The sequence below is a fragment of the Blautia acetica genome, assembly GCF_038739805.1.
In the GTDB taxonomy this organism is placed as follows: Bacteria; Bacillota; Clostridia; order Lachnospirales; family Lachnospiraceae; genus Blautia.
Genome location: NZ_JBBEWO010000004.1, coordinates 57672 through 115342, shown reverse-complemented (window position 1 = coordinate 115342; position 57671 = coordinate 57672). Strand labels below are relative to the sequence as shown.

The following is a 57671-nucleotide window of genomic DNA, read 5'->3' as shown; positions in this document are numbered from 1 at the left end:
GTCCTTACTCTTTACAATGACCGGACGCTGTACGCCAACTTCATATAAAACCTGCTCCAGCGTACATCCTGTGAGATTCACAACCGTTCCTTCTCCTTTTAAGTCGTCCTTTAGCTGACTGACATCAAGGGGCGCGTTCTTCACCGCATCCGGAATATCCTCCAGAGCAATGCTGGCTTTTGCCGCTGTATTCCTTCTCTCCCAGAGGTACTGCTGACTGCTGTTCAATACCACACCAGCCTGCTCATCCGCCGCTTTTACTGCCTCTGCAGCACTTTCGTAAATCCCCCATAGTTTTCCCATGGCATACACATAATATTCTTCCCCGACCTTCGTCTCATTTTTCATATCCAGCACATCATCTTCGGAAAGTTCTGTAAATTTTGCTTCCATAATCAACGGTTCCTGGCTGCTGCCGCCTGTGAACTGCAGTCCCATAACAGCGGCCTGACGTACAGTAGACAGCATTACCACAGAAAAGGTTTCATCCTGCTTGTCCTTCACATTATTCAAAATCTGTCCGTTACTGACCTTCTGATAGGTATCTCCCTGCTTCTGGGCTCTCTCCAGTTCCAGAAGGTTGTCCTGGAAGATAACGTCCATAATATAATATCCGTCCTGCTGATAAGTTTTCTTAACCTCTCCTTTTGAATTCTGAATACGAATTTCCGTCATGGCAAAATCCGTTTCTCCTGCACTGTTCTGCTTAATGTCGCCATCTTTTGCCACACCATAAACGACATCATTGTTAATAAAGCCAAACAGCCGTATTTTCGTACCGTCCTCTGCTTTTATCTCCTGTTTCATATTTTTCTCCATATCCAGAAGCGTAATGACCGTCGTATTATTCTTATCCATACCTTCCATCCAGGCCGCATACCGCTGATTTTCTGAAACTTTGAAACATTCTTTATCAATATCCTTCTGCATCACAGTATAACTCTTATCTTCCATCTGAATGTCATACAACTGTCCGCCTAACAGCACATAAAAATGTCCGTCTTTGCTGATATAAGAAAAATCCTGAATTTCCTGCTGCAAAAATTCAAAAGATTTTGAGGAAGACAGGAAAAATTTTTCCTCAATCACATTCTGTTCAGATGAATAGTGATAAACAGCTGCTCCTACACAGCCCTCGTGCTCTCCACGATTCATATACCCATAAAGCACAAAATCAATATCTCCGTTCTTGCTGACCCGAACCAAATCAATATCATGCTGTGAATAGTCATTGCGCTCATCATTGCTTCCTACATCCCGAAAACTGAATACCCTGGTGAGTTTATTGGTTTCCAGATTGTAAGACCACAAATCTCCCTGCTGCACAAATGCCACAATTTTCCCTGCGCTGTCAGACAGATACTGAATATCTTTTCCGGTAACTCCAAGATTCAGCTGACCTTCTGATACAATATTCTGTTCCGTAGTCAGCACTTCTTTGGCCGAGCGTTGGAAATCCAGAAGACGCACTCTCGTCTGGTCATACCGCATACGGTAAAACTCATCCACCTGATACCGCTCCACTTCGCCGTTTTCATTTTCAGCAGTAATATAATAGGTAATAGAAACGCTTCCCGTATTTTCATTGATTTCCTTAATGGAGGGAATACCCGGTCTGCTCAGTTCCGGAGCCAAAGACCCCCAGGTCACCATTTCCAGGCTGGCATGAATATCCAAATCATTAAAACTATTGTTGGAGATACTGCTGTCCGTTTCCAGATAGGTCCGCAAATCTCCGTTGTCCTCCTGCATCAGGGACTTGGTATAAAAACTGTTGACAAAGTCGATATATTTATCCGTACTAAGCCCTGCTCTCTGAATCAGCCTTGTATAATAAGTCCAGCTTCCGGCCTCTGTATTTAAGGTAAAACTCAGAGAGTATTCCTGATTCATCAGAATGGATTTCTGCAAAGTAAACTCCGCAGTAAGTTTTCCGTCTGCTTCTTCCTGAAAGTTTTTAATCTTATTGTTTTCCACAACCTTACTTCCATCTGCAGTCCTGATTTCATACACCAGACTTTCGATTTTTCTCCCATACGGGGTAATGCTTACGGCCAGTGTTTTATCTGTTCCCACAGGGGTCAGCGTATCTCTCATGTAAGACTCGTCCATATCCTGGGCATATCCGTACATGCGGTTTACCTCCGTATTTCCGATTTTCATGGCCATACAGGGAATGACTGCTGTCTGCAGATCTGTCTTATTGTCTGTGTTCTGACTATTCATCAGTCCACTGAATCCAGCTACGCCTAATAAAAAAACAAGTATCAGTACCAGAATTCTCGCTATTCGTTTTTTCATCTAAAATCCTTCCTAATCTATGGTTTCAAACAACAGCTTCTGGAGCGTAGGCACTGCATGAACTTCTTCTATACACTTCTCCCATGCCTTCCTTTGCTGTTTTTTCGTACTTTCATTTCTTACTTTCTCATTTTTTACCGCACGAATCAAAAGATTCTTCGGTGTATGTTCTATATCAATAAACTCCAGAATCTGTGTATCATATCCTGCACTCTGCAGCATCTGTGCCCGCAGGCCATCTGTGAGAATCGCTGCAAAACGCTCTTTTAAAATTCCATATTCCAAAATGGGCGCCAACATCTCATTATCGATCTGCCCATTTAATTCATGCTGACAGCAGGGTACAGAAAGAATCACGGCTGCACCCCATTGCACTGCTTTTGCCAGCGCATAATCCGTAGCTGTATCACAGGCATGAAGCGTAACCACCATATCTACTTTCTGCATGTCTTCATAGGACGCAATGTCTCCCTGCTGAAAATGCAGCTTCTCATAACCGTACTTTCTGGCAAGTGCTTCGCATTTTTCGATAACGTCTGCTTTCAAATCCAGTCCTGTCACACGGATATCATAATGTTTCAATTCTTTCAAATAGTAATACATTGCAAACGTAAGATACGACTTTCCGCACCCGAAATCCAGAATTTCCACTTCTCTGTCTTTTGGAAGCTTTGGCAGAATATCCTCAATAAACTCCAGAAAACGGTTTAACTGTTTAAATTTGTCATATCTGGAATTTTTCACCTTTCCCTCCTGGCTCATAACCCCAAGGTCCACAAGCCAGGGCACGGGAATTCCCTCTTTCAGTACATAATTCTTCGTCCTGTTGTGTGAAAGCATAGGCGGATACTCCTGGGCCTTCTTCCCTTTTTGTTCTTTCACTGTAATTCTCATACTTCCCTTCTTACTTACCAGAACCGTTCCCTGTACAGTCCTGGATTCAAGCTGGAGCTGCCGGAAATTTTCTGTCATCTGGCAGCATAAATAAGATACCAACGCCTCTTTTTCATAATTTTCGTGAATTTCTTTAGGCCCTAACGTCCTTGTTACCTGATAAAAAATTCCGTTTTTCATCTGTATCGGACGCACCTGTATCTTGGAAATGCCGTCTTTTTTTCTGGCATTACTGACAATCACTCGTCTGAGATTTACATTCACATATTTATTCAAAAATTCTCTTAAATCTGTCATAATTTTCCCCTGTATTTTTCTATTTCCCCTTATTCTCTTAAAGTTCCTGCAATTCACTACTATTGTAAAAGTTTTAGCGGAAATCCGCAACCCCAAAAAGAACAGTTTTGGAGAACTTCTTTTCTCTTTTTCACCAAAGTTTTCTGCAGCGATTTCTTCTGCACCTTCTTCGGTAAATTTCCTGGCACAGCAAAGTCCCCGTCAGGGTCTCCCAGAATCCCTCCTGCCTCTTTCCCCTGCTTTCCATTGCTTCCAGTTCTCCTGCGCCTTCCATCTGCCTGCAGATTTCCCGGCAGGTTCTCTCTATCTGCCACTTATCCGGATATTCATCATAGATAAAGCTGCCCTCATAGTCCAGTCTGTCGCATGCATCTTCTACAAACGCCTGGGCCAGAACCGTTTCCTTAGGATAATAGGAATAAATCAGGGACTTCTCCTTTTCTGCCTCCGCTTCCTGTCGGTAATGTTTTCCCTCTGTGCGATAAAATGCCTTTCTATGCTCCATCGATGCCATATGACTGCTTTCCTTTGGTTTTTTGTTCTTATTAGTATATTCCCTTACTGATGTTTGCGTGAAAAAATAGACAACCTACCATAACTAACATACAAAAAAAGAAGCGACCAATCAGGAACCGCCTCTCAAAAACTTCATCTATATCAAACATCTATGCAGATTTTAAAATACAAAAAACTCCCCCTGTTGGACTCGAACCAACGACACTGCGGTTAACAGCCGCATGCTCTACCGACTGAGCTAAGGAGGAATATAAAAAAGAGGCGCCAACCAGATTTGAACTGGTGATAGAGGTGTTGCAGACCCCGGAAAAAAACCTCGGAACCCTCTAAAACTCTAAGGTTTTCCAAACTGTCCACCTTATATCCACCCTAATTTTCATGTTGCTTTCATGCCATATCAGGTATTTTACTGTGCCAAATCTATGCCACTTAGCACCCCTATGGGCATATTATATACATTTTAGTATCTTTCGTCTACAATTATTTTACTACAACTACAATATTATATGGAGGTTTATCGTGAATTATCAATTAGAATTAAAACAAATTGTGGATTTTCCACGCTGCCGGATTTACCGGGAATTTATACAAACCCTTATGAAAGACAGAAGCATCCGTACCAACGGAGGTTCCTGTCTTTTTTATTTTCTCATTTTATGTTCTTATGCAAATTACAGCTCCTCTTATCGGAACATCGAACACCTTACTTACAAAGTTGTTCCTGGCGAATGGATCTGTTCTCTTAAAGAACTACAGATTCACTTCCGCCAAAAATTCCAGCACCAGGTCATATCCATACTGGATACCCTGGTTGAGCAAAACCTTTTAACCTACTCACTGCACGAAAAAAATAAGATTATCCAATACAAGATCAAAGACTGGCCAAAAGATAATACTGCCCTTTCCTATAATTACCCATGCAAAAAAGACATCGGGTTTTTCTTTTTTCCAATCGCAGATGTTCATAAACTAATCGGACTGGGAAAATGTTCAGAAATGGATGCTCTTTTGGATCTTTGGATTCATGCAGTCTATAATGATCCATCTGTGCAAGGCTCTGATGCCGGTCCAGTAGTATATTTTCGCAATCAGACTGGAAATCCCTTGTTCAGTTATCAGGAACTTGCCAGACGTTGGAAACAGTCGAAATCTTCTGTATCCCGTCTGCTTAAAAAACTTGAAGATACCGACATGATCACACTGATTTCCTATTCCGGGAAACATGGTAGCATGGTATATCTGCGTAATTATCTGTCCGTTATGTTTAATATCAGTGATGTCATGATTGATAAGGAGGAAATTGCCATGAAAATGCAACTGCCAATACATATAACCGAAGATACCTTGCCTGACAAAAACAATTCTGAATGCGTTTCAGAATCTATTACTGACGAACAAATCATCGTTTCACAGGAAGGCTCCTGCGTTCCAGAATCGCACATCAAAGTCATTGTTCGCAAAGTCGCTGAAATACTGGAAATACAAGGCATTTCTTGTTGTAGATGCCCCAAAACAAAGTATATATTATCTCCTTTATCAGCCTGCAAGGATAGTATATATCTATATTCACTACGTATTATCTGCCCCTGGGGGAAAGCAGCCTATCAGTTTGAATTAAAACTAAAACCGGAAAATCACGCCGTCACCAACGTCCCAGGGCATACTCCGCCTCTGCAGCATACCTTACCTGCCTTCGCTGAAATCCCAGAAGTTCTGTTGAAAGGAGGGGTTGTATAATGGCAAAGAAAAATCACCACCCTGTTTCTGCTGAAGTAGAAAATAATCCGTTGTACCATGATACCTATAAGCTGCTCCGTTGTTACCGGGATTCTACTTATAGCCTGATGGTTGCTGTCCGGCAGGTGGAAATTCAATTCCAACTGGAATACAACACCAGTGTAGACGAATTTCTAGATTCCATCTATGCTGCAGGAGCAGATCTGGGAGACAGCCAGATTGAAGAATGGGCAAAAAGCATTGCCCGCAGTAACAAAATGATAAAGCTGCTTCTCTCTTCTGTGGATCTGCTCCGGAAAAATCATAAGCATGGGGAAGAATATTACTGGATATTATATTACGCCTTTCTGTCTCCCCATGAACTGAAAAATACAGAGGAAATCCTGGAAGAGTTGGAAAAGCACGTTCCCAGTATCTCCTACCGGACGTACTACCGAAGGAGGCAGGCTGCTATTAACGCTCTTAGCAGCATACTATGGGGATTTTCTGCAAAGGGGACACTGGAAACTTTAAATAAGTTTTTCCCAAAATAAAATCGACATTTTCCATATAGGCACTCATAATTGAAAAAAACAAAGGAGGGTGCCTATTATGGATCAATTATCAAATTTTATATCCGAATATCTCAAAACATGTGAAACCATAAAAAAGTTAAATTCCAAAACCATTAAAGCATACCGTATAGATTTATCACAATTTCTTACCCTTTGAATCTGAATAATGTTTGTCTCTTTTATTTTATTAAAAAAGTGCATATCCTGAAACTGAATATGCACTCCAAATAGCATTATATATTTATTTTCTTTTGCACAAAAAAGCACGATATTTTCTAAAACTCTATCTGTGTGTCAAAGTAAAAGCTTCTTCCACTTCCTAATCTTTGTCCGAAATGTTCCAAAAGGGGCTACTGTATTTACATGAATAAACTTATAAACTTCCCATACTGCTGTTTTGGTAGCTTCATCTGCCCACTTTCTTTTATGTGGTAAAAATAGCTCCTCTTCCGTCATAGAATCAATCATTGTAAAAATTTTCTGTATATTATCATCCAGCATGCCCATTAGTTCTTTTAGAGATAAATGGGCATAGGTATCGGTAAACCACTGATACAATTCCCCCAATTGATTCCACTTAAAACCATCCGATGGTGTTTTCACTGGAAGTCCAGCCTGTTCATCATTTTCCCATTTCAATACTAATGCGGTCCACCCAACCTGATATGCAAGATTTTCTGCAGGTGTTCGATCTACCTCCATACATTGTTTGTCCTTCAAGGATTCCGGGATATCCTTAAACTCTGCAATATATTTGTCGTAAGCCCTCTTGATTTCTGCCTTTAGTTCCTCTTTATTTTCATACGTCTTCATCGTTTACCTCGCAGTCTTCCGTCTTTACTCCTTGTTCCACACTCCAAAATTGATTATCCCCTGCGAATTTCAATAAGCTGAAGTACATCCGCAAACATTTCTCCTTGATCTTCTAAATCAATCATAAGCCATTTTTGTCCATTTCCCCATCTTGTTTTTTCATAAAGTTCTCTTAATTCTGGGGCACAGTCGCATAAAATATTCTCAACTGCTTCTTTTACTTTTGAACCAATCACAACCAGCACTGTGAAATACCCTTCTCTTGGATATATCGTACACAGGCTTTTCCCAGACTTTTTAAATTTTACATTCCAACCACGTTCTAAACTACAACGGCTAAATTCTATTTTTTCATGGCACCTGTACTTCTTTTTAATCTCGGAACAAAATTTCATAAATACTGGATTTCTAATATATGCCGCAAAATCCTCTAAGATCGGAATTTCCTCTTGATTCTGCATATCAATCATGACCATTCTCCTTTGCTCTTTATAGAAACTGGAATTTTTTGTTGAAACACTTAAACAAATGAAGCATAAATAACATAAATTTCTGCAATCAAAACAATTCCGAGAACGCCATCTATCATCAAATTATACTGTATATCTGTCAAAAATGTTTTTGAATGTGTCAGGAAATATTTAATGTTTTCTTTTCCAGTCAAAAGTGTAATTATGATTAACAAAATAGGAAATAAAAAAATCTCTACCTTATTTCCAAAATCATCTGCTATCCCATTTGCAAAATGAACAGGAATAATCTGAGGTAAGAAAAACACGCTTACTATTGCTAATAAAACACCAATACTGCAAATTCCCCATGTTAATTTTCTGCTTCCTACAAGTTTCATAAAAATGCCTTCTTTCTGCAAAATTTAATTTTATATTTTTTCTCTTGGCTATCCCTATTTCTCCACAAATCTAATAATATGGACTTCAGTATATCATATCATTTATATCGCATCAACATCCAATCTTGTGAGGTACATTTGAAATAATTCCGGCTAAATACTCCTTGCTGTCTTGCCCCTTCTACTCTGTATCGGATTTCTCTTGATCTGCGTCTTCTCTTTTATTCCTCCTTTTCGTTAACCTGTTTTTCACTTCAACCAACCCTACAAAGGCAACAACCACTGTAGCCATCCCCATTCCTATCCCTGAAGCAATATCATTGATGATATTTTGAGCAGGAGATAACGCCCCTACCAGTAAAACGCCATATACCATCGCAAATAGTAGAGCAGAAAGAATGTCTTTGACCTTACGTTCACGAAATGTCTTCTTATACTTTTCCTCCCATTCTTCTTTCATACTTTGCAATTCTACTTTCCCTTTTTTCCCATCCTCTAATAATAATGTAAAAGGTACATAAGCTCCGATCAAAACGCTAATTGTTATATTTGGAATTTCTAAAGCCATTTTCGAAGCATCACGACTTGCAATAATAAATCCCGATATGCAGGCTCCCACATACGCCATAAAAATATAGCGTTTTTTTTCACTTATCCCCAAATCATTTTTTTTAAAACATAAAGAAAACAGATAGTCCATAGCCCAAATCAAAAGAAGTAATAGCACCGCACATATCACAGCATTAAAATCAGCCTTTATGAGTAACGAAAAGCATATATAGGCATACGATGATAGGAGCATAAGAAAAACATAAACAAGTTGCTGTATCGGCTTCTTTATTCTGTTTACAAATTCAAAAACCCAATATTTCTCTCTATAAATACAATAAATAAAGCCTGCCGTAAGTATCATACTGATAATATAAGATATTATTAAAACTCTCTCCATGTATTTCTCCTTTGTAAAATCTGTTTGATATAACCTATTTCTTATTTAGATAGATTCGTTAACTATGGAGGGACAAAACATTGCAGCTAAATATATTTTCTACCCTATATATCTCAAGGAATATGAAAAATCATATTCCCCAATTATTCTACCATCCAACACACCTACCACTTAGGTCGTAACTGTGCATTGGTAATTTCATCAATGATTCTTCACCATGTTCTGAGAACACAACCACTGCTCCTCTTAGTGAAAATTCAACTAAAATTTCCTCTATAGTATGATTCCAAACATTTTCAAACATTTCATGCAAAATAATAATGTCTGCTTCTTGAAGAAATGCCACTAATATTTCTAAGCAGTATCTCTTAGATATATCCAATCTGCTAACCATTTCGTCTTTACAATCGGACAACTTCCCCATTCCCAGAAAGCCTTCAATCACATAATCTTTGTTTATAATTGAACCTACATTTCTCTCTATATACCGAGATACTGTAACATTATCCTCTGGCTTCATGTTTTTCAGTTCAACTTCTTTTATGCTTTTTGTTGTTCCATAGCATTTTATAATGTCTGTTATCTTACGCTCTTGTTTACTACTACAATTATAAAATCCAACTATGTCTCTCGAACTTATGCGGAACAACCCATCTTCTTCATCATTTTTACTAAACTTCATTTCTATCATATATTCCCTCAACTCCTATAAGCAATGGTAATTTGGGCATCTTATATTTTAACAAAGCATAAGCGATTCCTGATAAACCAGTCATAAAACCTGGATTGTATAATTCTGTTGGTAATATATTTTCCTCATTAAGGAATTCCAAAATCTGTTCAAATCGAGAATCACAAATGCTTCTTACGTGCTTATCATCAAAAATTTCTGCATATCTTTTTAAAATCAATAAATTTCCCATGTTTCCATGGCATAGGCAGAAACCTGCATGTAACCCGTCTTCAATTAATTTATTTTTAGCAAGGCTTATATCTTTAATAGCTTGCTGAAGCAATGCAGTTTCTCCTAAATTCTTGATGGCATTATATAAGGTTAATCTGGATAACAGAATACCCGCAGCTCCATGGCACCACGCTATTGGTTGACTCTTATGCTGATCAACCTCTGAAAACTTTCTTAAATCAATCCAATTATTATCCTTTTCTGAGTATAAAGAATTTTCATATTCTACTAAACTTGAAAGGATATCTAAATATTTTGTTTGTGGATATACCTCATATAATCTTGAAAATAGTTCTATAAAACCACTGTTTCCATGTGCAAATCCCGCCAATACTTCAGGAACCACCTCTGATTTCCAACCAACTTTTCCATTTTCAGTAATCATATTCTCTATCAATTGTTCTGCTATTTGTATAGCTTTTTGTAGATAAATAGGCTTTTTTGTTTTTCTATACATATTAATCAGAACCAAAACTATTCCCGAATTTCCCGAAATCATATCGAACAAACGATCTTCTAAGATAAGTGTTTCCATACAATTTAGCCACTTATCGAAATATTCCTTATACTTGATATCATCATATATTTCATATAAAATACCCAACGTATATAAAATCGAACCTTCGCCGCTAAAGATTCCTGTATTAAAGTCTTCGATATTCTGTTCCCCTTCACTTATAGTATCAATATACCTCAACAAACGATTATCTAAAACCTCACAAATCTTATGATATTTTCTGTCATGGTATATCCATTCATATAAATGGAATACCAAATTAATCCCAACCGTACCATCATATAATGTATTCGGTAATGCCTGGATCATCCACTGATTTTCTTTTATACCAAATAATTTTACGCCAATCCAATTAACGTCTGCTCCATCTTCGCTATAAATCGCATTTGTTCCTATTTTATCTAGCAGCTCTTTTGCCAATTCTTCTGCCGTTTTGGCCATATTACTATAAAGATCTAGTTTTAACCTTTTATTCTTTATTTTCCTTGTTCCTGCATTCTCCATATTAAAAGTAATTTTAATATATTGCGTCTGTTGTTCTAAATTCTTATAGGACAAATTCTGTATATTTTCCTCAATTTGCTGCAAAGCTGGCTTACTAAAGAAATCCTTTACTTCTCTGCCATCCCAAGTATAAATGTTTTTTTTACTTCCACGAAAATAAAAATACGGTATATCACCACTTAATAAATCTTCAATTTCATACTCAATAAGAGATCTACTCCTTTGATTTTGAAGATTTCCATTTGCCAATGAATAAAAAAATAAATTTCGTGCTCCTCCATCCACTAATAATTCAGGATGATATGAACTACTCAACACAATTGCATACTGTTGTGTATTTCTAATCAGATATCTCACCTCTAATTCACCATATTGTTGTATGATTCTTAATAGTGTTTCTGTATTTTCCATTGCACCTAAGTATGCACTTTCAAATCCCTGGATAATTTTATCTGCAAATTCGGAGGGTTGAATAAACCTTCCTTTTAGCATTGCCAAATTGTGATTTCCTTTCGATACTGGATAATCATAGACAACCCTCATGTTAACCGACTTCGGATTGATAATAAAGGGGATTTTTATCGGGAATTTTTGTCCTTCTTCTCCACTAATGGCACTCATATTGATTCCTGTATCTCCTGCGTTATTCCATGAATAAAAGGGGAGTATTCCTGAATACAACACCGATTTTCTTAAAAGACTAGCCACTTTTTCTGCTGCACTTTTCCCATTATTCTCTTCTATATTTCCTATAAATGTTTCCGCATCAATAATAACTGGATATTCATTGCATGCAATGAGATTTTCAAAATGAATATCTCCTCCTTCCAAAAGATAATTTATAAACAAAATAATCCCTATTCTTTGATAATATCTTGAAAGTTCTTCTATAGACTTACAATCTCTTTGTATTACAATTTCGCACCAACCATACATTTCTTTATCAAGTATAGAATACTCATAACTTCCCAAATTACATATTCTATAGAAATAATTTGTAATCTCTTGTAGCTTAATCTCATTTTGCAAACTTCGTGGTTTATATAAAATTTTATCTCCCGATACAAATTCCACACAAAATACTCTTCTCCCTTTTTTATGCGAATCAGAAAAATCTGTCGAAAGATGGTTTACGACAAATCCTTTTTCAGTGATATTAAATTTTTTCATTAAAACATCTGCATCTTTCTCAATGCGCTCTATCACTTCTTTGTAAATATCTATCGCATTTTGTATAATTTCATTTATCCTTCTTTCTAACACTGGATAAAGCGAAAATAAATCATTCAAATATTGTTTATCCTTTAAAAAATGGTCGATATAATATTGATACTGTTCAGATTCATTTCCCCTTAACACGCCTTCTTGTCCACATATATGCATTTCATAAATTAAAGTTCGGATACAAAGATTATTAAGCGAATTAAACAAAAATTGCTGAAAATCAAATAGAATCGATTCATTGATATATCGTCTTTGTATAACTATTTCTCTAAGCTGTCTATTTGCCTCTTGCACAAAAGGATCATAAAATGCTCCGAAAACCATTTTCTCACCCTCATGCCTAAACGCCTTTTTGTTCAAAGACAATTTCACAAAATTTCGTGGTTGACTCTTCTCGTGGCTACTAAAAGCACAATTATTTATAAAACCAAAAAAATACTCAAGGTGGTTTTTCTTTACATATTGTAATCCTTCCTCCTTCAGTATTTTCTTCCAATACTCTAAAGACTCCATATTTATTTCAGACGGAATAGCATCATACACTCTTTCAGATAAATAACTAGATTTTTTCATGTTATCTCCCTTTCTCTTAATCCAGGCCCTAGTTCTAAAATCATCTTTGGTTAATTAGCAACAAGCAAGTGTAAAAATACTTCCGCATTCAACAGAAATTGTGCAAACCACACCTGATGAAGCTAAACTATCAACTTTGTTACTTGTCAAATCTGCTGCTTCTAATTCTGTCAAAAGATCTCCAGCCGGGTTGTTATATTTCATATTTGTTCTGTCAAATTTTCTCATAATATCCACCATTCCTTTCTTCAGAACTAGGGCCTTTTGATACCTAAGTATCTTGATTTTTATTATATCCTATCTCCGAATTTCGTCTTTATTTTTGGTATAGATTGACATTTTTTCTTCCTAATTGGTTTTCAACTGTCTTTATCATTTCCTAAATATGCCACAACTTGGCACACTTCTGCGATTGAAGGGTAATTTTACCCATGTTACAATAGGTATTGCTTATAGTATTCCTATTTTCCCCAGCACCTTAATCGGTGCTTTTTTTGTACCCGTAAACCTTTCGCTGACAGTAGCCAATACTTACACAGTACGTACAGCGTACTTCCCCTAAAATAAAACGTATTCTGTGCGTACAGTGTAAGTAAAACTTCCTATTATATAATGAAGGGAGATTACCATGAAAACAAGAAATGAAATCTATCAAGGGGAAGGTGCCCAACTGCTCCGGTTCATTACAACTTACCATTCGTTGCAATATGAACAGGTCTTACGGCTCTTTTCCAAAAACAGAGAGTCTATCAAATCTCTGATCACAAGTCTGGTAAAACAAAAACGCATTATCTATGATAAGGAGAACGGGCTTCTCTTCGACAGCCAGGAATCTGCAAACAATCCTGATTATGGCATGATTGCATCCTTTTGGGTGCTTTTGGACTTCAAAACAGCCATTGTGTACCATACTGACGGTGAATTTCCTGTGAAACTGAACTTTTTCTCTAAAGATGAGTGGTATGAAGTCCTCTATGTCCCCCAGGAACAAGAATATCTTATCAATCATGTCATGGAAAGCCAGACAAAAAGCGATGCGAAACGGCTGGTTGTATTAGAAACAGAAGAACAGGCTGCAAAAATTCATATCACAGGCGTGATTGCCTTTTGCCTTGTAGACTCCTCTACCGGATCTGTCAGCTATTATGCAAAGAAATGAGGTATGTATGAACACCAAAACTGTTTTTGACCGTTTACAGAGCATTGATGATGAAGTCCAAAAACTTCACAACACTATTTTTGCATTGAAAACAACAGATATTCAAGCGTATGCCGACAAATACGAAGAGCTGAGTATCAGTGCTGCCCTACGTTCTGAAAGGATTGCCTGCCAGCTCAGAAATCTGGTATATACCACAACTGACACTGGAAAGAAAGACTATCTGAAACAGGCTGCGGCTGTGCAGGGAATCAAAATCTCTTTTTCAAATAGTGTTCTTTCCATTACCATGCCAGGACTACTGCCCAAACGTAAATTGCGAACCAACACCGCTTTTCTACATGAGCCATTAAACCTTGCCTTGCAGACTTATGTGACAGAACATTCTATTCCGTTATATAAAAGATGTGTGGTCTGTTTTAGTCAAATTTATGACCAGAGCCTTTCTTTACAACGGATACGTGATTACGATAATTTGGAGTTCAAACAGATTTTAGATACTATCGCTTCCTATGTTCTGGTTGATGATACGGGACTCTTTTGCGACTCCTATCACACTACGGAACTGGGGAATTACGATCACACCGTTATCTTTGTAATGGAACCGGAAATCTTTCCTGGCTGGCTGAAAGATAGAAAAGAGTCTATCAAAACCATATCGGAAATTTCCTGATATTTTTCTTTCTTTTTCCGATATGGGTAATTTTTCTGCAAAGAAGCCATATTCTTTGCATTTTTTATGCTTAATACCGCCCTTACTTTACCCAAGTATAGGCTGTCATAGGTAAAAATCGAACTGAGGTGATGCTTATTTGATAAAAACCGATTCTATAAAATATCAGCTTTTGGAAATGGTTGGGCTATGTGGGGAATTCCCTTCCGGACAGCTTAACAGATTGATTGAGAGTGATTCCTATGCAGAGAAGGTGGTTACAGATTTAAAGCAGAGTAAGCTTATAAGAACACACTATAAAGATGGCCTACGAGGTTATCGCCTTACCAAACGGGCAAAAGAACTGCTGCTTTCGCAAAATCCCTGTCGTTTTCAAAACTATTTAACCGGAAATGCAGAAACCAACCTCATACGTAGTGAATTACCAAGACGGCTGCGACTTCATCAAAAAGCAGAAACCTATTTAACGCTTTCACATGCCGGAATCCCATTCTTTCCAGATGAAAAGCCGCTGCTTTTTTCTGAATCCAGCGAAGCGGCTACGTTTCCTGTGCGAAGCCTTCCTCTGTTTTACTCTTCCAGAGAAATAAAAAATCTTGGAGCATCCACTACAAAAATCAAAAATTCCCGTTGTATAGGAATCCTGATGGCTCCTCACTGTGTCTATGCTGTTTATAATACCGGAAATACACTTCTAAAATGGGAATACAAAACGGAAGTCCGACTCAATGCTTTTTTGCAGCACTATCTTCAGGGACTTCCTTACCATGGGCCACCTACCGTTTATGCCATCATGACTGGCAGTGATATGGATATGGCTTTCCGGCTCCTTACCAGTACCGGTGGATACAAAAAAACACTGTTCATGCTGGATACTTCGTATGAACACTTCTATTTCCTGCCCAATAACAGCTACGGAGAATACCTGCTCCGTTTATTGGTACAACCCCAGCGTATGATGCAGCTCAATCAGCTACTACTGTCCGACTGTTTTCCCCAGCGTGAGGATCTGCCAATTGAACATGATGGAATAGACAGCCAGGAAAATCCTATTTTGCTTGCGTATGATTTTGACATGCAGCGTATCAACCGCTTCAATACTGGATTAAATGTATATGGGCTATCCGGGAACCTGATTTGCTTTGACTTTCAGCTTCCCTGCCTGAAAAAATACCTAACTGCAGATATACACTTCTCCAGCATTGATTTTCAAAAGTTTAAAAGGAGGTTTTTCAATGAACCGTAAATGGTGGAAGTTCCTGTTTTTGCTTCCCATAAGCGTCTGCACTCTGTATGCCGGAGGATACGCAGCACAATTTATTAAAAACTATCAGGAATGGACTTCTGCCGGAAACTTTGCCGGCAACGGAACCTATCCGCAAGCAGCTTCTTTACACCCATTGGTCTGCTTTCATACCGCCCTTACCGATTTCCCATACAATTTGTATGGGATTTTTCTTTGCCTGGTTCTCTTTGGGCTTCTTACTTTTTTACTTATGCGTATGGGATATGACAGAAACGGGGAAATTAGTGACCATGACCGGAACTTAAATTACTCTACAAAAGGAACCTACGGTACATCCGGATTCATGACTCCAGATGAAATGATGAAAGTTTTGGAACTGACCGGAGATGTCAAGAAAAATAAAGGAACCATTTTAGGAAAATTAAATGGCAAAGCCGTATGTCTTCCATATCAAACACGAATGAATAAAAATATCGCCGTGTATGGTGCCAGCGGTTCCATGAAATCCAGGGCATTTGCCAGGAATATGATTTTCCAGTGTGTCGCCAGAGGGCAGGAAGGCAACAACGCTTCCGGGGAAAGTTTAATCATTACCGATCCCAAAAGCGAACTCTATGAAAGCATGTCTGCTTATCTGGAAAATGAGGGCTATGTAGTAAAAGCATTTAATCTGGTCAATCCGGAAAACTCGGATAGTTGGAATTGTCTGGGTGAAATCAATGGACAAGAAACGATGGCTCAGGTATTTGCAGATGTCATTATCCAGAATACAGGTTCCGGAAAAGGAGATCATTTCTGGGATAATGCGGAGATGAACCTGCTAAAAGCCCTGGTTCTCTATGTAGATCAGGGCTTTCCGCCGGAAGCCAGAAATATTGGACAGGTTTATAAGCTGCTGACCATGAGTTCCGAAAAGGAGCTGAACAGTCTTTTTGATCTGCTCCCAGTGTCCCATCCAGCAAAAGTTCCTTACTGCATCTACAAACAAGCCAGTGATACCGTGCGAAGCGGAGTTATTATCGGATTGGGTGCCAGACTTCAGGTATTTCAGAATAAACTCATTCGGCAGATTACCTCTTATGATGAGATTGATCTGACACTTCCAGGGAAACAGAAATGTGCTTACTTTTGCATTACCTCAGACCAGGACAGCACCTTCGATTTTTTATCTTCCCTGTTTATGACCTTCATCTTCATCAAACTGGTCCGTTATGCAGATAAGTATGGAGAAGAAGGAAAACTTCCTGTTGCTGTACATATACTGGCTGATGAGCTTGCCAACACCGGAGCTATCCTGGAACTGAATAAGAAAATCAGTGTAATCCGAAGCCGGAATCTCAGCATTTCCTGCATCTTTCAGAATTTGCCCCAGATGCAGAACCGCTATCCTTATAACCAATGGCAGGAAATCATTGGCAACTGTGATACCCAGCTCTTTTTGGGCTGCACAGATGAAGTTACTGCTACCTTTATCAGCAACCGCAGCGGCGATGTGACCGTAGGGGTAAGCAGCGAAGCCAAGCAGCTCAATAGCTGGCGGGTATCCGACTATACACCGGAATACCGGCAGACAAAATCTATCGGCAAACGAAAACTCTTAACACCAGATGAAATCTTGCGGCTCCCGCTTGATACTGCTTTGGTTATCCTACGTGGGCAAAAAGTCCTAAAAGTAGAAAAGTACGATTATACCCTGCATCCAGATGCCAAAAAGCTGACACCAAGAAAAGCATCGGAACACATACCTGAATGGCGCAAAAATGGGTCTTCGGAAGAAACAGAGTATCGACCACAGCCCTCACCCGGATCAGCCAAAAGGAAACGCCGTTCATCTTCTGCGTCAATAGCAAAACAGAAACCACATTTTACATCCGAACCCGTTTATCAGGAACCTACTCCCGATGATTTTATGGAGGATTTCTTTCAGGAAAATTTTATAGAAGATTCCCCCGAATCTGGCATGGTTCCTTTAGATAAAGATTCCATCATGTCATAACACATTTTGAAAGGAGATAACATTTATGGCAAACGAAACAATGAACCTGAACACCCCTATTTTAACCCTTGACTCCGATACTGTATTAGAAACTGCTCAATCAAAAGCGGATTTAATCTGGCATGACATCCAAAATGCCTATCGTACCCGGAAAATTCTCACCGGCATTCTGGGCGGTATTGAAAAGACCGAAGCCGGCAGCTTAATAGCAATTATTTACTATAAGGATTACCGGGCTGTCATCCCTATCTCGGAAATGATGATCAATCTGGTCCAAGATGAAGCCCATGACTACGGTGACATTTCCCTCCGCCAGAATAAGGTTCTGAATAATATGCTTGGCTGCGAAATTGATTTCATTATCAAAGGTCTGGATACCAAATCCAGAAGCATCGTTGCCAGCCGGAAAGATGCTATGCTGAAAAAACGTCAGATTTTCTATTTTGATCAGGACTCTTCCGGGCAGACTAAAATCCATGAAGACCGTATTGTACAGGCCAGGGTCATTGCCGTTGCTGAAAAAGTAGTCCGGGCAGAAATCTTTGGTGTAGAAACTTCCATCCTTGCAAGAGATCTGTCTTTTGACTGGCTGGGTGATGCCAGGGAGCGATTCCAGGTAGGGGAACACATTTTGGTACGTATTCTGAACGTAGATGGAGATTCCCCTGAAACGCTCTCCATCCATGCAGATGTAAAAAGCGTGGAAGGCAACACCAGCAAAGAAAATCTGAAAAATTGTCGGGTACAGGGAAAATATGCCGGAACGGTGGAAGACATCCACAAAGGAACTGTTTTTGTCCGGTTAGAATTGGGCGTCAACGCCATTGCTCATAGTTGCTACGACAGCCGCACCGTTGGAAAGAAAGATAAGGTGTCCTTTGTTGTGACACATATTGATGAAGAACGGAATGTTGCAGTTGGAATTATCACTCGGATTATTAAACAGAATATTTAACATCAAGATGGAGTAAAAAACTATTTTCTATCATTATGAACGATAAAAGGATAAAATTGGAAGTTACTCAAAATTAAGCACCTACGTCTCAAACTAAAATAAAGTAAAACGCTTGCATCTATCATTTTAGGTGCAAGCGTAATTAAGGAGAGTATGGGCTTTATCCTGTTTCAGGCATCTGCTATGCAGGTGGAAACAACGGGTTATTCACCCTGAAAAACCCAAAGCCTTAACTGACTGAATTTTCACCAAAAGTTATCAAACAAGCTCTGGAAAGTTGCCAACATTTCTCTTATACTCTTCTCGTTTTAGACTTCCCCAACTTTTCGCACATTATAAAATATTTTCTTGTCCCTATTATATAACCTCAACTACAACTCATAAGAAGTATAGATTAAATCTCTATTAAAAAATCATTTGAATATTACTCTAAATCAAACAATACTCCAGTATATGCTAATCGTATCCCTTTATTTGCATAATATTTTATCAATTCTTCAACAGCTCTAATATCCTTTATTTCAATATTAGGATGTGTTTCCATAAAATATTCTCTATTAATAAACCATAATGGATCATCAAATATACTTTCGTTAACCTCTATTCCATAGTTTTGTCTTTCATCCCACAAGTCAGAAGGCATTAACCACAACCAATTAATATTTGCTAAAATTTTAAAATTATCATATAAATAGGCTGCTGTAAAAATTGTACTTTTTATTTCCGTAATTGTTTCCCAAGGAAATCCTATAATAAAAGAAAAAAAAGCTTTGTCTTGTAGATCCAACTCATATAAATGTTCCGCACATTCCTCTAACTGTGCTATAGTAATCCCTTTTCTAACTTTTTTAAGCCCTTCATTGTAACCAGCTTCTACACCAATTTGAATATTATCTATAATTTTCTCGGGAATATTTTCCAAAAATCCAACCTGCATTAAATCAGTTACCCTAGCCTCAAATGATATTCTTAGATCCAAACTCTTTTTTGAAAGTAAATTCAAAATATTCTTAGCTCTTTTAACATCTGCCGTAAAACAGTCATCGACAAAGTATATTTTCGCATAATTACTTTTTGTTTTTTCTTTTATAGTTTCTACTTGAGACATAATATTATTTACAACATATTGCTCCGTCAATCCTCTCCATATATGTTTGTACAAAACAGAACAAAAAACGCATCTAAATCTGCAGCCTCTAGAAGTTTCTAACCCTATACACCCATAACTATTTTTAGGTACTTTAGAATAGTCAACGTTTTTAATTTCCTGCAACTCCTTGATTTCCATTAATTCATTTTTTACAGTTTCTACTACTTGTTCCCCATCATAAAACACAATGTTGGGAATTTTTTTTAACTCATTATAATTCTTTACATTTTGTATTACACTTACAATATTCTTTTCTCCTTCTCCTTTCAAGGCTATTAAATACGGCATACCTGTAATTATATATCTTGCAAAATAAGATACATGAATCCCTCCTACACAAATAGGTATATTGGGAAACTCTTCATGTATTTGTTGTATCATTTCTTTGGTTACACCCCAATTCCCCGTTGTAGCAGAAAACAAAATAGCATCATACTCTTTATTGTCAAATAAATTTCCAATAAATTTTTTAGCTTCTACATTCGTATCAAAATATTGTGACCTAGAAATTATGGACGGATCCACAATATCCACCTCAATTCCATTATCTTCTAAAATGGTAGCTAAATAATAAAGTGCCAGTGGTGGCATTGAGCGCATTCCAATTGTATTACATTTTGGATGAACCGGCAAAAATAAATATAATACTTTCATATATTCCTACTCTCCGCTAATTTCTATTGCATTTTTCAATAATGTTTCTTGCTTTTAAAGTTCCACACGCTTCCGCTAAGCTTTCTATTGCTTCTACTCTTGGCAAATAGTTTGCTACATTCTTATTTTCTTCGCAAAGTTTTTGATATATTTCTTCTATTGTCAATTTACCATCTATCTTTTTTATAAATGTTAATGTTGCATCATCTAACTGCGCAATTATTTTTCCGTTTCTACAAATGGCATAATATTGGGGAAACTTTTGGATTTGAAAGTCTTTATTATTTTTTAAAACTGGAACATCATCTTTTGACCATGTGGTTGTCATATTGATGACTTCTATGCTTCCCTGTGCCGGCTGCGTTCTTTCTACTTTTAAATAATAGTTATACACAGAAGTCGCATTAACTTTTTTTATCCAGTCTTTATATTTTTCAAACAATTCATCAGCATTTTTACCATTCATTTTACCCATATTTATAGCAACATAAGATGATCTTCTTAAATGTGCCTCAATTGAGAATTTAAAATCTAAAATCACCGTTATTTTAAAATCATTGCCTAATTCTGTACGTAACTCATCTATTAAAAACGGTTCTTTTTCTGTCCCTATTGCTTCTCCTACCATATATGCTCGCCCATTGATATTTAAATGCCTTTTATACCCCCGTATAATATTCAATGTAATTTCTAAACCATTTTCTCCCCCATTTCCTGCTATTGGAAAATTCCAGTCTTGTGGCACAGCAATAAAAGGTGGATTTACATATATTTCATCAAATGTTGTATTACCAAGATTTTCATATAAAGATCCTTCTTTCACTCTTACCTTATCCTCAACATTATTTAAAACAATGTTAAATTTTGTAAAGGGAATTGTTTTATGATTAATTTCTACCAAGGTAACACTATTAGCCTTATTAGCAGCACAAATTCCTTGAATTCCACTTCCGGCACATAGGTCTAAAACTTTATCTACTCGTTTAGATGTTATATTCTCTGTTAATCTATATGTATCCATGCCTATATAAACAGATGGATCCTTTATCCTGCAATTAGGATTATTATAAGGTAATCCCACTAAAAAATATTTATCCAAAAAGGAAATTATAATATAACTGTCCGTCTGAACATAACCATCACTTTTTATAACAATCCCTAATTCAATCAATAAATTCAGGAACTCGGTACCAATTGTATTTTCAATCTCATTTAATTCAATCTTATCTCCTAGCAATAATAATTTCAACAATACTCTTTTGTCTTTTTTTAGCTTTAACAATTCTAATTGAATATTATCATATTCATTTGGTAAGGGATTAAAAAAATAATTCTGATGCTGCCTGATTTTTTGGTTTAATGTGTCATAGCAAGTATCATCTAAATAATTTCTTAATTTTTTAATTTTTTCTATATTTATTCTTATCATTGTTTTCTCCTTGTCAATCATGTTTAACAGAATCTCTTAAGCAAAATAGTCCTATATATTCTAAACTCATTTTAAAGAATAAGACCTTTGATTTACTTTTCTCTGCATTACAATTTATCTTATAATTATTTATACATGCTTATAAAACACTTCAAAACTTTCTAATTTTTCTTTCGATTTTTCTAATCATTAAAACACACATAATTATTTGTGCCATACAAACCCATGGAGTAATAAATGAACCTATGCTTTCATATCTTAATATAATATCAATTATACTTGTTAATATTAAAATTACAAATCCATATCTAAACATAATTTTACCAGCATATATATTGGCTTTCTTAAAAATGGTTTCATTTTTCATTGCCGCAGGTGTCCTCCAACCAATCCACCTATTTTTTTTTGGCGTCTTTGTTTTCATCCCCATTCCTAATCCAACAAGCAGAATTGGAATGCAAAGTGTGAAGAATATTTCTAAATTACTCATAATTATCTCCTTTTCTACTCAGAGAGAGTTAGAAGAACCTCATTTCAATAATAATATTCTGTCTAAACTCTCTCCACTAGCTCACCATCATTTCACTGTAAATACAGCTCCAACAACTGCTAATACTACTACTGCAACACCTGCCAATGTTGCAACAGCCGCATTTGCATATCCTATAGCATTGGCTACGCCCTCAGCGTTTCCTACCCAATTTGTATTGGCTGCTACAGATCCTCTCTGTCCATCTTGAGCCAAACTGTACATTTCCGGACTTTCATACATACGTATCACCTCCTACTGAAAAGTATTTATGGTTAATATTCCTCACAATCAGTAAGGTATTACCATACTATCGTTTAATTCGTCCAAGGAACAGACTTAATAAAAATAATCGTATATTAGTACATCTTGTCCAATTGTCAGTTCATCTTTTAATTCTGCTACTTTAATAAAAGATAATTCTATTAAGCTCTGAATAAGCTCTTTATATATCTCTGTATCTTTATTTTCAAAACTAATACGTATCTTTTTACTATCCTTTTTCACCTCATTTTTATAATTGATTAAAACACTGCCAATAAAATCTTTTAAAACTTGCTGGTTGAAACTCTTCGTTAAAACTATCTTTCCTATAAATGATGTTTGATTTATGTAAACTTTTCCATTTACAATACTAATAACTCCATAGATTTCATCCTCTTTTCTAAGTAAATAATAATCTTCCACATACATAAATACTTTTGCACGAATACTGATTGCATTATACAATTCTTCAGGTGTATTATAATCTCTCATATCTAAAATAGTATCTTGATCGTTTAAAATTTTATAAATTAACTTTAAATCACCTTCACTACATCTATATATTTCAAAATCATTTATTCTTTTTATGTCGTGTCCTTTATACATTTTTTCTACTCCTCTCACTTTAATAATTTCTCGCCTTTCTCCCTCATATAAAAAAGAATACACATCGTTCTCTACCACGTCCTTTTCTACCTCTGGATATTTTTGTATCATTAAATTTATTATTTCTTCTACTGTTCTCTTATTATTTATAAATTCTAAGATTTCCTTTCCTTGCTCATTAATAATAATAGCATCATCGTATGTTTTACCATTTTGAATTATCAATTCACTGTTTTTTAGTTCTTCTCTAACAAAAGCATTTTTAATCCTTTTCAAAACTATGCAATCTTTACATTTTCTATCAAACATCTTTCTCTCCTATTTATATAATTTTTCAAGTGTAAATTCTTCAAGATGATGCATTATATCATCATCTACTAAATCTATTTCAATATTATCTTCATAAAAAATTTTCGGCAGCTCTTGTAAATCGTATTTCATATCTTCTATACAAACCACAAACTCCGCAAGTTCTCTAATTACAGGAATATCCCAAACTTTTCCTAATCCTGCTTTCCAATAATCTTTTAGAGAATGTCTTTTTAGATTTCCCACTGTTACTGGAATATAAGCTGAAGCTGTAAGATTGCCATCTGACTTTATCTCTGAAAATATATTATTTTTAAAATTTAATGTAGTAAATCTTCTGAGATGATCTAAAGGATCACTCCAATCTATTCTAAACTTGTTATTATAATCTCTCTTAGCGTTAAATCTTTCGATATATGCAACTAATTCTCTATATTCCTCTTCCGATGCAAATAATTCACTTTTTCCTTCAACCGCTTTTCCCAATGGCATCAAAGGCTGAACTTTAATTTCCCTTAGATTTTCAAATTTTTGAAGCAATTCAACTACCTCTGGAAATTGCTTGATATTAAATTGTGTCGGACTAAAAGCAACTGCCGAGGAAATTCCTGCATCATCAATAAAATTTAAAGCATCCAATACTTTTTCATAAATTCCATTAATCCCTCTCATACGTTCATGCGTTTTTGCATCTTTTCCGTCCAGACTAAGTTGTATATGTGTAAGACCAGCATTTCGTAAACTTATTACTCTATCTTTAGTTAAAAACCAACCATTTGTAACCATTGCTATATTCGGGACTCCACCATTTTTTAAGACTTCTGTTGCTCGCAAAACTAAATCATATTTCATCATTGGTTCGCCTCCACAAAAGCATGTAGAAAATGGTTTTATCACTGCTATTTCTTTAAATATTTCTAACATTTCTCTGTCTGAAATCTCGTTACGCAACAATCCGTTCCCACTCCTATTAAAACAATGCAAACATTTTGCATTACATTTATTAGTAATATCTATCGCTATGTGTAATGGTCCTGATAAAATATCACTTTTATCAAATTCCTGGAACCTATTTTCTTCTAAATTTTTATATTTATAATATTTACCCATCTCCCATTATACAGATGCACAATACATCTTTCTCCTTTCCACTACTTTAGTGTTCTAAATTTTATATAATATTGAATTATTCATAAAGCCTTGCAAATGTTTCACTTTTCTACACAATACTAAATGCTGCAATATTTCTACGTTTTCATTATTTTCACCTTCTCTACTAAATTTTTAGATATTTTTATTTTCATATCAGCTTTATTAATAACCATTTCGTCATGGCTTATTATTAAGACTATTTTTTTCTTCTTTATTTCCAATAAAAAATCTAAAAATAAATTAGCAATTTCTATACTAAGATTTGTGGTAGGTTCATCCAACAAATATATATCTGCTTTTTTCAAAATAGTTCTCAAACATAAAACTATTTGTCTTTCTCCATCTGAAATCTGCTGCAAATTTTTCTTTCTTAGCTCTTCTAAGTGAATTTTATTTAATAATTCTCCTCCACCTATTTGTATTATTTCGTCTTTAATTTTCTTTAAAGAATTCTTATCCAAAAATTTACATAAATATTCTTCGACATTCATATATGGAACTTTTTCATTCTGTAGCATAACTGATATATTATTTTTCCTTAAATAGAATTTATCTATTTTCCCTAAATTTTCATCTGAATAATAAACATTCCCTGTATATTCATTAAATAATCCCAACATTCCTTTTAAAAATGTTGTTTTACCTATCCCATTTTCTCCAGTAACAACATACATATTATTCACTTCTAGCTTTTCGTTAAAGCAAAAAAGATTTCTTATACAAAAATTCTTTATATCTATTTCTTTTATTTTTTCCAGACAGACTGTCCCATTATTTTCAAGCGGAATACTAAAAATTTCATTTATACGGTCAATAGAACTTTTCACGTCTTGATATTCTTTTCCCAATCCGAAAAAGTATTTAATCAGCGTTAAAAGATTTAAAAAATATATATTAATTATTGTATATTGGCCAATTGATAATTGACCTTTCAAAACTAATGCCCCTCCCAATATTAGGGTTATTGCTTGGAAACACACACAAACAATTTGATCCAATGTTTGAAATAGAAGTCCAACTTGATATGCTTTATATGCATGCCAAAAAAAACTCTTATAACTGCTATTTAAAACTTTTCCAAATATATTAAAAATAGAATGCACTTTAATTTCTTCACGTAATACTAATTGCTCATTCAACGTATTAAAAAAATCACTTTGATTTTCCTTAAATTTGTAATTTCTTTCATAAATTTCCCCTTTTAAAAGCAAATAAATAAAAATATATATAAGAATAAATACTCCTGTAACCCCAAAAATCGGTTTACTTAAATAAAATAACAAACTTATCAGAAAAAACATTACGAATAAATTAATAGTAGCAGTAATAATTTTATCAAAAAAGAAATCAACCACTATTCTACTATCCGAATTTAAGCGTTGCGTCATATATGTAGGTTCATATTCAATCTCTAAAGGAATTTTCTGCAGATGGAGTATGCCCCGACTATTTATTTCAAATGAAATATTATTCTTAACCTTCATTATTTTTAAGTTATATATATATGACAAAAATAGTGAAATAATCCCCACCCCAGCAATAGTTATTGCGTATTTTATGACCTCTTCAACATTCTTTATGTCTATAAGCATATCAACAAACATTCCGTTCATATACGGTAATAAAGTAGATAATATAACCGATATGAATTGTATTACTAAAATTGTTACTAGAAGGTATCTTCTTATTTTTAAACTATCCTTTAATAATTTATACAATGTTTTATCTCCTCATTAATTTTTATAAAATTAAAAATCAAGTCAGCATAGCCACATAAAAAATTTATTATCTAAATATGCTATGTACTTATCATTTCGTTTAAAATTTCTATTTAATATTTTTAAAAATAATGATAATAGAATTTTATTATTATGGTATTCATAGTACCAAGTAATACAAATAAAGTTTGATATCTGCTTTATATCTATTATGATCTTGTTTTTACGTTTACTTGATAAAGCAATAAATAGAAAAAGATAATAATTAATTTTGTAGAAGCATTTTTGTTCTACAATCCCTTCTGGTATCTCTGTCAAACTTTTATTTTCATCAAGTCGAATTACTATACGTTTTTTTATAATAGATTCCATGGAAATATACTCTATTAGTTTTTTAACACTTATCATATTTATTTTCACCATTCCAATATAATTATTAGCACATTTTAATACTTTTCCTAAACCATAAAGTCAACCTTTAAGATCCACTATTCTGTAAAATAGAACCTGCCTCCCGATTGATAATTTTGTTCTACCAGTTCCAAGATTAGTGAATTCATAACTCTACCACACATAATAATCAACACTATATATTCTAATTAGACTCTTATTGAGAAAATTGATTATTTTTTGTTTTTCCCACATTACAATATTTTCTATATTTTGCCCATATTTTTTGTCTAAATCGAACTTTTTTCTTCCTATATGGCATATTTATTTCTTATGTTTTGTCCCAACTTGGCACACTTCTGCGATTTACAGGGAAATCTACCCATGTTAAAATGATACTGTCAAAATTGTATGTAGCGAAAACGCAGCTTTCCAGGGAATGCCTCTTCTCTGGTGCAAGCTGCGTTTTTTCGTGCATGGAAAGGAGTATTACAACTAAATATAGAATAAGCGTTCCTCCGTATTGACCGGACGGAAGCTTCTATGAGGCAGGAAAACTATAAGCCAGGGCAAAGTGAAAGATCTCACTTTGCCCTCTTTTTATGAAGGAGGTTCATTTACTTGAAAAACCATACTCACAAAGAAGCACCACCGGGCATGAAACATCATTGGAACTATGGCAAATATCTCTATACTGCCTTCCTTGTCTTTACTCTGATTGCCTGTAATGTACAACCCGTTATGGCTGCTACCATCTGGGACAAAGCTTCAGAAATCATGAAAGACGTATATAACCAGATTATCCTGATTTCCACCATTGCGGCTGTTGTAACTGCATCGGTTGCTTTGCTTTTGATGAATTTTTCCAAATCCGGAAAAACCGTGGATGAATCCAGGGCATGGCTCAAACGAATCATCATTACATGGGCTATTCTCAATGGTCTGGGATTTATCATGGCTTACATCACTCCGTTCTTTGCCGGCGGGCAGTGGAATGGATAATGCAGATAAGGAGGTGGCTCTGTCATGGGAATACTTGACGGAATTGTAGAATGGATTGCCGAACAGGTCATGAACATTCTGGATTTGATTACTACTTCTGTTCTGGGTGCACTGGGATGTTCCATGGATACTTTTCTCCGGTATTTTCCAGCAGCGGAAACAATGTACCAGATTTTTCTGGCACTGGCTATCGGACTCATCCTTTTAAACTGGGTTTGGCAGCTTTTTAAGAATTATTTTATGGGGACAGGGATTGACGCTGAAGATCCAATCAAATTATCACTGCGGACATTTATGTTCCTTTTCCTGACATTCTATGCCAAAGACATTGTGGATCTTCTATTGAATATTGCAGGAACCCCGTATAGCTGGATTCTGACTGAAGATCTTCCACCACTGGAATTTGCCAAGTTTAATTCTGTAATCACAGTCATCCTGGGAGTATGTGCCAACGGTGCTGTTGCCATTGTTGCCCTCATACTGGTACTGATCCTTGCCTGGAATTACATCAAGCTGCTTTTTGAAGCTGCGGAACGTTATATACTGCTTGGAGTTCTGGTCTACACCGCACCTGTTGCATTTTCCACAGGTGCTTCCCAGGCTACTGGAAATATTTTTAAGAGCTGGTGCCGTATGCTCGGCGGACAGTTCTTTTTGCTTTTAATGAACGCCTGGTGTTTGCGGCTGTTTACTTCCATGGTGGGAACATTCCTTGCAAACCCTTTATCACTCTAGGAAGGAGGAGATTATGAAACATAAGAAAACACTGCTCTGCAGCCTGCTATTGATTTCTTGTCTGATTCTTGTAACATCCATGCCGGTCTTTGCCGCAGAACTCACAGAAGCAGAGGTACAGCAAGCTGTAGATGCACAGGGAAAAGAAACGGTCACCGGTAATGTCTTTATCTGGTTTCTGTGTGCCATTGCTTTTTTGAAGGTTTCTCAAAAGATTGACAGCTTTATGGCAAGTCTGGGAGTCAATGTTGGAAATACTGGTGGAAATATGATGGCTGAACTTTTAATCGCCGGAAGAGGTCTTGCAAGTTCCTTTCGGGGGCATGGCGGTGGAAGCCATAGCAGTTCCCATTCTTCCTCTCCCGGAAGTGCTGCAGTACAAAGTTCTTTCCTATCCGGAGGATTAGCCGGAGCCGTTGGAAGGCAGACAGAGCGTTCTGCGGTAAATGCAGCCACCGGATATACCGAAGGACCAAGTATCGGAAATGCACTTTATCAGTCTTCCCTTGAAAAGGGCGGAGATTTTGCTAATAACGTTATCAGCAATATTGCTCAAGGAAACTATGGTCAAGTTGGCTCAATCAAAGGTGATGGAGCTGTTTCTGCATTTCAATCCTACATGGGAATTCAAAATGAAGATAAAACGGATCATTCCTATACCAATGTTGAGATTGGCGGCGGCAGGATAACAGGAGTTGAGTCCGGTTCCAATGGGGACAGCCGGGAATTTGCTATGTACCATGCCGATCAATATACGGCTCCTACCCAGGGAACCTATGAAACTGTGCAATCTGTAGACGGAGCTACCTGGTACAAGCAATATGCCGAAAATACGGTATCCAAAATCCCTTATGATGCTGGCGATGGAAAAATAGCCTACAACGAATCCATTGTCCAAAAGCTTCCTCCTACTCCTCCAAGAAAGGATCGGATTTAGTAATGGATACAGAACGCTCTGGACTTGACGAAGCAATGGATGTAGGCTCCAGTACCGTTTCTCACCTAAAGTCCTTAAAAACAGCAGCCACTTTCTCCAAAGCAGGATATGGTGCCGCCCTTGGCGGACCTTTCACAGCAGCAATTGGAGCCGTCATAGCCAACCGGAATCAGCTCGCTAAAATTCTTCTTGTTATTCTCGCCATACTGCTGCTCCCGGTTTTATTTATTGTGATGCTCCCTGGTCTGATCTTTGGAAGCCTGACCGAGCAAAGTGATGTACTAAACAGCAACTCTATGATCAGTGAAAACATCCGTGCTTCCCGTGAAGCCATCGTTGAAGTGTTAGAAGAAAGCCATGAAGACATTCTGGCAGAGATCCATGCAGCAATTTCCCGTCTTCCACAAGGTGATACTGCATCCATCAATGATCCCTATACATACAGCATCTCCGTCAATGCCAATCTGCTGATTTCACAATTTTGTGCCAGCCAGGATGACTATAAAAACATCAACCTAAACCAATTAAAGAAACTCATCCGTGAAAACAAAGAAGGACTTTTTTCTTATGATGTAGCAACCGAAACAGTTACCATGGAAGTTACCGTTGATGGCGGTGCAGAAGGAGAAGCCGGCACAGAACAGGGACAGGCACAAACACAGACGGTTACTTTTACGAAACACACCTATACCGTTGTTTATGCTGGGGATTCCTATTTTGCAGACCATGTATTCCATCTTACAGACAAGCAGAAAGAACTTGCCAAAAACTATGCAGAAAATCTGACTGCTTTCTTTGGAACTGCTTCTTCCGGCATAGTAGCTGCTATCAATCTTAGTGATGAGGTATTGTCCTACCGCCCTGCTGTAGAAAGAGCCGCTGCGAAATATGGTATGAGTGATTATGTGGATTTAATTCTGGCAGTCATGATGCAGGAATCTGGCGGACGAGGGCTGGATGTTATGCAAGCAGCGGAAGGTGGATTTAATACCCGCTATCCCCATGTGCCAAATGGGATTACAGATCCTGAATACTCCATTGAATGTGGTATTCAGGAATTAAAATATGCCCTCGACAAAGCCGGCTGTACCGGACCTACGGACTTAGACCGGATTAAACTGGCTCTTCAGGGTTACAACTACGGTTCTGCATACATTGACTGGGCAATGGAGCGTGACGGTGGATATACCAAAGAAAATGCGATTGCCTACTCTGATATGATGTGTGCAAGACCAAGCTGGCCTTATGACCGGTATGGTGATAAAGAATATGTGGAGCATGTCCTTCGGTATTACCAAATTACTGCCAGTGGCGGCAGCTATCCCGCAAACGGCATGCAGATTCCACACTATCTCCAGACAGACTATGGAAACATTCCATACGGCGGGGGTTCCATCGCCAGCAGCGGATGCGGTCCGACAAGCTTTGCTATGATTGCCAGTTATCTTACAGGCACTACCATTACACCTATTGATGCAATATCCTGGTGCGGAAATTCCTATTACAAACCAGGAGTCGGCACTTACTGGTCTTATTTCCAGGCAGCGTCCGATCATTTTGGGTGTGGAACTGTCACACAGACCAGTGATCCCAACCAGGTACTTCAGGCTTTATCTGAAGGTCATCCGGTCATCAGTTCCCAAAGAGCTGGGCTTTTTACCAGTGGCGGACATTTTATTGTCCTTCGTGGTGTAACGGCTGGAGGTAAAGTATTAGTCAATGATCCCAATGACAGTTCCTCCAAAAACTACATCAACCGTGAATTCGATATGATGACGGAAGTGCATGCAACCGCAAATGCCTATTGGATCTTCGCTAAAAAATAAAGGAGACACTTATGAACAGAAAAAAAGTAATTCTGGCTATCTTTATGATGGCCTTTTTAATTATCATCGGATTTGTCTTTCCCTCCATCTGGAAATCCCAAAAAGGAAACAAAAAATCCGAGACAGAAAATACTCAACACGATAATAATGAAAATACCGAGACAGAACAAGCAGAAAATAACGAATCCATAAGCTTTCAGGATTTTGAAGCTTTGGAATACTTTTTCTCCAAGGAACAGGTGAAACTTTTTCAGGAAGAACTGACCTCCTATCTTAAAAACGTAAAACAGATGTCTCTAACTTCCATCCGTTTCCTTGCTGATGATACTACCTATCCCAATGCTTCTGATATTAATTTTTTGTTCCAGCTTCCGGATAAGTCCGTTCTTCCTGTGTACTACACTTCCCCTACTGGAAGATTCTTTTTCGGTGAGGAACGTACCCCTGATTCTGGAAAAGAAATCATCTATGAACGTCCGACAGATGACAAACTTCCTTCCATCACAACAGAGGAAATTGAACAGTTGCAAGAAGGAGGTTATGACGATACCTCCGTGAATTCGGAAAAAGCTGCCCCTGTCACAGAAGTTCCTGAAACTCCTTCCATGGAAGAACCAAAGGAGGTGCAGCCATGAACAATACTGAAGAACAACATCCTGTCTTCATCCCTCGCAATTTTATAGAAAAAGGGACCTTTATGGGCGGAATGTTTAAAATCCGTAATGCCATCGAAGGCGGTGTCCTGGCAATCCTGATCACCATTCCTGTTATCAATCTGCCTCTGACACTCACTGTCAGGATTATTATTCTCTGTATGACTGCTCTGCCTGCAGCTATGATTTCTCTAATTGGAATCGGTGGAGAAAGCATTACTGCGTTTTTAATGAACGCTCTGCGTTTTCTGAAAAACCGCCGGGTTATTTACCGTATGGATGTACATCCGGAGCCGAAAAAAAAGTACCGGATAAAAAAGCCCCGCAACAAAGAACCAAAAACCAAGAAACGCAAACGGCATCCAAAACAACCTGCAGAATCTTCTTCTGAAAAGAACTGCTCACAGATGTCTTCCGAAGAGGAGACAAAAGAATCCTCTGCTATTAAAAAAAAAGAACGCCGGCAGTTTGACACTTCTACAAAACGTGGAATACGCAAACAGGCTCGTGAAGACATCCGGATTCTTAAATATGAGTCCCGACAATTAAAAAAAGAACAAACCGCTGCACGTAAAAGTGCGAAAAGGCAGGCAAAACTTGAAAAACAACAGATAAAGCAGCAACTTTCGGAGGAACGAAAAAAAGAAAGAACTGCGAATAAAGCTTCCAACCAGCCTCCTGCTTCCGGGAAAAGCAAAAAGAAAAAGCGAAAAGAAATCACCTTGGAAGATTATCTTCCTATTGATAAGATTGCCAATGGTGTTATCTACACGACAGACCATCGTTATGTAAAAATCCTGGAGATTGAACCGATCAATTTTCTCTTACGCAGTGCCAGGGAACAACAGGGGATCATTTTCAGCTTCATCTCCTACCTAAAAATCAGTCCTGTGAAACTGCAGATTAAGATGATCTCCAAAAAAGCGGATATCAACAAACATCTGGAACAGTCCCGTTTGGAAATGGAACGGGAATCAGATCCTAACTGCCGGCAGTTACAAAAAGACTATATCCAATTTGTCCGGCAGTTAAGTTCCAGAGAAGCGGTTTCCAGACGTTTTTTCCTAATCTTTGAATACGAACCTTTCAATGTGAATCGGAAGGTGGAGGAAAAGGAAATCCTGGCAGCTTTGGAAACTGCTGCACAGACCGCAAAAACCTTTCTATATCAATGCGGCAACGATGTGCTGGTTCATGACAATGAAGATGAGTTTACAACCGATGTACTCTACACTTTACTGAACCGTACCAAATGTACCGAAACACCTTTGCCAAAACGGATTAACCAGGTACTTACCCGCTATATGGAATCTGGTCGTGAGCAGGAAGTGGATAACATCCATATCAATGAATTCATTGCACCAGAGTCTTTGGACTTTAAACACAGCAACTATGTGCTGGTAAATGGCATCTACCATTCTTACCTGCTGGTGCCGTGCGATGGTTACAAAGCAAAAGTAATGCCAGGTTGGCTGTCCCTGCTTATCAATGCTGGCGAAGGAATTGACATTGACTTTTTTCTGTATAAACAGCCCAAAGATAAGATCCAGCAACGTCTTGGACAGCAAATCAGGATCAACCGTTCAAAGATCAAAGATGCCTCTGATACCAATGCGGATTTTGATGATCTGGATTCTGCCATCCGTTCCGGCTATTTCCTCAAACAGGGACTTGCTAATAATGAAGATTTCTATTACATGAATCTTTTGATTACAATTACGGCAGGTGATCTGGAAGAACTGCAATGGCGGATTCAGGAGATGAAAAAACTTCTCATCTCACAGGATATGGATCTGCGGTCTTGTCACTTCCTGCAAGAACAGGGATTTTTATCTTCCCTTCCTCTTGTAAACCTGGATAAAAAACTCTATGAACTCTCAAAACGAAATGTCTTAACCACCGGAGCTGCCAGTTGCTATCCTTTCGTCAGCTACAGCATTTGCGATGACAACGGCATCCTATTTGGAGTAAATAAGCATAACAACTCTTTAGTGATTGCTGATATTTTTGACTCCAAACAATATAAAAACTCCAATATTGCGATTCTTGGCACTTCTGGATCCGGAAAAACCTTTACCATGCAGACTATGGCACTTCGTATGCGGCGTAAAGGAATCCAGGTATTTATCATCGCACCGTTAAAAGGTCATGAGTTTTATCGGGCTGCCAGAAATGTAGGAGGAACCTTTATCCAGATTTCTCCTGCCAGCCAAAACTGCATCAATGTCATGGAAATCCGAAAAGTAGATAACTCTGTCAATGAGCTGCTGGACGGTCCAACTTTAGACGCATCTGCCTTAGCCAGTAAGATTCAACGTCTGCACGTTTTCTTTTCTCTGCTCATTCCAGATATGAGCCATGAGGAAAAACAGCTTTTGGACGAAGCACTGATTAAAACCTATGCAAGAAAGGGAATCACCCATAAGAATGAATCCCTCATTGATCCCAAACACCCGGATCATTATAAAGCGATGCCAATTCTTGGAGATGTATATGATGTTTTGATGGAAACTGAAGATACCAAACGGCTGGCTCACATCCTGAACCGTCTTGTCCATGGCTCTGCTTCCTCTTTTAACCAGCAGACCAATGTAGATCTGACCAATAAATATACCGTTTTGGACATTTCAGAGCTGACTGGCTCCAGTGATCTCTTAACGGTAGGGATGTTTGTTGCTCTGGACTATGTATGGGATAAAGCCAAAGAAAACCGTACCGAAGAAAAAGCCATTTTCGTAGATGAAGTATGGCAGCTCATCGGTGCCTCCAGTAACCGCCTGGCCGCTGAATTCGTTTTGGAGATTGCCAAGATCATCCGGGCATACTCTGGTGCCGGTATTTTTGCAACCCAAGACCTTAATGACTTTTTTGCTCTGGATGACGGAAAATATGGAAAAGGCATTATCAATAACTGTAAAACCAAAATTATTCTTAACATGGAAGATGAAGAGGCACAACGTGTAAAAACCATTCTTCGTCTTTCCGAAACCGAAGTTATGAATATCACCCATTTCCAACGTGGAAACGGACTGATTTCAACAAACAACAATAATATCACTGTGGAATTTAAAGCTTCCAACCTGGAAAAAGAATTAATTACCACAGACCGACAGGAACTCCTGGAAATCTTGAAACGCCAGGATAAAAAAGTCGGTTAATGTTACCTGCAGCCCGAATATGGCTGCTTTTCTTTTTAACAAAGGAGGAGATTTATGTTAAAACCAGCAAAACAACCTCATATCCGGCTAACCGCCCTTTTTCTTTGTGTCACGATGTTTCTTAGCACACTCTTTTTCAATGCCCATACCGCTTATGCTGCAGATGGAACCATTGATTATACGGCAGGAGCCAAAATTCCATACGGGGACTATTATACTTCCCGCATGAGTTTTGATGGTAATAATACGGCTTATTGCGTTGAACCATTAAAGAAAACACCTGCTTCCGGACAATATCCTTATAATCTTTTAGGAAAGGATTCCCCACTTAGAAAAGCACTCTACTATGTCAATGGTGGATACGGCTACGAAAAGCTCATAAAAGATCAATATTTCCAAGGATGGTCCGATGACAACTCTTATGTCATTGGTCATCTGGTCGTTTCCTATATCCACGCTGGAAATAACGGGGACACCGGTGCCTTCCATGGCGCACCTCAAAATTATATTGACAAAGCATTGGAAGTTGCCAACGCCATTGAAGGGCTTCCTGCCCCACCAGAATCCTTCCGTGCTTTTATCGTTCCTGGCGATGCTTCCCAAACTTTTGCAGGAAGCTGGTATCAGGTTCCAAACGGCTTTATCGAACTGCAGAAATCCTCTGCCAATACCGATATTTCCGATAAAAATGGCAATTACTCTTTAGAAGGAGCCAAATACGGAATCTACAAAGGGGAAGAACTGGTAGAAACTCTTGTTACCGATAAAAAAGGATATGCAAAATCCAAAGAACTGGCAGAAGGAAGTTACACCGTTAAAGAAATCAGTGCCCCAGAAGGATTTGCTATAGATACTTCCGCCCATAATGTTACGGTAAAAGCAGAAGGAACATCTACCGTAAAAGTAAAGGATATTCCTCAAAATAATCCCGTAAAACTGCTCCTTAAAAAGCTGGATGCTGACACACAGCAAAATTCTGCACAGGGAACCGGCTCTCTCGCCAATGCCGAATTTACAATAAAATTCTATACAGAGCAGTCAGCTACCGATCCCGGAGCAAATGGTAAGAAACCGGTTCGCACCTGGATATTGAAAACAGATGCCTCTGGAGAAATCCATTTTACAAAAGATTATTTGGTATCCGGGGATGAATTTTTCTATGCCAGTGATGGAAAGACCGTCTGCTTCCCACTGGGTACAGTAACCGTACAGGAAACCAAAGCCCCTGCCGGCTATCTTCCAAACGAATCTGTTTTCGTGCAGCAAATCACCAGTACCGGTACGGAAGAAACTATCTCTATTTATAACGCTTCTTCTGTCGAAGAACAGGTCTTCCGAGGCGGCGTCAAAATTCAGAAGCGGGATCTGGAAACTCAGGGAACACAAGCACAAGGAACCGCATCTCTTGCAGATGCCGAATTTACCATTACCACTCTGAACAAACAGCCAGTATGGGTAGGTGGAAAGCTCTATGAAAATGGTCAGGCAGTGCTTACAATCAAATCGGATACACATGGTATTGCTGCAAGTGCCGCTGATGCCCTGCCCCTTGGACATTACCGGATAGAAGAAACCAAAGCGCCTTCCGGATACCTAACCGATGGTGCAAAGGCTCTTGAATTTGACATCACCCAAAATGGAGAAATCGTAGATTTAACAACAGAAGAGACTTCTGTTTCTAACCAGATTATCCGTGGCGGTGTCAAAATCCAAAAACGGGATCTGGAAACAGGAGAAGCCAAACCACAGGGAAATGCTTCTTTAAAGGATGCAGAATTTACAATCACCAATCTTGGTCCAAATCCTGTTCTTGTGGATGGAACCCTTTACGAAAAAGATCAAGTAGTTCTCACTTTGAAGACAGATGAAAAGGGGCTTGCTTCCACCAAAAAAGATACGCTCCCTTATGGTCATTACCGGGTTGATGAGACAAAAGCACCGGAAGGTTATTTGAACGAGGGCAAACTCTCTCAGGAGTTTCATATCACAGAAAATGGGAAAATTTTGGATTTAACTGCAAAAGAAACAGCGATTTCCAATCAGGTAATCCGTGGCGATTTAGAATTCGTAAAGGTCTCTGACGGAGATTTAAACCGGCTGGCAAATGTCCCATTTTCCATTACCTCCAAAACTACAGGAGAAAGTCATACCATTGTAACAGACAAAAATGGCTATGCCAGTACTTCCTCAGAATGGAATAAGCACACTACAAATACCAATCGTGGGGAAACTTCTGAAGACGGAATCTGGTTTGGCGCTTCTAAACCTGATGATGCCAAAGGAGCCCTGATTTATGATACCTATATTTTGGAAGAACAACGCTGCGATTCCAATGAAGGTATGAACCTCTTAAAAATTGAGGTCTCTGTATACAAAAATCACGTAGTCGTGGATATGGGAACTTTAACGGATGATCAGATTACCATTGGAACTACTGCCCTTGACAAAGACAGCAACTCCCACTTTGCCAAACCAGAAGAAAAAATCACTCTGGTTGATACCGTAGAATACGAAGGCTTAAAGAAGGGACAGTCTTATAAGCTCATCGGTACACTGATGGATCAGGAATCCGGAAAGCCAATTGAAATAGATGGAAAACCTGTCACAGCAGAAACCACCTTCAAACCAAAAAAATCTTCTGGTTCTGCAAAAGTGACCTTTACGTTCAATGCCTCTTCTCTGAAGGGCAAAACAATCGTAGTATTTGAGGAACTGTACCAGGAGGATTTAAAACTGGCTGTTCATGCGGACATTACAGATCAGGATCAGACTATCTATTTCCCAGAAATCGGGACCACTGCAAAAGATAAGGAAACAGATATGAATCTTTCCCAAGCAGATAAAGAAGTTACCCTTGTAGATACGGTAGCTTACAAAAATCTTCTGCCCGGCGAAGAATATGTTATGACTGGAACCCTTATGGATAAAGAAACCGGAAAACCTGTCGAAATAGATAAGAAAGAGGTTACTGCCGAAACCACATTTACTCCTAAAGAATCCTCTGGAACGGTAGATGTGATTTTTTCTTTTGATGGGACCTCCCTTGCCGGAAAAACCGTAGTTGTTTTTGAATCTGCTACTTATGACGGCAAAGAATTTGCAACACACGCAGATCTTGAAGATAATGGGCAGACCATCTACTTCCCAGAAATCGCTACTACTGCAAAAGATAAAGCAGACGGAGATCATTTTACCAAAACCGATAAAGAGATTACCATCGTTGACACGGTTAAATATAGTAACCTAATTCCAGGAAAAGAGTATGCACTTACCGGTATCTTGATGGACAAAGAGACAAAAGAGCCTCTTCAGGCAGATGGTAAACCGATTACTGCCACTACGACCTTTACTCCTGAAGATGCCTCTGGCAGTATTGAACTTACCTTTACATTTGATGGCAGCATCCTGTCCGGCAAAACAATTGTTGTCTTTGAGTCTTTAACGTATCAGGAAAAAGAGATTGCTGTTCACGCCGATATAGAAGACCATGAACAGTCTATCTACTTCCCAGGAATTGGAACTACTGCGAAGGACAAAGCGGATGGGGATCAGGAAGCCGTTGCTACGAAAGAAGTAACCATCATTGACACCGTATCCTACCAAAATCTGATTCCGGATACTCCATACAAACTGGTCGGCACACTGATGGACAAAACAACCCAAAAGGAAGTTATGATTGATGGAAAACCTGTCACGGCAGAAACAGAATTTACACCAAAGGATTCCAATGGTTCTGTCGAAGTCATCTTCACTTTTGATGGAAGCACATTGGCTGGACATGATGTAGTCGTTTTTGAAAAACTTTTTTCCCTTGAAGGAGAAACAGCACTTGAAATTGCTTCCCATGAGGATCTGGACGATAAAGGACAGACGATAAAACTTACGGAAGCTCCAAAAGACACACCTGAACCTTCCAAACCAGTCAAGACCGGAGATGAAACAACCGTTCTTCCTTATCTTTTACTGGCAGGTGCCGCACTCCTCTTTGCTGCAGGATTTGGTATCTTATATATCCGTAAGCGGAAAAAAGATAAGTAACTATCAATAGATATGCTCACAGGCAGCTTATTACGGCTGCCTGCTATAAAGGTGATGAATATGGAACAATCTCGTTGTAATGCCGATGCCAAACACATCCGGCATTTTTTAGATATTTGTGATGGAAATTGGCATTCCTGTATTTATGTTCGCTGTGTTTCCTGTAAAACCCCAGGTTATTGTAATGGCCCACACTTCTTATATCATCCAGATGAAAACGGCAGTCCATGTGTCCTGCCCATGGCAGATGCCCGTATGCTCTTCTCCCGCATACCGGAACCAACGGAATGTCTATCCGCCATAACACTGGAACAATTTCAGTCTTTATATGGACTCTACTTTGCAAAAGAAGCATTGACCGATAAGCCATGTCCTTGTTTTGCTTTACTGCGGCACCAGGAAGCATCTCATTATCACTGGTAAAAGGTTGCACTTTTGGCACTTTCTGCGTACAGGATAAGAAAGGAGGCGATTTTATGTTGAATTTCACTGCTATGATTCAAGGAATCGATACAATATTTACGAACTTTATTTTTATTCCTGCACTTTTAATCCTGTACCTGAAGTTTCGTCCGAGAAAGCCCTGGAACAAACGCACCAGAAATCTGTATCGGCTATGTATAGCTCTGATTTCTGTTTATGTCATCCGGATTTTCTGTGCAGGGTTCATCTTTACACCAGTAAATTACTCACGTTTTGCAGACAGCGGTTTCTTTCCGCTTATCAAGGCACTGTTCTATTCTTAGATTTTCTGCCATTTTGTGCCATTTAGTCCGAATCTGGGAGTAGTTTCTATGCCCATCCTATGGGAATTCATCACCTGCTTTCTTACAATATACGTATAAAACACGTAAGCGAGGTGAATCTTTATGAAACAGAAACAAATCCGCTGCCCATACTGCGGCAGCATCGCAATTTTAAGGGATGCGTCCTATGTATATGGAAATAAAGCGAAAGATGGAAAACTCTATGTGTGCAGTCACTTCCCACAGTGTAATTCTTATGTAGGAGTTCATCCTGGCACTACCAATGCCAAAGGAAAACTGGCAAACAAAGAGCTTCGGCAAAAAAGGATCCAAGCACACCGGGTGTTTGACCAGATATGGCTAAACCACATCTTTACGAAATCGGAGGCTTACCGCTGGATTGCTGATAAATTCTGTCTGACTGCCAAGGAAGCACACATCGGAGAATTTAGCACTTATATGTGTGATCAACTAATTCTGGAATCCATGAAGATTCTGGAGAATAACCATATCCCTCTCAGGGCCATTGGTTGAAAGGGGGGATATGTATGATCATCCCGATGACAGATGATGAACGCCGATTGACAGAGGAGTACTTATATTTGGTACCTGAAATGGTAAAAAAATTGACTACTCGTTGTGCTTATGTCTCATACGATGAGCAGCAAGACCTTCTGCAAGCCGGAAACTTAGCTTTATGCAAAGCCGCCATGAACTATGACAACACCCGTCCCTTTGCAGTTTACGCCAGAGTTGCCATACGAAATGCCATTTACAGTTATTGGAGAAAACTGCAAAAAGAACGAAAATACACCTGTTCCATGTATGCATCTTCCGAATTTGACATGGAACCCCTGCTTGTAGACCAAAAAACCGAACTATGGCAGGAACAATGTATGAACCAGGAACCCATTTATAAGCACCTGCAGTCCTTAGAAGCGAGAAGCTGCAATACACTAAGAAAAGGAATACATGCCCTGCTCCTGCAGCAAAAAGGATATACCAACCAAGAAATTTCCAAACATTATGGTGTCCCAATGAATCATGTCCGGGCATGGCAAAGCAAAGCCCGGAAATACTTACAGCAGGATACCAAATTATATACTCTTTTATCTTGAAGGGAGAACGATTATGCTGACACTTTATACTGCAGTCGGAATCCTACGATTCCAGGATTCCATAAAGGAACATAAAACACCGACTGTTATCAATAACCGGCAGGAATACGGACTGACAGAAGAAGAATTCTTTCTGTGGAGCAGCCTCGCATTTCAAATCCGACAGATCCATGAATTGCAGTCTGCTTTTTCCGAACGCTTGAAAAAACATCACCGTTCGGAAAATATCCCCATTGAACCTTACCTGAATCGGCTGCTGCTTCGAGGACTGGTTGTAAAAGGGGATGGTTTAACTGGTGTGGATGCCCTGTACCGCCTCTTAGGAGAACTTTATATCAGCCCATTGCAGGACAGTTTTTCAGTACGGCTTTTTACCTGCATCTATCTCTGCATGAAGAAAAAACTGCACACAAAGGAACTGATCCATTATCTAAAAAAGCCGGCACGGACTGCTATAGAGGACACGGTACTCCAAATAGCAAAAAAAGTACAGATTTCTACGGCAGAGCTTGTAACCTGTGTAGAACAGGGCATCCATCCACAAAATACAGAGCAACTTTTGACGCAGCTCTATGAAACCTCGGATGCAACATTCCGTACCCTGGCACAGGATATCCAATTCACCCATGCCGGTTATCCTGTACTGGAAGCCATCAGTAATTTGTACCTCAATAAACAGATTGCATTTGAAAAATTATAGGAAGGAGCAAATTATGCCAAAACCATTTCTTAATAAGCTGATTGTCCATGGGGCAATCGGCTTTTTCTGTGTCCTATTTGGATGTATTTACGGATTTATAACAGACGACCAGATATTTCTCCTTATGAGTCTTTGCATCGGTGTTGGAACTGCCATACGAATTGTGAGTCTGCTACATACCATCAAGATGCATGACTATACCGAATTAACTGGAACCTGTACAAAACGTGAAGTCAGCCCACTTACCAAGAAACAGAAAATTATTTTCCGTTCCACTGACCAGAAAGAATATCACTTTACATTCGATAAAAATATCCGCCTTTTATCTGGACATTATTATCGCCTATATTTCCGGAATGTAGCAAACCTTTCGGGTGAAGAAAAGGTTACTCCAGATTTACTTGCGTATGAGGAATTATCCCTAAATGAAGATGTTTCCCCGAAGAACTCTTAGATTTCTTCTCTAAATACAATAGAAGTGGATATGCCACTTTCACATACCCACTTCTATTATGCTTTATAAGTTTTCCTTCTGCCGTCCCAGTGAAATGACAAAAACCACTCCGAACTACCACGTATTCTGTCTCAAGGATGACAGCATAACAGCAATCGCAGGGAATAATAATCTATTGTATTCCAGAAGACTCTTCAAAAAATGGACAGTGCTTTCACTTTCAGGGTTTCAAAATGCAGTAACAATATCTTTTATTTTTCTACTGTGACCAATTTTTTCATATTAAGGGCAACTTTATACTGACAGTGAAAATTCCCGCTTCATAATTCACTTGAATATCACCACTTATTTGTATTACTAGCTTTCTAGTAGCATACAATCCGATACCACTGCTTTTTATCCTTGCTTCATCTTTTGTGTAAAACAAATCAAATATAGATTTTAATTCTTCATCACTAATATAATCAGAAGGATTGCTTATTTGTATATGACAATACTCGGATTCTCCCCACATGTAAAACATTATATCACCAGTACTATACTTTAAAGCATTATCTATTAAATTACATAAAATTCTAATTAATATTTTCTCTTGAGCAAGTATCCAAATGTTTCCATGTGGCAGTCTAATATCTAATTGTTCTGAGGCACGTTTTGAATTTTGAATATATTCCTTTAACAAAGAAGTGACTACCTCTGTAATATTGACTGATTTCATATCAACTTCGCTCTCTATTGCTTCACTCCAAAACAATAAATATAAATCGTCTACTAATTTTTTTAAATAATCCGCCTTTTTTTCAATATGTTCTATATAGCTATTAACAGGTTCATTCACATTTTTTTCTAATCTAATTAACTGCAAGTAACCAATAATAACAGTTAATGGAGTACGTAAATCGTGTGATAAATTTGCTACCATCTTTTTAAAATTTTTATCCTGTTTTTTTAGCTGATGTTCTTTTCGTTCATCTTCTTTAATTCGCTTGTTGATACTAAGTGCAAGGTTCTCAATATCTTTATCAAATACATTGACCGAGTAGATATGCTCATTATGTTCTATCCATTCTATAATTCTTCTAATTTCCCTCTTCAGATGAAAAATGTATAATATGCCTAATAATATAAACACTCCTGTTATTAAAAAGACAACTAGCAAACTTCATATCTCCTTATAATATTAGAATCTCATCACATGTATTCAAGATTGCATTATCATGTGAAACAATAATAATTATTTTATGATTTTTAATTTGATCGATCAACTGTAAAAATTGTTTTTTTCCACTCTCATCCATAGCTGAGGTAGGCTCATCAAAAATCATTACCTGACCGTCTTGCACTACTTGGCGAATAATTGCAATTTTTTGCTTTTCTCCACCGGAAATATTACTTGACTTTTCATTAATTTGCAAATCCCAATTATCTCTTTTCAAAATACTATCACCAAAGCAATCAACGGCTCTCTGTATACATTTTACATCAAGCTTTCGATATAAAGCAATATTATTATATATTGTATCTGCTATTAAAGTCGGCTCCTGTTCTGTTACACTGATTACATGTTCTCTTATATAATCCATATCTAAATTTCTCATTTCTGTATCGTTCCATATTATATTCCCTTGATATTCATCTACATACATACCCATTAAAATTTTAATAAGTGTACTTTTCCCACATCCGTTTTCTCCTTTCAATCCATAAACTTTCCCCTTTTTTAAGTTTGTAGAAAAACTTTTTATGGTTTCTTTCTGGTCATATGCAAAATTCAAATCCTGAATTCTAATTTGTTTGATTTCATTAAGTCTTATACACCCCTTAGACTGCTCCTTAATTTCTAAAATAGATTTTATACGTTCAAAGGATACATAAGCCTCTTGGTATTCTTGACCGTATGCCACTATTTCTTTTCCATATTCCAAAATCATATTAAAATATACTGAAATCATATAGAAATATCCTATTTGCATATCTCCAGTAAGTATCTTTTTTCCTCCAATCCAAAGTAAAATGCATACAGATATTGCCCCTACAATCCCTTCAAGATTTGCAAATGCCTGGATAGTCGCTTGTTGTTTAAATATAGATCGATATAATTTTTGATATGATGCTACTAACCTATTTGAAAAAAATGAATCCATACTATGTATTTTTATAAACTCTATTTTTTCTAATTGTTCCTGCAGTCTGGAGAAGAAATTGGATTTCTCCTCTTTCATTCCATAACTGCAATTATAAATACGCTTTTTGAAGCCAATATATATAAAAAAATAAAGTGCTAATAAAAACATTGTAACTATAAAAGCAATCGAATCCATTTTCCAAATCATAAATAAGATTATACCCGCTGAAAAAACTGAAAATATCAATTCAGTCAAGGAGCTGATGAAAAAAATAAGTACATCATTCGCATCATTGTTTATCCTTTGAGATAAGTACGATAAATCAGTTCTGCCAATTACGAGTGGCGAAACTTTTTTTAAATGATTTACAATTTCGAAATTTAATGAAAATGCTGCATTAGTCTGTATCCTTATATAAAGTATTTTATTGACATAGCAGACAATTTCCTTACCAACATACAATAACAGTAATAAAAATATGAATTTTAACATTGCTGAATATGTTGTTTCCACATTAAACATATTAATAAATTGTCCCATAGCAGCCGGTATAAATGTATTTAACCCGCACAGTATAATACCCAACAAAAAATATATCCCATATTCTATTTTATATTGAAAAACATATTTACTGCAAAATTTTATCATTCCAATTCTCCCTGCTATTTCATTGAGCCATTTCTTTCATCAGCTCCAACATCTCTTCTGCATTCCATTTTACTGAAGAACAAATCTTATTTTTATAAGCAGCACACCCACCATAACATACTGGAAAAAATGAACAATCTTTACATTCTTGATCCTTTACGACATCATAGGAAAGCCATTCTACAAATTTATTTGTAAGTTTGATTCCTTTTTCCAAATTACCGATACTTCGTTCACTATATCCAATATCATTCCAACATTTATACAACGCTCCATCTGGACCTATCACAAATGAATTTAAGCTAATTGCTCCACATACACCATAATTGCTCGGCTTAACACCTTGGTACATAAAGCCTCTCTTAATCCCTTCTTTATAAAACGCAATCTCTTCTTTTGCGTACTGTGGTCGTTCCATACATATATGATTATTACATACTCCATTAATATCATCTACTGGTGCTAAATAATAACCAACTCTACCTTTTAAACCATATCTTTCTAGCCAATCAAATATTTCTGTTGCTTCGTTTATATTTGTCTTGTCAACATTAATTCTTATCGAAATATTCAAAATATCCGCACATTCTCTTATATTGTCCAATATATGTTCGAAGGTAGGCTGATGATTATGGAGAATCCTTCTACTATCATGGGCTTGTTTTGAACCATCTAAAGTAACTTGAATATAGTGGATGTCCATGTCTTTTAATTTTTCAGCTACTCTTCTAGTCAATTTATAACCATTTGTGACCATATCCGCATTATATTTGCAACCAAGTGGCAAAACAGACTTTATCTTTTTGGTTAATTTTTCAATAGTTTCAATTGCCAATAATGGCTCCCCTCCATACCAAGATACCGTTAATTCATGTATATGCTGATATTTTTCTTTGAGCTGCGATGTTAATTGATCCTGAACAGTCTCAGACATAGTAATATATTCTCTCCCTTTTTCATAGCAATAGGGACAACAAAAATTACATGCCATAGTTGGGGCAATAGTTAATGTAAGATTTGAATCCGCAAACCTTTCTATTTTATTTCTTATAAGCAATTCTGCAAATTCATCTTTATCATCTTCAACTAGCATACCACCCTCTAATAATGCTGACTCTAAATCAGGCTTTGAACATTTTTTCCCTTCTTTCATTTCATAATATGATTTTTCATAATCAGTATCTAATTCCAGTATTGCAGATGTGACCGTATTGTAAATCAAACAACTTTTATCTTCTTTTTTCTCTATATTGTATCTTGATAATTTCATTATTATATCCTCTTTTCTTAATCTCTTGTTTTCACAGTGTTCTTTGCAATAATGAAAATGTGCCCAGCATATTGCTGAGCACATTTTCCTTTACTGACTACAAATATCTTTAGTAACGAATTACACATGTAGCCTTTTTAGATCCACAACCTTTATCATTGTAAACCCAGCAGATTCTTGTACTTTTGTCCTCTGATGCTTTGTTAATCCACTTCATTGCAATATCCTCCTGTAAAATATTTATTTATTTCAAAGTAGTAAGAGCTACTTGAAACACAAATTAAAGTTCTTGACGTTTCAATGCAAAATGCATTAAAACTATCCCCACCAGGCACGCACCCATACCATACATAATAGTTCCAACAACAATCCCATTTGTCATCCGATATCCACAAATATTATACATATAAGTGGTCGGGTTCATAACACAAAATGCTTTAAGAAGCACTGATTGATTTTGAAAATTCTCATATACCATAGGATAAGTAATCGCACCTGCAAAGAAATATACACATGATAAAGCTGCCACAATTCCTGTATTCTTTACTAAAACCGTAATCAAAACCGCCACAGCTTCCATTCCAATCATAGCTATCATATTTAAGGTAACCATTCCGATAAAAATCAAAAATTCCTCACCTTTATAATGAAAACCATACTTCCATGCTAATCCTAAGCCTAATGCAGTTTCCACAATATAATAGAGAATAAAAAAGTGAACATTTATCACCAGTAATTTACTTAAAAATAATTTGGTTCGATTTATCCCATATACGACAGAAGCTCTTATTGTTCCTTGATGAAATTCTGCAGATACCATTGTCGTAATATAGACAATTAATCCAATCCAAGAAAAAAAATTAATTGATAATGCAAATCTTGCGATTTCTGCAGCTTTTACATTATTCATGTCGTCTATGTAGCAAATCCAACCAATGCTATCTATATTTCTATAATCACCAAAAGTCATAAACAATGTATCATTTCCCACAACGAACGGTATAAAAAAAATAAATGCCATAAATACTAAAACCCACTTCGAGGCTCGCGAATATTTCATTTTATAGTACTCTGCTTTAAGCTGTCTCATTCGATTTCACCTCCGATAATAGATTTGTGTAATACTCTTCTAAGTCTTCTCCTTCATATCCTATTTTTTCTACACCAACTCCTCCATATACTAATTCTTTTGTTATATCAGAAATATTTTTATTATAACCAAATACCTTAATCACATTTCTTAAATAAACTTTTATTTGACTTTCTGGATACCTCTCATCTAAAATACAACTAGCCTTTTCCACATTGTCTACTTCGATATGAACATGACGACGACATTTCTCATCTAATTCTTTATCTGTAATCTGTTGTAACATTTTTCCATGATGTATAAATCCATATACAGTTGCAAGTTGATGTAACTCTGGCAAAATATGACTGGATATAAGTATCGTTGTACCATCTTCTTCATTCATATTCTTTAAGACTTCTCGCACATATTTAATTTTGGTTGGATCTAAGCCATTTATTGGTTCATCTAAAATTAGCAACTGTGGGCGACCAAGCAATGCAATTGCAATTCCTAATCGCTGTTTCATCCCTAAAGAAAAAGCCTTCACTCTTTTATTTCCAGCGTCCTTTAAATCCATTATTTCCAGAACTTCATCAATACTACTTTTTCCTGGAATTCCTCGTTGAGTACGCTGGATTTCCAAATTTTGGCGTGCTGTCATGTCCATATACAAAGCTGGATTTTCAATTAAACATCCTATCTTATTTCTTTCATCTTCAAGATTTTTTTTACCAAATAAACTTATCTCACCTGAAGTCGGCTTTGTTAGTCCTGTAATAACTTTCATCAGGCTACTTTTTCCTGCACCATTTTCTCCAACCAGTCCATATATCTCGCCCGCTTTTATCGTAAGATTTACCTGATTAAGTACCATATTTTTTCCGTATGCTTTACAAATATCTTTTGCTTCCAATATTTTTTCGGGTTCTTTCATTCTAATCACTTCCCTCGTTTCTTAAATCCTATAATGATAATGATAATGTCTAATTCTAACATTTCTCTTAAATCAGTTCTTAAATTTCCATAAAATTATAAATTTATCTTTATATTTTCCCACTCGCCTATGAAACCTTCAAATTATTTAAAACAGTAACTTGTATGAAATTACAAATCATGTTAGTATTTTTACCATACCTATTACCAAAGGAGTTTATTATGATTGATATATTATTAGTAGAAGATGATAAAGAAATTTGCTTTATTCTTACAGAATTATTAAAAAGAAACCATTACAATGTTTCAGCATATCACAATGGGATAGAAGCAATTGAAGCTCTTTCCTCTAAAAAATATGATTTAATGTTATTAGATTTGATGCTTCCCGATTTGCCTGGTGAAAAAATACTATTTCACCTAAAAAAACACAACAATTCTATTCCAGTTATTGTTATATCTGCCAAAAATCAGCCTGAGATTCGTATAAACCTTCTCCGATCCGGTGCAGATGATTATATAACTAAACCTTTTTATCATGAAGAAGTTCTCGCACGAATAGAAAGTGTTTTGCGCCGTTGCAGCGAAAGTCCCCAAACGGAATATTCCTTTAAAGATATTCGCATAAATGTGGATGATCACAAAGTACTTGTAAATAACACAGAGCTTACTCTGACTACTACCGAATATAACCTCTTACAGCTACTAATCAAACATCCAAAACAGACTTTTACAAAGGAATCTTTATATCAACTTATTTGGGGAAAAGATTATATTTCAGATGATAATACTCTCAATGTCCATATAAGCAACCTAAGAAAAAAACTAGAGCATATAGGAAACCAAGCCCCTTATATCGATACTGTATGGGGAATAGGTTATAAATTACACCATTAGAATAAATTCACGCAAAAAATACCATTACAAAGATTAATCTGTAACGGTATTTTTTACCCTATTCACTTTTTTCATACTTTCAAACAACTAGGTATACCCTCAACAATTTTTTCAGGCACAAACACTTCATTAACTATCACATACGTCCAAGCACCATCTGAGTTATCCGTAGTTTTAGACACTACAATGGCTTAACTTCCACGCAGTATATATTAAATCTACGAATTACAAATGCAAAGACACAACTTCGAACCACTACATATTCCTTTCCAAGGTAACGGTGATTGTGGTCTATGAAAATCATTTGTATTTCAGCTGACCATAAAAAACACCGTTGCAGATTCACTCCCCCACAACGGCATCTTTCATTTTTTTTATTCGATTTTATCTTCTCCTGTTGCCTTTATAAATCTCATAACCTCATCAATGGTTTTCCCAGATGCTACCAAAGCCTTAAACAGATCATCTTTCTGCTTCTCTTCTATCTCTTTTTGAATCTCTTTTGCTTTATGACGCAGTTCCTTTAAATCGGACTCTTTTGTACGAATCTCCTGTTCCACATACTCCAGTTGCTCTTCCAAACATGTGTTTTCCAGTTTTTTTCGTCTTGCCATAATGCATCCTCCTAATAATTTTTCCTCATTCTACCACATTTTATCTACTCTGAAAAGGTAGTAGTGTTTTATGAAAATTTTATATCTATTTGGGATTATCCTCATAAAATACTACACTTCCAAGCATTTTGACACAAAAATTATTATTTCGAATCGCAAAATACTATATATGGTATTTTATCATTGACCTTCGCTATATCTTGTGTTACTATGATATTGTATTTAAGTTTTGTGTTATCCCTTTATAGGGTGTCTGGATACTATCTCCAGTACACATGCAGTTTAAGTTGGAAAATCGTGTCATTATAATGCCGTTTTATACGGTGCTATAATGGCACTTTTTTTATTTATCACTATTTTATCGCCCAAAGGGCAGAAAGGAGAATTTTTATGTCATCTATTATCATTGTAACAGGAAGGGTAACTGCCGATCCGGTTATGCAACAAGCAAAGAACTCCGGAACTGAATACATCAGTCTGGGGCTTGCTACCAACCAGAGAGGTCAAAACGGAAAGGAAGAACCCATCTTCTATCAGTGTTACTGCAACAAGTTTCTTGCAGATCGACTGATAAAAGCCGGTGTCAAAAAATCAACGTGTCTCATGGTCTACGGAGATTTAGAACTCCATCCGTATATTCACCAGAAAGGCAATAATGCAGGTCAAGCAGCTATCACGCCGCAAATTATGGTAAAGGACTGGCAGTTCTTACCTGCGAATCGTAATGATACCAATGCAGCAACACCTGTACCGGGGAATCCAATGGTCGGAAATCCGAATGTTCCACCAGTACCAGCAAACGGTGCTACTTATAATGGAAACCCGGGAATGAATCCTTCCGGTACCGTGCCTACTGGCGCAATGCCAGTCAATAACAATATGATGCCACAGGCCGCACAACAGATGTCTTATGCTCCGGCAGGGGGATCGGCTTATGCACCACAGGGATTTACGGCTGGCAATGTATCTGGTGATGGATTTACCAATATTCCGGAAAATACACCACCACAGCAGCTTCCATTCCCGTAAATTATCAAAGATCCCTAAAATGAAGGAATTGCGACTTTCCAGTATCTACTGGTCTGCTGCAATTCCTTTTTCTATTGAAACAAACATGGAGGAAATGAAGTGAATACACAAAAGAAATTTCTTAAAGTTCTAAGTATGCTCACAATAATTTTGTTAATTGCAACTATATTCATACCAGGAAATGGAAATCGTAATGCAGTCGCAAGTATCGGAATCCTTGGCATCCTGCTGCTATTTCTTTCCACACTTCTTCCTAAAATCTATAAACTGACTCTAAACCTACTCAAGAACCAGGGCAAAACAAGCCCTTGGTCTTCTTTGAAATCATCTGAGCCAGTTTCCGAAACAGAAGAATTGCTTTGGAGACAAATCAGCTATCAGATTACCGACAAACTACAGGCTGCATTTCCAAATGCAACATGGGAATTCCAGAAGCCGCCATCCATGAAGCAGCTTCTTTGCGGAAATCCCATACGTCTGAGAACCTTTCATACGGAGGACTACAACTTTGCGGAAGCACGTATGAACCAATACGGATATCTGGAACTTCAAATGCTGACCATTGCCAGCCTCAAAAAGACTGTCACAGTTACCGATGAGGACGATGTTCCTTTTGCTGATCCGGAATCCTGGTATTCCTTAATTGGCAAGAAAAAACTGGAGAACCTTATCGGACAGCTCCATGCGAAAGGACACCATAAACTCTATATTAATGAAAACGGGCAAATTTACATCCAAAATGGTGATACAGCGGAAATCAAGGATTGTTTTGATTATTTCCCGCCACGAAACTATTGGGATATTCTCATTTCCATCTTCCAAAAAGATGAATTGACCGCAAAAGAAAAGGACCAGGCACTAGAATTATCCTGGATAAAAGAATAAAGGAGGAAATACTATGCCAAATACAAACTTTGTCCCTAACTGGACTTTTGAAAGAACGCTACCATCTCCATTTGACAGCTATTCCGGGAAAAGTGCAGTGATGAAAGACATCGCTTCCAAATACTGTAATCAGCCTAAAAAACGGGCTACTCTCCATTCTGCTACTTTGCAGGCAGTTTTTTCTTATATGAATTTGGAAAATCCACCTGCTGGAAAAGCAGAGGAAGAACTCGGAGCCATTGGAAGCCAGGCAAACAATTTTACAATCGCAGAATATCCAAGCCGTACCGGGTTGCTGCATGTAGTGGTCTACAACCGTATGACTGGGAAATTTATAGCCGGAAAGTATGAAAAACCTTTGGATCTGGACAGTAAACCAGAGCCATATCAGTTTAAAAAAGATGAAGATTCCGGAAGTGCTCTTTATTTTGCTTTAATGCCTACTTTCCTTTCAGATGACGAATTCAATGAAAAATATCAGGAATTAAAGCAACACCGTGATGACGGTTTTCCTGACCTGCCCAAAGCTGCAGAAACGGCTGCGGTTCTTTGTGATAACGTGTACCGCAGGATCCGTTATGGTGATTCCCTTCCTATCGGGAACATCAAAGTTGACACTCCTGCAAATGGCGTGCTCCAAAGACTTACACCACTGAATATCCAAAAAGGTGTTTATGCACCAACGGAAATTATCCAGGGTACCTTTCAGGTATTAAAAGGTGGACATCACTATACTGCTTCCGCCGTTTCAATTCCCAAAGAAGATTTTGTCGATAAATACATCCTGTCCAATTCTCGGACATTAACTCCCCAAGAAGAATCAACCGTTCCTATTCTCGAAGATTGGTATGTAATCCCAAAAGAAATCCAAAGAATATGCGAACATGCCAAATTAACAACTGACAGCAAGCAGCCTATGAGGAATTTTATGCTCCGTGGGCCTGCTGGAACGGGAAAGACCGAAGGTGCCAAAGCCATTGCTGCAGGACTTCACCTGCCTTACCGATGCATCACCTGCTCGGCAAATACAGAAATTTTTGACCTTCTTGGACAGATTTTACCTGATGTAGATGAAAAACAGCTTTCTTTGGTAGGGGAACTGCCCTCTTTTCAAGACATTACCCTCGATCCGGCTACTGCCTATGAAAAATTAACGGGTACTTATGATGAAAAGGTATCAGAAAATACAGTTTATGAAGAATTGATCCATCATATATCTGAGGAAATGAAGCAGAAACAAGCTGCTACCTCCAGCAGCCAACAGTTCCGCTATGTGGATACACCACTGGTTGAAGCCATCCGAAACGGCTATCTGGTAGAAATACAGGAGCCTACGGTGATTGCCAATCCTGGTGTACTGGTAGGACTTAATTCCCTATTGGACCGTTGTAACAGCGTATTTCTGCCAAACGGGGAAGTCATCCATCGGCATCCGGATACTACCATTGTAGTCACAACTAATCATGACTATGCCGGCTGTCGTCCCATGAACCAGTCTGTCATTTCAAGGATGAATATGGTCATAGATATGGATGAACCGGATGAAGAGACCATGGTAGAGCGTGTTCTTGCTATTACCGGATGTTCCGATAAAAAATCAGTACGTACCATGACACAGATTGTACGTTCCATCGCACAGTATTGTCAGGATAACCTGATAACAGATGGCTGCTGTGGAGTCCGGGAATTAATTGCCTGGGTTCAGTCTTTTATGGTATGTGGCGATATACAGGAAGCTGCTCATTATACCATTTTATCTTCCGTCACTGCCGATTCTGAAAGCCGTATCGAAATTGAAGGTTCTTGCTTGGATACAGTTCTTGCATCATAACACACTATTGAGGAACACCTTTTATACCGAAGCCGAACTACGCAAAACTCTGGCAGAAAATCTCGTTTATTTAAGAAAATCCAAGCAGACGAAACTCTCTCAGAAAGCCGTAGCAAGACTTCTGCATCTACCGGAAAAAACAATTATGAACTATGAAAATGGGCATACGCTTCCATCTGCTTACGCCGTCTTTCGGTTAGCCCAGTATTACGGCTGTACAATGGAAGATCTCCTAACCCAAAATATGAAAAAGAAAGAAAGGTGAAAAAATTGAATAACACTCAAAAAGCTTTAAAAAGAATGATCCGGGATACGGAGTCAAAAATCACTGATGAAGAACTCTTTCTTTCATCGGCTTTCCAAAAATACCAAACATCTCTGGCGAAAGCGGCTACTGGCCGTTCTCGCTATGGACTTCAGGTGCTTATGGAATGGGACAGTTCTGAAAATGCAGACATCGCTTATACAGATAATTATAGAATTCACTGTAACGCCGCAAACTCGATAACCCAAAGCTTTCCTTCCCGATTTCTGCGGTCACAAAGCCTGACTGGTCTAACTGGACATGAAATCGGACATCTGCGTTACTCTGATTTTGCATCACTACAGCTTTATCTGACCAATATGGAAAATGGTTCCTTCTATCCAGAAGCACCAGACAATCTGCCTTCTGGATACAAGGCAAATCTGCAGGACATCTTAGATGCCATGGAAGAAAAAGATAACGCAACGTGTCTGACGCTATCCCGCTGTGCTGCACAGTTTAATAATATACTGGAGGACATCTACATTGAAGCCCGGATGTGTGAAGAATATCCCGGAACTTTTAAGCAGGGAATACAGATCAATAATCTGCGGATGTCTGAATTGATTCCTTCTATACAGGAACAAATTGACTGTGGCTATCAGCCGTTTTCCATTATGAGCAATTTAATTTTGTCTTATTGCCGGACTGGTAATATAAATAACCGCACGAATTATTCTGGAGAATACACAGACACCCTTTCAGACTGCATGGATTATATTGACGATGCTTTAATTGCCACACAGGGGAAAGAACGCTTACGTGCTTCCAACTATCTTTTAGTACTTTGCTGGAACTATATTCAGCCTATGGTAGAGTTAACCAGAGAGTCTTTAAAAAAGCAGGATAGTACCCAAGTTGGCGATGCTCTGGAGGATCTGCTGCGGAAAGAATCAGGTAGCGGATCTCCTCTTCCAACTGGTAAAAACGGAGGAATCCCTAAAAACATTCCAGGTCCTACAGTAAAATCAAAAACTCCTATAACCTGTGACTTATCTGGTCTTGATCCAAATTACAGGCAAGATGCAATCAACCAGGCAGAAAAGGTACTGCAGGAAGAAGGAGGAAGAATTGAACTTGCTAAAACTACAGCAGTATTAGATGGAAATAATCCAGGAATCACATACGCATCACAGTATGCCGGTTCCGGTTATGAAAATGCAGCGAATGATCTTGCACGCATCCTAAATGATGTTGCTACGGAAAAAGCCCAAAATGATTATGAACAGGAATTAACAGAAGACTTGCAAAAATCGGCGGATGAAATACATTACGGAAATGCCCATGCAGGCATCCATGTAACAATCCACCGCATCAATCCAGTTTCCGACTTTTTTATCAAATCTTATCAAACAGTTGTTTCCCCTCTTTTGCGGACCTCCAAAAGGCTGCAAAGTTCCATTCTTCCTTTATTAAAAGAAGAGGCAGAAGGCGGGAAACAAAAAAACCTGTTATTTGGTAAAAGGCTGGATATGCGGGCTTTACACCGAAAGGACGGCGGTATCTTTACCAGAACCAGGCTTCCGGATGAAGAACAAAAACTTTCCGTGGGACTTTTGGTTGATGAAAGTGGTTCTATGGGCTGGGGAGATCGTATTACCCATGCCCGGAAAACTGCAATCGTGCTGTATGATTTCTGTATGAGCCTGGGAATTCCTATTACCATTTATGGGCATTCTACAGATTCTAAGGGGGTTGCTTTGTATTCCTATGCTGAATTTGATTCTCTGGATGACTCTGACCGTTACCGGCTGATGGATATGTCTGCCCGTAATGGCAACCGGGATGGAGCTGCACTTCGTTATGTTGCGGAACACCTGGCAAAGCGTCCGGAATCACAAAAACTCCTCATCATAATCTCTGACGGACAGCCCGCAGATTGTGGGTACAGTGGTACGGAAGCAGAAGCAGATCTTCGTGGTATCAAGAATGAATATCGTAAACGTGGCATTGTGATCTTTGCTGCAGCAATTGGTGATGACAAAGAAAACATCCGCAGAATCTATCAGGATGGTTTTTTAGATATTACCAAATTAGAAGATTTGCCTAAAAATATGACACAGCTTGTAAAACAATATTTGAAATAGAAAGAAGGAAAACATACATGAGTGAAAATTATCAAAACTCAATTACAGATCAGATATGCAAAGTACAGACCAGTAAAAAATTAATTGCACTGTATGACCGTCTCCGCTACACAAGTTATAACAGCTATGCACAGCTTCATGCAAAAGGAGAATTTGAAGAAAATGGTCATAAAGTTCACTCCCTTATTGGAATCTCCATACAGGATTACTCTAGTGGTACCGGTGATAAAAATATTATCACCCGTTTTCATCTGGCACCCGAACAAATTCAATTTCTGCTGTCCAGAGTTACCGCTGGCTTTCCTGAATTTGAATGGTCGCAAAGCAAAATATTTGGTGTGCCGGATGGCAATGGCTATTCTACTGCACAACAGTTTTTTATTTCCCGCCACGTATATAACAACCAGCAGGAAATACTGACCAGCCCATGGAGAATTCAAATTAATAACGGAAAAGGTATCAAGAAAAAGAATCATAACGGCGGCACTTATATGCAGGCTCAAAGTTTTATCTCTGAAAAAAGTGCTTTTATCCAATTGACAGATATGGATTTTTATATGCTGTTAAAACGTGCTGATTCCTATATCGTAAATTGGGAAAACTACGTTGCATCCTTCCTGATTCAAAACGGCAAACAACAATTTAAAAAACAACAGGACGCACGAATGGCACAAAATATACAGCCACATGAAATGTCTTCCTATATGCAAGAACAACCACAAGAACAATATCTGAATGGTATGTATGTCGCTTAAAGAATTTCAACAAAGAAGCAGCCGAAAAGACTGCTTCTTTTTATAAAGGAAAGGAGATTTCTATGGATTATGCCACAACACTAAATATTGACCAACAAGGGCGGATCATTATTCCTGCCAAAGTAAGAAAAGCCCTACAGCTTCATACAGGCGATGTATTGATGCTGGAAGCTGACACACGCAACATCTGTCTTCGTAAATGCGACTCCCATATCCCTATGGATATCCGGTTAGACAGTTTTCTGGATATTTTACATAGTAATGTCCCTTGCCGGATCCTGTTATGTAATGATTCCAAAATCATTGCTTCCAAGAATTATCATACAGCACTTAATATGCCTGTAACAGAAAGTATTCAAAGGCTTCTGCAACAGGGAAAGATGAAATTATTCTCTGAAAAGGAACGCATATACCCTACTATGACAGGAAAATATCCCATATCAGTCTTTTTCCCTATTTCTAAAAAAGACGAATTTGGTGAAACGTTGGGTCTTTTACTATGTGCAAAAAACCAACAGCCTTTCAGCGAAATGGATTTAGGCTGTGCCAAAATGACTGCGGCGGCGATTTCCCGCTACATCCAACAAAATTATGAAAGGAAGGTGACATAAAATGAATGACTTAATGCTGCATCGGGCAGCACAATTATTAGAAGCTGAATTTGGTCCCCAATGGCGTACTGTCGCTGACATGCTTGGAACGGAAGGATTGCGAAAACGTGTAGGAAAGGAACTGACTTCTTTCATGGCATACCCAGAACGTGGAGAAGGCGGTAACAGCCAGTGGCGTGGTAACTGCTCCCCCGAAGTGGTTGCAGCACTTCTACGCTATTGCTTGGACGATAAGCGATATTACGGAAAAGATACCAGCACCTTTACCCTCTTAGATCCTATGAGTGGCTCTGGGACTTCAAACGCGGCTGCTGACCGT

General features: G+C 37.8%; 52 protein-coding genes and 1 tRNA gene (2 of these 53 cut by a window edge). 29 read left to right on the top strand and 24 right to left on the bottom strand.

Translation table 11 applies throughout. The annotated features are described in order from the left end of the window. The 4 genes from WBS51_RS04320 to WBS51_RS04305 all read right to left on the bottom strand — a co-directional run. Positions 1-2301, bottom strand: the 5' portion of a protein-coding gene (locus WBS51_RS04320) for a hypothetical protein (protein ID WP_173748872.1). The gene continues 159 nt to the left of window position 1, outside the view; only the first 2301 of its 2460 coding nucleotides appear in the window; it begins with the start codon at positions 2299-2301; its stop codon lies off the left edge, out of view. A 12-nt stretch (positions 2302-2313) separates the two neighbouring features. Continuing rightward, positions 2314-3492: a class I SAM-dependent methyltransferase gene (locus tag WBS51_RS04315; protein WP_173748871.1), complete on the bottom strand. Its 1179-nt coding sequence runs from the start codon at positions 3490-3492 to the stop codon at positions 2314-2316. A 130-nt stretch (positions 3493-3622) separates the two neighbouring features. Next, a complete protein-coding gene (locus WBS51_RS04310; RefSeq protein WP_226853537.1) occupies positions 3623-4006 on the bottom strand; it encodes a hypothetical protein in 384 nt (127 codons plus the stop codon). A gap of 177 nt (positions 4007-4183) precedes the next feature. Then, positions 4184-4256: transfer RNA gene (locus WBS51_RS04305), tRNA-Asn, on the bottom strand. Positions 4257-4527: 271 nt separating this feature from the next. Here WBS51_RS04305 and WBS51_RS04300 point away from each other — a divergent pair. Together WBS51_RS04300 and WBS51_RS04295 are read left to right on the top strand one after the other, a co-directional pair. Further along, positions 4528-5745 (top strand): MarR family transcriptional regulator, encoded by a 1218-nt coding sequence (locus tag WBS51_RS04300; protein ID WP_055154206.1) that lies wholly within the window; start codon positions 4528-4530, stop codon positions 5743-5745. Then, complete coding sequence (locus tag WBS51_RS04295; RefSeq protein WP_015526878.1) at positions 5745-6278, top strand: hypothetical protein; 534 nt, start codon at positions 5745-5747, stop codon at positions 6276-6278. The genes WBS51_RS04300 and WBS51_RS04295 overlap by 1 nt, the downstream gene beginning before the upstream one ends. A 315-nt stretch (positions 6279-6593) precedes the next feature. Here WBS51_RS04295 and WBS51_RS04290 read toward each other — a convergent pair whose 3' ends face one another. The 7 genes from WBS51_RS04290 to WBS51_RS04260 all read right to left on the bottom strand — a co-directional run bounded on the left by WBS51_RS04290 (position 6594) and on the right by WBS51_RS04260 (position 12921). Then, positions 6594-7112: a ClbS/DfsB family four-helix bundle protein gene (locus WBS51_RS04290; protein WP_054338129.1), complete on the bottom strand. Its 519-nt coding sequence runs from the start codon at positions 7110-7112 to the stop codon at positions 6594-6596. Positions 7113-7165: 53 nt separating this feature from the next. Continuing rightward, entirely contained in the window at positions 7166-7582 is a 417-nt protein-coding gene (locus WBS51_RS04285; RefSeq protein ID WP_054338130.1) for a DUF3788 domain-containing protein, read from the bottom strand. A 50-nt stretch (positions 7583-7632) separates the two neighbouring features. Continuing rightward, positions 7633-7962, bottom strand: a complete 330-nt coding sequence (locus WBS51_RS04280) for a DUF1648 domain-containing protein (protein WP_054338147.1) — start codon at positions 7960-7962, stop codon at positions 7633-7635. A gap of 181 nt (positions 7963-8143) precedes the next feature. Beyond that, entirely contained in the window at positions 8144-8911 is a 768-nt protein-coding gene (locus WBS51_RS04275; protein WP_114002467.1) for a hypothetical protein, read from the bottom strand. A gap of 148 nt (positions 8912-9059) precedes the next feature. Further along, positions 9060-9602 (bottom strand): hypothetical protein, encoded by a 543-nt coding sequence (locus WBS51_RS04270; RefSeq protein ID WP_054338131.1) that lies wholly within the window; start codon positions 9600-9602, stop codon positions 9060-9062. After that, complete coding sequence (locus WBS51_RS04265; protein WP_118062079.1) at positions 9583-12693, bottom strand: type 2 lanthipeptide synthetase LanM family protein; 3111 nt, start codon at positions 12691-12693, stop codon at positions 9583-9585. The genes WBS51_RS04270 and WBS51_RS04265 overlap by 20 nt, the downstream gene beginning before the upstream one ends. Positions 12694-12747: 54 nt before the next feature. Continuing rightward, on the bottom strand, positions 12748-12921 hold the full coding sequence (locus tag WBS51_RS04260) for a plantaricin C family lantibiotic (RefSeq protein WP_114002469.1): 174 nt from the start codon (positions 12919-12921) through the stop codon (positions 12748-12750). Between the two features lie 400 nt (positions 12922-13321). Here WBS51_RS04260 and WBS51_RS04255 point away from each other — a divergent pair, with 400 nt between their 5' ends. The 5 genes from WBS51_RS04255 (at position 13322) to WBS51_RS04235 (ending at position 18722) form a co-directional block, all read left to right on the top strand. After that, positions 13322-13852, top strand: a complete 531-nt coding sequence (locus WBS51_RS04255) for a DUF5697 family protein (RefSeq protein ID WP_054338136.1) — start codon at positions 13322-13324, stop codon at positions 13850-13852. 7 nt (positions 13853-13859) lie between these two features. Beyond that, on the top strand, positions 13860-14525 hold the full coding sequence (locus WBS51_RS04250; protein ID WP_025579351.1) for a DUF6100 family protein: 666 nt from the start codon (positions 13860-13862) through the stop codon (positions 14523-14525). Positions 14526-14778: 253 nt separating this feature from the next. After that, on the top strand, positions 14779-15771 hold the full coding sequence (locus WBS51_RS04245) for a hypothetical protein (protein WP_226824572.1): 993 nt from the start codon (positions 14779-14781) through the stop codon (positions 15769-15771). Then, positions 15761-17767 carry a VirD4-like conjugal transfer protein, CD1115 family gene (locus WBS51_RS04240; protein WP_118062078.1) on the top strand — a complete coding sequence of 669 codons (2007 nt, stop codon included), beginning with the start codon at positions 15761-15763 and terminating at the stop codon, positions 17765-17767. The genes WBS51_RS04245 and WBS51_RS04240 overlap by 11 nt, the downstream gene beginning before the upstream one ends. A gap of 25 nt (positions 17768-17792) precedes the next feature. Further along, the gene (locus WBS51_RS04235) at positions 17793-18722 is read left to right on the top strand and encodes an RNA-binding protein (protein WP_117942325.1); all 930 of its coding nucleotides are present in this window, start codon (positions 17793-17795) and stop codon (positions 18720-18722) included. 424 nt (positions 18723-19146) lie between these two features. On the opposite strand, the gene WBS51_RS04230 is transcribed toward WBS51_RS04235, so the two are convergent. The 7 genes from WBS51_RS04230 to WBS51_RS04200 all read right to left on the bottom strand — a co-directional run bounded on the left by WBS51_RS04230 (position 19147) and on the right by WBS51_RS04200 (position 26533). Then, positions 19147-20526 (bottom strand): B12-binding domain-containing radical SAM protein, encoded by a 1380-nt coding sequence (locus WBS51_RS04230; RefSeq protein WP_118064627.1) that lies wholly within the window; start codon positions 20524-20526, stop codon positions 19147-19149. Between the two features lie 16 nt (positions 20527-20542). After that, complete coding sequence (locus WBS51_RS04225) at positions 20543-21955, bottom strand: methyltransferase (protein ID WP_173819807.1); 1413 nt, start codon at positions 21953-21955, stop codon at positions 20543-20545. 151 nt (positions 21956-22106) lie between these two features. Then, the gene (locus WBS51_RS04220; protein WP_117942321.1) at positions 22107-22445 is read right to left on the bottom strand and encodes an SdpI family protein; all 339 of its coding nucleotides are present in this window, start codon (positions 22443-22445) and stop codon (positions 22107-22109) included. Between the two features lie 87 nt (positions 22446-22532). Next, on the bottom strand, positions 22533-22727 hold the full coding sequence (locus WBS51_RS04215) for a hypothetical protein (protein ID WP_117942320.1): 195 nt from the start codon (positions 22725-22727) through the stop codon (positions 22533-22535). Positions 22728-22823: 96 nt separating this feature from the next. Next, positions 22824-23663 (bottom strand): PqqD family protein, encoded by an 840-nt coding sequence (locus WBS51_RS04210; protein WP_117942319.1) that lies wholly within the window; start codon positions 23661-23663, stop codon positions 22824-22826. A gap of 9 nt (positions 23664-23672) precedes the next feature. After that, complete coding sequence (locus WBS51_RS04205; RefSeq protein ID WP_117942318.1) at positions 23673-24773, bottom strand: radical SAM/SPASM domain-containing protein; 1101 nt, start codon at positions 24771-24773, stop codon at positions 23673-23675. A 137-nt stretch (positions 24774-24910) separates the two neighbouring features. Continuing rightward, positions 24911-26533, bottom strand: coding sequence for an ATP-binding cassette domain-containing protein (locus WBS51_RS04200; RefSeq protein WP_117942317.1), 1623 nt, complete (start codon positions 26531-26533; stop codon positions 24911-24913). A 1011-nt stretch (positions 26534-27544) separates the two neighbouring features. Here WBS51_RS04200 and WBS51_RS04195 point away from each other — a divergent pair. The 13 genes from WBS51_RS04195 (at position 27545) to WBS51_RS04135 (ending at position 42290) form a co-directional block, all read left to right on the top strand. Further along, entirely contained in the window at positions 27545-27925 is a 381-nt protein-coding gene (locus WBS51_RS04195) for a fimbrial protein (protein ID WP_330415505.1), read from the top strand. 24 nt (positions 27926-27949) lie between these two features. Then, the gene (locus WBS51_RS04190) at positions 27950-28660 is read left to right on the top strand and encodes a conjugal transfer protein TrbL family protein (RefSeq protein WP_055151488.1); all 711 of its coding nucleotides are present in this window, start codon (positions 27950-27952) and stop codon (positions 28658-28660) included. A 13-nt stretch (positions 28661-28673) separates the two neighbouring features. Further along, complete coding sequence (locus WBS51_RS04185) at positions 28674-29597, top strand: hypothetical protein (RefSeq protein ID WP_015526852.1); 924 nt, start codon at positions 28674-28676, stop codon at positions 29595-29597. A 2-nt stretch (positions 29598-29599) separates the two neighbouring features. After that, positions 29600-31423, top strand: a complete 1824-nt coding sequence (locus WBS51_RS04180) for a lysozyme family protein (RefSeq protein ID WP_117942315.1) — start codon at positions 29600-29602, stop codon at positions 31421-31423. Positions 31424-31434: 11 nt separating this feature from the next. Then, entirely contained in the window at positions 31435-32058 is a 624-nt protein-coding gene (locus WBS51_RS04175) for a DUF5038 domain-containing protein (protein WP_118064631.1), read from the top strand. Next, positions 32055-35234, top strand: coding sequence for a TraG/VirB4 family ATPase (locus tag WBS51_RS04170; protein ID WP_138270784.1), 3180 nt, complete (start codon positions 32055-32057; stop codon positions 35232-35234). Before WBS51_RS04175 ends, WBS51_RS04170 begins: the two co-directional genes overlap by 4 nt. Before the next feature lie 54 nt (positions 35235-35288). Further along, positions 35289-39272 carry a VaFE repeat-containing surface-anchored protein gene (locus tag WBS51_RS04165; RefSeq protein WP_118064635.1) on the top strand — a complete coding sequence of 1328 codons (3984 nt, stop codon included), beginning with the start codon at positions 35289-35291 and terminating at the stop codon, positions 39270-39272. Positions 39273-39284: 12 nt separating this feature from the next. Beyond that, positions 39285-39695 (top strand): hypothetical protein, encoded by a 411-nt coding sequence (locus WBS51_RS04160; protein WP_005340351.1) that lies wholly within the window; start codon positions 39285-39287, stop codon positions 39693-39695. Positions 39696-39748: 53 nt separating this feature from the next. Then, complete coding sequence (locus WBS51_RS04155) at positions 39749-40018, top strand: hypothetical protein (RefSeq protein ID WP_005340350.1); 270 nt, start codon at positions 39749-39751, stop codon at positions 40016-40018. 123 nt (positions 40019-40141) lie between these two features. Then, entirely contained in the window at positions 40142-40552 is a 411-nt protein-coding gene (locus WBS51_RS04150; RefSeq protein WP_004223692.1) for a zinc-finger-containing protein, read from the top strand. A 14-nt stretch (positions 40553-40566) separates the two neighbouring features. Beyond that, positions 40567-41136 (top strand): sigma-70 family RNA polymerase sigma factor, encoded by a 570-nt coding sequence (locus WBS51_RS04145; protein ID WP_054337558.1) that lies wholly within the window; start codon positions 40567-40569, stop codon positions 41134-41136. Positions 41137-41149: 13 nt separating this feature from the next. Next, complete coding sequence (locus WBS51_RS04140; RefSeq protein ID WP_004223695.1) at positions 41150-41836, top strand: hypothetical protein; 687 nt, start codon at positions 41150-41152, stop codon at positions 41834-41836. A gap of 13 nt (positions 41837-41849) precedes the next feature. Continuing rightward, positions 41850-42290: a hypothetical protein gene (locus WBS51_RS04135; RefSeq protein WP_025580278.1), complete on the top strand. Its 441-nt coding sequence runs from the start codon at positions 41850-41852 to the stop codon at positions 42288-42290. Between the two features lie 277 nt (positions 42291-42567). Here the strand turns inward: WBS51_RS04135 and WBS51_RS04130 are convergent, their stop codons facing one another. The 5 genes from WBS51_RS04130 to WBS51_RS04110 all read right to left on the bottom strand — a co-directional run bounded on the left by WBS51_RS04130 (position 42568) and on the right by WBS51_RS04110 (position 48340). Beyond that, positions 42568-43449, bottom strand: coding sequence for a sensor histidine kinase (locus WBS51_RS04130; protein ID WP_227190351.1), 882 nt, complete (start codon positions 43447-43449; stop codon positions 42568-42570). 13 nt (positions 43450-43462) lie between these two features. Continuing rightward, positions 43463-45064, bottom strand: coding sequence for an ATP-binding cassette domain-containing protein (locus WBS51_RS04125; RefSeq protein ID WP_117457428.1), 1602 nt, complete (start codon positions 45062-45064; stop codon positions 43463-43465). Positions 45065-45083: 19 nt separating this feature from the next. Continuing rightward, positions 45084-46334: a radical SAM/SPASM domain-containing protein gene (locus WBS51_RS04120; RefSeq protein WP_025580532.1), complete on the bottom strand. Its 1251-nt coding sequence runs from the start codon at positions 46332-46334 to the stop codon at positions 45084-45086. Between the two features lie 280 nt (positions 46335-46614). Then, positions 46615-47424: an ABC transporter permease subunit gene (locus WBS51_RS04115; protein ID WP_054337552.1), complete on the bottom strand. Its 810-nt coding sequence runs from the start codon at positions 47422-47424 to the stop codon at positions 46615-46617. Further along, entirely contained in the window at positions 47411-48340 is a 930-nt protein-coding gene (locus WBS51_RS04110) for an ABC transporter ATP-binding protein (RefSeq protein WP_015526838.1), read from the bottom strand. The genes WBS51_RS04115 and WBS51_RS04110 overlap by 14 nt, the downstream gene beginning before the upstream one ends. A 221-nt stretch (positions 48341-48561) precedes the next feature. Between WBS51_RS04110 and WBS51_RS04105 the strand changes: the two genes are divergently transcribed. After that, a complete protein-coding gene (locus WBS51_RS04105) occupies positions 48562-49236 on the top strand; it encodes a response regulator transcription factor (RefSeq protein ID WP_243003948.1) in 675 nt (224 codons plus the stop codon). A 374-nt stretch (positions 49237-49610) separates the two neighbouring features. Here WBS51_RS04105 and WBS51_RS04100 read toward each other — a convergent pair whose 3' ends face one another. After that, a complete protein-coding gene (locus WBS51_RS04100; protein ID WP_118064356.1) occupies positions 49611-49850 on the bottom strand; it encodes a flagellar export protein FliJ in 240 nt (79 codons plus the stop codon). Between the two features lie 390 nt (positions 49851-50240). Between WBS51_RS04100 and WBS51_RS04095 the strand changes: the two genes are divergently transcribed. The 8 genes from WBS51_RS04095 to WBS51_RS04060 form a co-directional block, all read left to right on the top strand. Beyond that, entirely contained in the window at positions 50241-50879 is a 639-nt protein-coding gene (locus WBS51_RS04095; RefSeq protein WP_054337550.1) for a single-stranded DNA-binding protein, read from the top strand. Positions 50880-51197: 318 nt separating this feature from the next. Next, entirely contained in the window at positions 51198-51764 is a 567-nt protein-coding gene (locus tag WBS51_RS04090) for a hypothetical protein (protein WP_243000197.1), read from the top strand. 13 nt (positions 51765-51777) lie between these two features. Further along, positions 51778-53595: an AAA family ATPase gene (locus tag WBS51_RS04085; RefSeq protein WP_118064354.1), complete on the top strand. Its 1818-nt coding sequence runs from the start codon at positions 51778-51780 to the stop codon at positions 53593-53595. Continuing rightward, a complete protein-coding gene (locus WBS51_RS04080; protein WP_225084396.1) occupies positions 53483-53860 on the top strand; it encodes a helix-turn-helix domain-containing protein in 378 nt (125 codons plus the stop codon). Before WBS51_RS04085 ends, WBS51_RS04080 begins: the two co-directional genes overlap by 113 nt. Next, complete coding sequence (locus tag WBS51_RS04075) at positions 53857-55986, top strand: vWA domain-containing protein (RefSeq protein WP_118064352.1); 2130 nt, start codon at positions 53857-53859, stop codon at positions 55984-55986. The genes WBS51_RS04080 and WBS51_RS04075 overlap by 4 nt, the downstream gene beginning before the upstream one ends. Positions 55987-56003: 17 nt before the next feature. After that, a complete protein-coding gene (locus WBS51_RS04070) occupies positions 56004-56741 on the top strand; it encodes a hypothetical protein (protein ID WP_054337547.1) in 738 nt (245 codons plus the stop codon). A 62-nt stretch (positions 56742-56803) separates the two neighbouring features. After that, positions 56804-57352 carry an AbrB/MazE/SpoVT family DNA-binding domain-containing protein gene (locus WBS51_RS04065; RefSeq protein WP_055151554.1) on the top strand — a complete coding sequence of 183 codons (549 nt, stop codon included), beginning with the start codon at positions 56804-56806 and terminating at the stop codon, positions 57350-57352. Between the two features lies 1 nt (position 57353). Next, positions 57354-57671: the 5' end (the start) of a TRM11 family methyltransferase gene (locus WBS51_RS04060; protein ID WP_118064350.1), read on the top strand. Its footprint extends 738 nt past the window's final position; 318 of the gene's 1056 nt are visible here — the first part of the coding sequence; its start codon is at positions 57354-57356; its stop codon lies off the right edge, out of view.

Bases quoted from the DNA above. Each gene is read 5' to 3' on its own strand.
- WBS51_RS04315 (WP_173748871.1), bottom strand. From the start codon at position 3,492: ATGACAGATTTAAGAGAATTTTTGAATAAATATGTGAATGTAAATCTC.
- WBS51_RS04310 (WP_226853537.1), bottom strand. From the start codon at position 4,006: ATGGCATCGATGGAGCATAGAAAGGCATTTTATCGCACAGAGGGAAAA.
- WBS51_RS04295 (WP_015526878.1), top strand. From the start codon at position 5,745: ATGGCAAAGAAAAATCACCACCCTGTTTCTGCTGAAGTAGAAAATAAT.
- WBS51_RS04290 (WP_054338129.1), bottom strand. From the start codon at position 7,112: ATGAAGACGTATGAAAATAAAGAGGAACTAAAGGCAGAAATCAAGAGG.
- WBS51_RS04285 (WP_054338130.1), bottom strand. From the start codon at position 7,582: ATGATTGATATGCAGAATCAAGAGGAAATTCCGATCTTAGAGGATTTT.
- WBS51_RS04280 (WP_054338147.1), bottom strand. From the start codon at position 7,962: ATGAAACTTGTAGGAAGCAGAAAATTAACATGGGGAATTTGCAGTATT.
- WBS51_RS04275 (WP_114002467.1), bottom strand. From the start codon at position 8,911: ATGGAGAGAGTTTTAATAATATCTTATATTATCAGTATGATACTTACG.
- WBS51_RS04270 (WP_054338131.1), bottom strand. From the start codon at position 9,602: ATGATAGAAATGAAGTTTAGTAAAAATGATGAAGAAGATGGGTTGTTC.
- WBS51_RS04265 (WP_118062079.1), bottom strand. From the start codon at position 12,693: ATGAAAAAATCTAGTTATTTATCTGAAAGAGTGTATGATGCTATTCCG.
- WBS51_RS04260 (WP_114002469.1), bottom strand. From the start codon at position 12,921: ATGAGAAAATTTGACAGAACAAATATGAAATATAACAACCCGGCTGGA.
- WBS51_RS04255 (WP_054338136.1), top strand. From the start codon at position 13,322: ATGAAAACAAGAAATGAAATCTATCAAGGGGAAGGTGCCCAACTGCTC.
- WBS51_RS04250 (WP_025579351.1), top strand. From the start codon at position 13,860: ATGAACACCAAAACTGTTTTTGACCGTTTACAGAGCATTGATGATGAA.
- WBS51_RS04240 (WP_118062078.1), top strand. From the start codon at position 15,761: ATGAACCGTAAATGGTGGAAGTTCCTGTTTTTGCTTCCCATAAGCGTC.
- WBS51_RS04235 (WP_117942325.1), top strand. From the start codon at position 17,793: ATGGCAAACGAAACAATGAACCTGAACACCCCTATTTTAACCCTTGAC.
- WBS51_RS04230 (WP_118064627.1), bottom strand. From the start codon at position 20,526: ATGAAAGTATTATATTTATTTTTGCCGGTTCATCCAAAATGTAATACA.
- WBS51_RS04225 (WP_173819807.1), bottom strand. From the start codon at position 21,955: ATGATAAGAATAAATATAGAAAAAATTAAAAAATTAAGAAATTATTTA.
- WBS51_RS04220 (WP_117942321.1), bottom strand. From the start codon at position 22,445: ATGAGTAATTTAGAAATATTCTTCACACTTTGCATTCCAATTCTGCTT.
- WBS51_RS04215 (WP_117942320.1), bottom strand. From the start codon at position 22,727: ATGTATGAAAGTCCGGAAATGTACAGTTTGGCTCAAGATGGACAGAGA.
- WBS51_RS04210 (WP_117942319.1), bottom strand. From the start codon at position 23,663: ATGTTTGATAGAAAATGTAAAGATTGCATAGTTTTGAAAAGGATTAAA.
- WBS51_RS04205 (WP_117942318.1), bottom strand. From the start codon at position 24,773: ATGGGTAAATATTATAAATATAAAAATTTAGAAGAAAATAGGTTCCAG.
- WBS51_RS04190 (WP_055151488.1), top strand. From the start codon at position 27,950: ATGGGAATACTTGACGGAATTGTAGAATGGATTGCCGAACAGGTCATG.
- WBS51_RS04185 (WP_015526852.1), top strand. From the start codon at position 28,674: ATGAAACATAAGAAAACACTGCTCTGCAGCCTGCTATTGATTTCTTGT.
- WBS51_RS04180 (WP_117942315.1), top strand. From the start codon at position 29,600: ATGGATACAGAACGCTCTGGACTTGACGAAGCAATGGATGTAGGCTCC.
- WBS51_RS04175 (WP_118064631.1), top strand. From the start codon at position 31,435: ATGAACAGAAAAAAAGTAATTCTGGCTATCTTTATGATGGCCTTTTTA.
- WBS51_RS04170 (WP_138270784.1), top strand. From the start codon at position 32,055: ATGAACAATACTGAAGAACAACATCCTGTCTTCATCCCTCGCAATTTT.
- WBS51_RS04165 (WP_118064635.1), top strand. From the start codon at position 35,289: ATGTTAAAACCAGCAAAACAACCTCATATCCGGCTAACCGCCCTTTTT.
- WBS51_RS04160 (WP_005340351.1), top strand. From the start codon at position 39,285: ATGCTCACAGGCAGCTTATTACGGCTGCCTGCTATAAAGGTGATGAAT.
- WBS51_RS04155 (WP_005340350.1), top strand. From the start codon at position 39,749: ATGTTGAATTTCACTGCTATGATTCAAGGAATCGATACAATATTTACG.
- WBS51_RS04150 (WP_004223692.1), top strand. From the start codon at position 40,142: ATGAAACAGAAACAAATCCGCTGCCCATACTGCGGCAGCATCGCAATT.
- WBS51_RS04145 (WP_054337558.1), top strand. From the start codon at position 40,567: ATGATCATCCCGATGACAGATGATGAACGCCGATTGACAGAGGAGTAC.
- WBS51_RS04140 (WP_004223695.1), top strand. From the start codon at position 41,150: ATGCTGACACTTTATACTGCAGTCGGAATCCTACGATTCCAGGATTCC.
- WBS51_RS04135 (WP_025580278.1), top strand. From the start codon at position 41,850: ATGCCAAAACCATTTCTTAATAAGCTGATTGTCCATGGGGCAATCGGC.
- WBS51_RS04125 (WP_117457428.1), bottom strand. From the start codon at position 45,064: ATGATAAAATTTTGCAGTAAATATGTTTTTCAATATAAAATAGAATAT.
- WBS51_RS04120 (WP_025580532.1), bottom strand. From the start codon at position 46,334: ATGAAATTATCAAGATACAATATAGAGAAAAAAGAAGATAAAAGTTGT.
- WBS51_RS04115 (WP_054337552.1), bottom strand. From the start codon at position 47,424: ATGAGACAGCTTAAAGCAGAGTACTATAAAATGAAATATTCGCGAGCC.
- WBS51_RS04110 (WP_015526838.1), bottom strand. From the start codon at position 48,340: ATGAAAGAACCCGAAAAAATATTGGAAGCAAAAGATATTTGTAAAGCA.
- WBS51_RS04105 (WP_243003948.1), top strand. From the start codon at position 48,562: ATGATTGATATATTATTAGTAGAAGATGATAAAGAAATTTGCTTTATT.
- WBS51_RS04100 (WP_118064356.1), bottom strand. From the start codon at position 49,850: ATGGCAAGACGAAAAAAACTGGAAAACACATGTTTGGAAGAGCAACTG.
- WBS51_RS04095 (WP_054337550.1), top strand. From the start codon at position 50,241: ATGTCATCTATTATCATTGTAACAGGAAGGGTAACTGCCGATCCGGTT.
- WBS51_RS04085 (WP_118064354.1), top strand. From the start codon at position 51,778: ATGCCAAATACAAACTTTGTCCCTAACTGGACTTTTGAAAGAACGCTA.
- WBS51_RS04070 (WP_054337547.1), top strand. From the start codon at position 56,004: ATGAGTGAAAATTATCAAAACTCAATTACAGATCAGATATGCAAAGTA.
- WBS51_RS04065 (WP_055151554.1), top strand. From the start codon at position 56,804: ATGGATTATGCCACAACACTAAATATTGACCAACAAGGGCGGATCATT.